The sequence below is a fragment of the Bacteroidota bacterium genome (genome assembly GCA_019637975.1).
Taxonomy (GTDB): domain Bacteria; phylum Bacteroidota; class Ignavibacteria; order UBA10030; family UBA6906; genus CAADGV01.
The window spans coordinates 57672-115342 of the sequence record JAHBUR010000006.1 but is presented as its reverse complement, the minus strand read 5'-3'; the positions used below and the strand labels follow the sequence as shown (position 1 = coordinate 115342).

Below are 57671 nucleotides of genomic sequence, written 5' to 3'. Positions count from 1 at the left end.
CCATGCGGGACCGAGCAACGCTGTTCCGTCATGCGCAAATCTTCCGACCTGATGTCCTAAACCGTGAGGATATTCGGGATAGCCTGCCTGCGTAATGTATCCGCGGGCCGTCTTGTCGATTTCGATTCCCTCAATCCCCGGTCGCATCTGTTTTCTCGCCAGCTCGATTGAGGTCACAATTGTGTCGAACCCTCGTTGAACTTCCGGCGGAGCTTTGTCCTCTCCTTCTTTCAGGATGTAGAATGTTCGCTGTAAATCAGAACAATACTCATTGTACTTCAGGCCAAAATCCATATTCAGAATTTGCCCGCGTTCTATAATTCGATCAGTCGGACCATAATGCGCCTCTGCCGTGTCGGGCCCGGTGAAAACTGCGGGACACGATTTCGGATCCCACGCATACGTCACGCCGGCTTTCTTCACTTTTTGCCTCATGAACTCCGCGACCTCTTTCTCTGTCTTCCCCGGCTTGACGAATTGAGCAACATCTGAGTAGATGTTCTCTGTAATGCGAATTGCTTCTTTGATGTTGTCTATTTCAGCTTTCGTCTTCCGCTGGCGAAGAGCAGAAATGATTTTTTCAGCGGAGATGAGCCTGTCCTGAAAGTCAATCTCATACAGAAAGTCCCTCAGTGTCAGGTACATGCCGTGCGTCAGGCCGTCGCAGATTTCACTTCCGGTAGAATAGTTCACGGCAATCTTCTTCGGATCAATGCGCTTCATGAATGCGAGGAGATGTTCCTTGATGCCCTGTACGTAGCCGACAACCTCGTCGTACGCTTGTACATCCTCCACTCCCCGTTTGTCATACTGCCCGACAATTGCATACGCATTGGTTTGCGTAAGAATGAACGCGGAATGCCAGGTAACATCACCATCTATCAAAAATGGCAGTGTCGGATCGCCGTTGAGCGAGCTTTCCCGGACGAACGTGATCCAGCAATCAATATCGAATTCTTTGAGGATTGCCTTGGCTTGATTGACTTTTTCTTGAATGAGCATTGTTTATTCCTTGTTTTCTTCAACACAAAGGCTCAAAGGCCTCGAAGTCCACAGAGCATTGCTTTGTGCAACTTCGTTGTACTTCGTGCCTTCGTGTTGGAATCTTTTCTATAGTACATTACTCGCAAGCTCTGCAAGCTCGGAGCGTTCACCTTTTTCCAAATTGATATGGGCGTACAGCGGCTGTCCCTTCATCTTCTCGATCAAGTAGCTGAGCCCGTTCGAACGACTGTCGAGATACGGATGATCGATTTGGTAGATGTCACCTGTGAAGATCAGTTTCGTTCCCTCGCCCGCACGAGTGATGATCGTCTTGACTTCATGTGGCGTCAGGTTCTGCGCTTCGTCAACAATGAAGAATACTTTTGCCAGACTTCTCCCGCGAATATACGCAAGAGCTTCGATGATCAGCTTCTTCTCTTGAACAAGCTGCGTAATCTTCTTGTACCGTTCATCCGATTCGGAGAACTGGTGTTGAATCACGGCAAGATTATCGAACAACGGCTTCATGTACGGATCAAGTTTCTGCTCGATATCGCCGGGAAGAAAGCCGATATCGCGGTTGCTCAACGGTATGACAGGACGCGCAACGAGGATCTGCCGGTAGTATTTGCGGCATTCGAGCGAAGCGGCAAGAGCAAGCAGCGTTTTGCCGGTTCCCGCCTTTCCGGAAATACTCACGAGTTGAATATCAGGATTGAGGAGCGCCTGCAACACAAATGTTTGTTCTGCGTTGCGCGGTACGATGCCATAAGCGCTGAGCTTTTCAACTTTCCTGATGAAATGATCGGCAGCGTAGAACATCGCAAGAGCCGAGTGTTTGCCGTTGCGCATGACGAGAAACTCGTTCGCCAGCAATTTCCGCTTGAACGCAATCTCCTCTTCATCGATATGATACGGCTTCACATACAACCGCTGAATGATTTCACCCGGGAGATTTTCTTCAACCCTGTGTCCGGTGTACAGCGCATCGATATCCTTCACCTGATCAGACTTGTAGTCTTGCGACATCAGTCCGAGCGCTTTCGCCTTCATCCGCAGATTCACATCCTTCGTCACGAGCGTCACCGGAACATCCGGCTTCTCTTTCGCAACATGATAGGCAATGTTCAGAATATGATGATCGGGTTTGTCGGGCGAGAAGTTCAACTGCAAATCCGGGTGAAGCTCCCGTTCTAACTTCACCGAAATTTTGCCGAGCTTCGGCCCGATCTTCACGCCGCCGTTGAACAACTTGTCCTGACTCAGTTCGTCGAGTGTCCGTACAAATTCCCGTGCGTGATAGTTCAATACCTCATTCCCCTTCTTGAACTGATCCAGCTCTTCCAACACGGTCACGGGAACCACAACATTGTGTTCTGCAAACTGCGTGATGCATGAACTGTCATGCAGAATCACGTTGGTGTCGAGCACGAAAGTCTTCTTCTGAGAACGGGCCAATACGGTGCATCCTCCTCTTCTGTGAATTGTGCAATGAACGGAACGCGCAAATAAAAAAAGGCGCCGCGTTGACGCCTTGGTTCAGTCAGATGTTCTTGTTGACTTCAAGATTGACGAGCTATGAAAACTGTGTGACAGGTTCGAATCTCCGTTAGCTTCGGGGTCTCCTGCCCCCACCTAACGATACAGTATTCACATCAAATTGTCAACTGATTTATATGGAGTTAGGGAATTATTAAGAGAATCCGGTTGAAGACTGCGAATATGCTGTTTAGGCGAACCTGTCAGGATTTGTCAAGCTCAAGTCGAATGATGGTGGCGCGTTCGTCGCAATTTCGGAAACGAGTTTTCCGGTAATCGGTGCAAGCGAAATACCAATCATTGCGTGTCCCGTTGCCGCAATCAGATTCGAGTATGAAGAGAATCTGCCGATGTACGGAACACCGTCAGGACTCACAGGGCGAAGTCCGGCCCACGGTTCTGCTCCGTCAAAATCCGACTTCTCAAATCCGCCGATGTAGTTTGGAATGGAATTGAGGATCGCATCAACGCGGCGGCGCGTGATGCTGAGATCGAGTCCTGCAATTTCCATCGTCCCCGCGAACCGGATTGTATCACCCATTGGCGTAACAGCGACGCGAGCTTCGGTGAAGATAAGAGGAATTGCTGGTTTGTTTTCTTTGCGGGGAATGGTGACGCTGTATCCTTTGCCAGCCTGAACAAGCAATTTGATTCCTAACTCCTTCACGATCCCAGGTGACCAAGAACCGCCCGCAAGCACAAACTCATCCGCCGAAAAGTCACCTGCCGAAGTCGAGACTCCAACAATGCGTTTGCCCTGAGCCCTAAACCCTGAAACCTCTGTATTCTTCAGAAGCTTCACTCCGCTTGTCTCAAGATGCCTTGCCAATCCCTCGACGAACTTTGAAGGGGTCATGTGGCAATCGTCGGGGAAGTACAAGCCGCCCTCAGCCCGCATTTCGACGTTCGGTTCGAGTCGCTCGAGGGACGATTTGTCGAGCAGCCGTGCGTTGATTCCGACTTCTTTTGCCAAGTTTGCTTCTTCTTCACAATCGTGTCGTCCCTTTTCAGTACGATACAAGATCAGCAAACCCTTTGGCGTCCACTCAAAGTCAAATGCCTTCAACGCGGCAAATTCTTCGTACAAGTCAAGACTTGCATTGCCGAGATCGCGGAGCAACGGCATGGCCCGACTTACGTTCTCTTGTGTGCATGATTGCCTGAACTTCCACGCCCACGAAACAAAATCAGAATCGAGACGTGGCTTGACGTAAAACGGACTTGTGGGACTTAGCATCCATTTCAATCCCTGTGAGATGATGCCCGGTGATGCGAGCGGAATGAAATGGCTCGGGCACACGTAACCAGCGTTGTGCAACGACGAGCCGTGACCGAACTCGCCTTTATCGATAACAGTGACGCTTGCGTCTGCTTTGTTGAGGTAGTAGGCGGAACAGAGGCCTATTGCGCCGCCGCCGATGATGATTACATTAGATTTCATTTGTTTCACTTTCTAAAGAAAACCGCGAAGACGCGAAGTCGCGAAGTTTCATGAGAGAACTATGCGTTTAATGCCATCCTTAATCAAAGGGACATTGAAGTTGATGATAAAACCAAGGCGTTTCTTCATCAACCGTAGATATGACAAAACCTGGGCTTCATAGAGAGGAATCATCTTTTCAACGGCTTTGAGTTCAACTATTACCAGACTATTCACAAGCAAATCCAACCGAAGAGCAGCATCAATTTGCATTGCTTCGTACTCGATTGGGACGGCGAGCTGAGTTTCGACCTTCAGGCCTCTCAGTCGAAGTTCATGAGACAGGCAGATTTCGTAAACTGATTCCAGCAAACCGGGTCCAAGGGCTTTGTGCACCTTGAAGGCAGAATCTACAATTGTAGTTGCTATCCGCTCAGTTTCCCGATCCAAGTCTAGACTCATCTCAAACACCTTCGTGTCTTTGCGCCTTCGCGGTTTTCTCTACAATACCTGGAACCCACGCGCGAACGGATCATCCTCATCATCAATCGAAATCGTATTGAAGCCGTAAATCTTCGCCCAGCCCTCGATACTCGGAATCACCGCATCGTACTCGCCGACCTTCGCCCGCCCTTCGATGCGGGCTTTGAAGAGACTGCCGATGATGCTCTCGTGCACAAACACGTCGCCTTCTTTCAGCTTGCCTTTCGCAGCCCATTGCGCCACACGCGCCGAAGTCCCCGTTCCGCATGGCGAGCGGTCAATAGCTTTCTCACCATAGAAGACCGCGTTACGGGCCGTGGCTTCCGGATGCTTCGGCTTACCCGTCCACATCACGTGACTGCATCCTTTGATGGTCGGATTGTCGGGATGGACAAACGTGTATTTTTCGTTGATGCGTCGTCGGACGACGGGACTCCAGCGCAATACATCAGAAGCGGCAATGAGTTCAAGTCCCTTGAAATTTTCCTGCGGGTTAACAATCGCGTAGAAATTGCCGCCGTATGAGACATCAACCTTCAGCATGCCGAGGTCGGGACATTCCACTTCGAGATTGGTGGAATGAAGGAACGCCGGGACGTTCACAATACGTACGCTCTTCACTTTCCTTCCTTCCATTTCATAATACGCCTCGACTATTCCCGCCGGGACTTCGAGTCGCAATTTGCCCGGAGTCTTTGGCGAAACGAGTCCGTGTTCAATCATCACCGTTACTGTACCGATTGTTCCATGCCCGCACATCGGCAGGCAACCGCTGGTTTCGATGAAGAGAATGCCGATGTCTGTATCCTCCCGCGTTGGCGGATAGAGAATGCTGCCGCTCATCATGTCGTGCCCGCGGGGCTCGAACATCAATCCTGTACGAATCCAGTCGTAACGGCGGAGAAAATCCTGCCGCCGTTCGCTCATGTTGGCGCCGTTGAGTTGCGGCCCGCCACCGGCTACAACCCGGACCGGGTTACCGCAGGTGTGGGCGTCGATGCAGAAGAAGGTGTGTGTAGGCATTTTGAAATCTCTGGTATATCTCGCGTGACCGTCAACCGGATGACGAATTCTGAAGCAAGAAAAACCTATCGTCCTTCAGGACGATTTGTGTGCACAGACCCGTGAATCAGCCTCCTCCCCATCCACCCGCTCCATCGGTGCGTTCAGCTTGTGTGACGCGTGATGTTCTTTTTGACGCTGTATATAATCAAGAACCTTGGGCAAATCCCGCTCGGCAAACGAAAGAACGCCGAACCCGTCCTGCCAGTAGAAATCCTTTGTGATCTGCAACTCCTTGTTCAGAAAATAGGAACTGCTGCCTTTGAGTTTGCCGATAATATCACTCACCGATTCAGCGGGAGGAATTTCAATAGCAATGTGAATGTGGTCTTCCGTCCCGCCGATACCATGCAAATGGCAACCGAACCGCTTTGCTTTGTTCTCCATGAATGGAACCAGAACGGCTTCAATCGCCGGAGTGATGGCCGACTGATTGTACTTCGTTCGCCAAATGGCATGATAAAACAGTTTGTAATAGACCTGTCCCATGGGCGATCCTCCGCTGGTTGTGATGTGATCCCCTGACTATCTCGCATGACGGTGAACCGTCACGCTGGGCAAACGAATCCCGATGAATCGGGATTTGACACGCTAGGTGAATCACCCCGCCACATAACACGTCTTCACTACAGTGTAGAACTCCTTCGCATAAGACCCTTGCTCGCGTGTCCCGTAGCTCGAACCTTTCCGTCCGCCGAAGGGAACGTGGTAATCAACGCCGGCGGTCGGCAGGTTCACCATCACCATACCGGCTTGCGCGTTGCGCTTGAAATGCGTGGAGTGCTTGAGCGACGTTGTGCAGATACCAGCACAAAGCCCGAACTCGGTATCGTTGGCAACGGCGAGTGCTTCATCGTAATTCTTCACGCGAATCACTCCCGCCAGCGGCCCGAAAGCTTCTTCACAGTTGAAACGCATCGAGTTTGTTGTTTCTGTGAAGAGTGCTGGCGCGAGATACCAGCCGTTTTTCTCGCGCTTCAGGCGTTGCCCGCCGAAAGCAAGCTTCCCTCCTTCTCTTCTCGCCAACTCGATATAGCTCTCGTCTTTCATGAGCTGTGCGCCATCGATCACCGGGCCGATATCTGTACCCGGAGCAAGGGCGTCATCAACTTTCAAGGTTTTCATTTTCTCCACCATCGCCTGAACGAAACGATCGTGAATTCCTTCCGTTACTATCAACCGGCTTGATGCTGTGCAGCGCTGTCCGGTAGAGAAGAACGCGCCGTTGATCGCCGCATTCACCGCAACAGTCAGGTCGGCGTCATCCAGCACAACCAGCGGGTTCTTTCCACCCATTTCAAGCTGAACACGCGCAAGGCGTCGTGCGAGATTCGACGCCAACGTTCTGCCGACTTCAACAGATCCGGTAAAGCTCACACCGGCAACGTCGGGATGGTTGACAATGGTGTTGCCGACGGCGCTTCCTTTTCCCATTACTAAATTGAACACGCCCTTGGGAAGTCCGGAACGTGAGATGATTTCGGCAAGATTCCATGAACACGCCGGCGCAAGCTCGGCCGGTTTCAACAACACGGCATTGCCGAACGCCAATGCCGGAGCAACTTTCCATGACGGAATCGCCATCGGAAAATTCCACGGCGTGATCAACCCGACGACTCCGAGCGGCTCGCGCATCGTGTCGATTTCGATGCCGGGACGAACAGACGGGATGTGCTCACCGCCGACACGCAACGCTTCTGCAGCGAAGAATTTGAAAATGTTGCCCGCCCGAACGACTTCGCCGATGCCTTCGGGTAGCGTCTTGCCTTCTTCGCGGGAAAGCAATCTTCCCAATTCGTCCTTGCGGGCAAGAATTTCCGCGCCGATGAAGTCCAGAACATCGAAGCGTTGTTGTGGCGTGCTCGCGCCCCAGCCTGGCTGCGCAGCCTTTGCAGCGGCAACGGCGGTGTTCACCTGCTCGACATCAGCCTGGGCATACTCGCCGACAATGTCGGTAATGTCAGACGGATTGATGTTTTTGGATGTGTGAGGGGATGGTACCCACTCGCCGTTAATGAGATTGTTAAAGATGTTCATGTACGTCTCTTGGGATTGAAAAAGATAAAGAGAACCGCGAAGGCACGAAGCAGAACTTTATAGATGAAGAACTCGTCGCATCTTCGCGCCTTCGTGGTTTGCTTTCAGATATTGGGTAGATCGGGTCTCGTCTTCAACGCGGTGGATACAATCTGTTCGACACGGCGTCGTTCATCACCCTCAAGTCGCATCCGCGGTGCTCGAACATACTCAGTACCGACGCCGGCCATCGCCTCCGCAAGCTTGATATTCTGCACGAACTTCGTCGAAACATCGAGATGCAGCAGCGGCATGAACCAGCGATAGAGTTTCAGAGCTTCTTCCATTCTTCCCGCTTTGACCAACTTGTACAACACGACAGTCTCTTTGGGGAATGCGCATACGAGTCCGGCCACCCAACCAACCGCGCCTAACATCAGACTCTCCATCGCAAGATCATCCACGCCGGTGAAGATCTGATAACGATTGCCCACAGCGTTGACAATGTCGGTGATACGCCGAACATTATCCGAAGATTCTTTGAGGGCAACAAACTTCGGTTCGTCGGCAAGTTCGGCGAACATGTCGGGCGTGAGATCGACTTTGTACGAAACGGGATTATTGTACAGCATGATCGGCACATCGCTTGCGGCGGCTACACTCCGAAAGTACTCAAGCGTCTCCCGTCGATCCGCCGGATACACCATCGCCGGCATCACCATGAAACCGTTTGCGCCATTCGCCTGTGCTTGTTTGATATAGTTGCAGGCCATGGCGGTGGATGTTTCGGCAACACCGGAAAGTACCGGCACTCTTCCGCCGCTTACACTCAGCGCTACTTTCAACACATCCTGCTTTTCAATCGGTGCCAACGTCACATTCTCACCAAGCGAGCCAAGGACGATGAGTCCGTGCACGCCCGACTCGATTTGAAAGTTGAAGTGTTTTTCCATTGCAGGAAAATCAAGCCGTCCGTCCTTATCGAATTTTGTTGTGACGGCGCTGAAAATGCCTGACCATGTTGTTGTCATCATAACAAACGTGATGTTAGTGATTGGAGTGTCGATTGGAAAGAACTATAGAAGAATACCTCAAAAAGTGAAGAGATTCAAGGGAGAGAAGGAAGGAACTCAGGGACGAGGAAACGAGTCGCGCCACAGTTCATAGGCGGCAGATTGTGATCGTACTGTGATCCCATCTTGTGCAGAACGTATGCGGTTACTGACCTTCTTGTCGATAATGCGTGCTTTCACATTGTCACAAAGCTGCATGTCGAGGATTTCCTTCAGCCGATGCTGAATCTGCTTGTCATAGATCGGGAACGCAACTTCAATGCGTCTGTCAAGGTTCCGCCTCATCCAATCAGCGGAGGAAAGATACACCTGTTGGTTTCCGTTGTTGTGAAACAGAAACACACGGGTGTGTTCAAGAAACCGGTCGACGATGCTGGTGACTTCAATGTTCTCACTCATTCCCTTGATGCCGGGAATCAGGCAGCAAATGCCGCGCACGATGAGCCTCACCTGCACACCGGCGTTACTGGCCTCGTACAGTCTTTCGATCATACCGGGATCTTCGAGCGAATTCATTTTTGCGGCTATTCGTGCTTCACGCCCCTTTTTGGCGTGCTTGATTTCCCTCCCGATCAGTGCTTCAAAACCTGTTCGCATCGAAAACGGCGAGACAAGAAGATGCTCGCATGCAACGTTGTTCTTCCCCCTGTGCAGAACTTGGAAAATTTTTTCCGCCTCGTTCGTGAGGCGTTTGTCGGAAGTAAAGAACCCGAAATCAGTATACTGGGTAGCGGCCGCTTCATTGAAATTTCCCGTACTGAAATAGGCATACCGCCGTGTGCCGTCGCTTTCCTCCCGTGTGACAAGGCAGAGCTTTGCGTGCACTTTCAGATTGGGAATACTGTACAACACTCGTGCGCCCGCCTTCTCCAACTCTTCGGCCCAGAAGATGTTCGACTCTTCGTCGAAGCGCGCTTTCACTTCAACGAACACCGTTACGCTTTTCCCGTTGTTCGCCGCCCGCAGGAGGTGCCCGACAACCTTGGAGTTTCTCGCAACTCTATACAAAGTGATCTTGATTGAACGAACCGACTCGTCATCAGCGGCCTCGCTGAGAAACCGTACCACACTGTCGTACGAGTGGTACGGGAAATGGATGATCGTATCCCTCTCTTGCATGACCCGGAATATTGAATCCTCATTGTCAAATACCGGCAACGGCGGCATTGGTTCGTACAGCAGAGAAGGCGCTTTGGGATTCGGGAACGAGAAGAAATCGCTGAAATTGTGATACCGGCTTCCCGGAATGAGATCATCATCCGCAAGCTCGAACATCCTCTGCAGGAAAAGGAGAAGCTTCTTCGGCATCTCGGTATCGTACAGAAAGCGAGCAGGAACACCTTCGCTGCGTTTTCCGAGCGCTTTTTTTATCTTTTCGAGAAGATCTCCGCTATACTCATCACCCAACTCCAACTCGGCATCGCGGGTCAACTTCACTGCGTAAGCGCCAGAAACGAAATGTTGCGGGAACACATCATCCAACCCGAGACGAACAACATCGTCAAGAAAAAGGATGTAGTGGTGATGCTCTCCGCCTTCAATGGAAAAGAACCGGGGCACGATAGCGGTCGGAATCTCAACGAGAGCATACTGTTCGGGCTGTTTCTTGGGCTCTTCGGACTTGCGCCGGAGACGGACAACCAGATACAGCGTACGATTATGAAGAAACGGAGGCGCCTTTTCCGCGCTCAAAAACACAGGCGAGAGCTTCGGGAGAACGGTGGTATGAAAGTGGGAGATCACCATCTCTTTCTGCTTTTTGCTCAACTCATTTTCCCGTACGAGGAATATCCCTTCCTTTGCCAAATCCTTCTTGATACGTTTCTTGAAGATCTCTCCAGATTCCTCCTGCTGCAGCCAGACAACCTTCAGAAGCCTCTTGAGAAGTCTTTCCGGCTCGACATCGAGTTTTCGTTTTGTCTTTTTCTTGAGCCGCGCCAAAGCGCGCAACGAGGCAACACGCACGCGAAAGAACTCATCAAGATTCGACGACCAGATGGCGAGAAATTTGATGCGCTCATACAATGGAACCGCAGGGTCGGCGGCTTCCTGCAGCACGCGGTGGTTGAACCCGAGCCAACTGAGGTCGCGGTTCTTCAATCGAGGTGTGGAGACTTTCAAGACAAGGAACTTTCAGATGTACTTAATACAGACCTTTGCGTGTTTCTACTGCTGATCCTTCGGTAATGAATGTTCCTGCTTGCCATGAAGTTTGGTAAGCGAAAGTCCGGGGTTGGCGAAGTACCGCTCGAAATCACCCTTGCGCTCGGGCCACTCGCTATCGAGCATGGCGAACCATGCCGTATCGCGATTCTTGCCTTTCACGACCATGTGTTGCCGGAACAATCCTTCATACGAAAATCCAAGCCGGACTGCGGCGTATTTGCTTGCTTCGTTCTCGTCGTCGCATTTCCATTCCACTCTGCGGTACTTCAGTTCGTCAAAGAGATAGGAAAGAAAGAGAAACGTCGCCTCCGAATTCACAATCGTTTTCTGTACGAGCGGGCTGTACCAGATGTTCCCCAGCTCAACCCGGCCGTCATTCGGCTCTACATTCATGATTGCATACATGCCGACTCTTTTGTTGAGCTGCTTGCTGAAGACGGTATAGAACAGCGGATCGGTACTCTCCTTCAGGCCAATCAGCCATTCATACATTTCCTTCTTGTCGCGAAACGGACCGTAGTGCATGTACTTCCACAACACATTGTACTCCTGCTTTGCGTGGGAGACTTCGTAAAGGTCATCGATATCTGCATCAGGGTTGAGGCGCGCAATACGGACGTGCTTGCCCTCAAGTTTCTCCGGAGCGGGGATGGGCCAGGAAGTCAGGGTGATTTCTTTAGTCATGGTTCTTTCTCTTTGTGTGAAGTGAGAAACCTACCGCGGAGAGGATTTGAGCCGCTTCCGCCGGGAGGTTTCGGGGATTGATATGGTAATTGTGGAATTCTCTTCTGATCGGATAGTTCGCCCGCAACTGCCGGAAGTGGTCCGCCCGCAGCTCAGGCGCGAGCGATGTGAGATGCCGCAGGCGTCTATCGTCTTCTTCAATGTTGTAGCACTCTCTCACAGCAGAACGCAGCATCGCTTCAAACAGCGGGTCGGTCTGCGACAACCTGATCTCCTTCAAGTCACCTGTATCGTCGACAACGTCACCTGCAACCGGTTGGTGCACGAACTCTCCAAGCGCTTGTCGCAGCATTCGTGTCGCGTTCACCTTCCCGTCATACGAGTAGCCCGCAATATGAGGTGTTCCGATCAACGCCAGCTGAAGCATGTCGATATCAATGTCAGGCTCTCGCTCCCACACATCGAGAACACACGCCCTCACATGCTGTTCCCGAATCATCTTCTTGAGTGACTGAGTGTCAACAACAGCACCCCGGGAGGAATTGACAAGGATACTTCCCTTCTGCATCGCCGAGAGCCGTCGTTCATCAAAAATATGATACGTTGGATCATCGCCTGACTTTGTGAGTGGAACGTGAAGAGAAATAACGTCGGCATCCATCAATGCGTCAAGTGGAAGATAGCGCGTATCGCCCGACAAGCGTGCAAGGGGCGGATCATTCAGCAACACTCGCATGCCGATCGCTTCAGCTTTCCGCGCAACTCTGCTTCCCGTATTTCCATGCCCCACCACGCCGAGCGTTTTGCCTTTCAGGGTGAACCCCAGCATGAAGCTTGTTTCGAGCAACGCCGCGAGGACGTATTCGGCGACCGAGTTTGCATTGCTGCCGGGACAACTTGCAAATGTGATTCTGTGCCTGTTCACATACTCCAGATCAACATGATCGGTGCCGATTGTTGCAGTACCGACAAAGCGAACCTTCGTTCCGTCAAGCAAGTCTCCGTTTACCTTCGTCTCAGAGCGGACGAGCACGGCATCGGCGTCTGCAATCGACTGACGGGTTATCTGTTGTGTGGGAAGAATTCTGACCTCGCCAAACAGGCCGAATGCCGTTGCTGCGTGGGGAAGTTTGGCGTCCACAACAACTCGCATAGCTCAATGTGAAGAAGATTTGTGACGATGAATTGTATGCAAAGTATTCAACCTCTCGGAGATTATCAAGCTGCAGCTTGCGATGATTTCTTCCAAAACCGGAATTTGCTATACTACGTTCGAACTGTTCTTCCAACTATACATGCAGCAAGGAATCAAGTCATGTCGCAGGAAATCAAATCCGTCACCGTCGATGAACTCAAACATATGATGGATGCGAATGAGGACTTCCAACTGATTGATGTTCGTGAGCAACGGGAGAAAGATTTTGCCGATATCGGCGGCGAGTTGATTCCGATGGGAGTGGTTCTTCTTCATGCCGACAAGATTAGCAGGGACAAGAAAGTCGTAGTCTACTGTCGAAGCGGAAACAGAAGCGGCCGGATTATTGCCGAGTTGCAGCGCCGTTTCGGATTCCCCAATCTCTACAACCTTACCGGGGGCATTCTCGCCTGGTCCGACAAGATCGACCACTCAATCAAAAAATACTGACGGGCAGATCATCCAGCCAACATACGCGCTGCATGAACTGCCCGCCGCCCGGCATCGCAGATCACCGAACTCTTATCCACCTCAAAAATCGAAGTTGAAACCGAGCGTTGCGTACAGATAGTACGGATGCTCCCACTCCCCCGGCTCACGCAACAACACCGTTGAGTACCTCACTTCAGCGTTGATGTACCGCGGCACAATTTCAGCCCAGGCCCCGAAACTCAGCAAACGCGAGTACTGCATGTTAAGCCGGAACCAATCCGCCCCGCTGTTTTTGTATTCGAGTGCAACGACGGGTGTGACAACATTTTCATGATCGTACTTAAATATCTCATTCGCGAGAAATCTGTTCATCGTTACGCGGTGCCATGATACGCCTGCCCGCGCTGAGACACTCTTCTCTTCGTCGAAACTGTAGTTGAAGGCGTAGTAGAGTTGCAACAGGCCGCTGATCGAATAGAGTCTCTCAAGATTGTTTGTGAGATATTCGGGTCTTCGGCGGTCGAGACTGCCGACTGCGAACGAACCGCCGATTCCGCCGTATGTGAAGCGGGAAGAATTGATCTTCACCTCGTCCCACTCAAACTCGAATCTCCCCGCAACTCCGGTGCTTCCGTTCAGCAACCTCGGCTTTAGCGAAAGCGGCCGTTCAGCATGATTCGTTTCAATGAGCCCGCCCTGCAGCGGCAAATAGGCGCCGAGTTCAACCGACTTGTACCCCGCCAGCATTCTGATTTGTCCTGACGACCAGAATGCATAGCCCAATTCATCCGTGCCGATTATCCCTGTAATCCTCCAGTCGTTGCCGAATCGCATCTCTCCGCCAAACAAAGAGATGTTCATCGAAACCCAATTGGGATTCCCGGCCGGTAACCGCTGTTGCCGTGCGGCGTTCCGGTACCCGAACGGCGTCTCCTCGACAAGCACATACTCTTTCTTCAGGAGTCTCTTCTGCAATTCCGGGTCGAGTGACTTTGACGTATACAGTCTCCCGTATGACATGTTGCCAATGCGAATGTCGGCTATTCCCTGCATGTTGGGATTCGCGATGACAATTACCTGATCGTCTTCCGAAAATTCTTTCCCGCGATTTCTGAATGCCGAATAGATGCTGAGTTTCGTGTTTCTGTCAACAACAGTCCACATCGGAAAGTACGATGCATATGTCGTATCGCCGCTGTTGAGCGTTGCGAGAATGCGTTCGAGCGATTTCAGTTCTTCGTTTTCAGATTGGAGATCAGCTCGCAGGTGCTCGATCTGTGCCGTCGTCCGACTCATGCCGCACAGCAGCAGCAACACGACAAAGAACAGTACACTTTGATTTCTCATACTATCACCTTTCACAATGTAACTGTGTACGGTATAGTGACCATCACGAAATGCGACGGCTCCCAGTCCGCACTTGATCGCAGAAGCGGCAATGCGCCCTTAAGTTCTACACGCAGTGTATTATTGACAATCTCCAACCAGGCGGTGGCAAGCCCCCACTCTTTGTAGTATTGCAGACTTGCACCGAACCTGTTGGAGAATTGTTGATTCATGAATTCAACTTTGAGGTACGGGCTCCAGAAGAATCTGGTATGATCCGTCGTCACAATGCGTTCCTTCTCAGTTCCGGTTGGCGGCATCAGCGCATCCTGTGAAATCGAATGCATGCCCGCTCCGAATTTCACGCGCATCAGGTTCGCCTTGTTGTTGATGTTCAGCGTGTAGGAATACCACAACATTGCCGACGTCCGGATGGAGTAGATGCGGCTGGGATCGGAGAAAGTTCCATCCGTATCACGACGCCTGCCTCCGAATGTGAATGAACCTCCGGCGAATGCGAAATCGAACTCACCTGCCACTCCGTATGTTCCGTCAAGACGCCGCGGCTTCAATGACGAGCCAAGAAATGACGTCGTACCAGTCCCGCCCGCAAAGGGAAGTTGCATTCCCAGCTTGATGCGCTTGTACAATGCCATTACTGCAAGGTTGCCGCTCGTCCACATCGGGTAGCCGAGTTCGTCGTTGCCGAGCTTTGCTTCCACTCCCCAATCATTCCCGAACCGGATGTTTGCGTTATCAACGAAGCGTACGTTCAATACCACCGGCTCCGTACGCCCGTCATACGCGAGATTGTACCGGTTGAAGTTGCCGAGAATGCTGTCGCTTTCCGTGACGAGCATCGGCGGAAGGATATTCTCGATCTTGAAATTCCGGTCAACAAGCTCGCGATCCTGCCCGAACTGACCGCTGGCAATCAGTTTCTGTTTGAGACGAAGCGGCTTGTTCTCAGGATTCAGGAGAACCTCCCGCAACCGTTTCCCTTGAAGCTCATTCTCGCCGAAATAGATGGCCACGAGATCGTTATGTGGATGAGGTGTTGCGATTACCTGAATATCCGATTTCTCGAGAATGATGTTCGAATCCTGCGTTACTCTGAACACGGCGTTGCGCAACACATCCTGGAACTCGAAATCGTTGACGCGCCACGAACGCAAACCCGAGAAGTTGAATGACGATCGTTCGATACCATCGAGCAACGTATACAACTGCTCGACACGCTCGCGTACAATCTGCAGCGAATCCTGCAGCCGCGTCGTAATCGCCCTTTCCGTCAGCAGTGTCGCGGGCGCAATCGTAATCCGTGATGTGTCACGCCCGATATCCATGCGTGATGTCGCGGCATACTGCCCGTACGCGGTAATCACGAAAATCCCGTACAGAAGAATGATGAAGAGCACGAGTTCAAGGCCGTGAACCAGGTCTTGTTTCCATTCTGTGTTTTTCATGACAATCCTCGACCTTTCTAGTAAAGAATGGGGAATGTTCTGTCCAACGGAACCGACACGCCGCCAATACCGTGAATTGATGTTCGAACGACGAGTGCTTGTGGACGGGTAGCGGTAACATTCTTGATGGTAAACGTAAATGACTTGCCATGACGGGCGCTCAACACGGCGGTCAGACCCGACGGCTGAACGAGCACGCAGTTCACGTTCACATCTTTCCCGCCGACATCTTCCGCCGTAAAGCTGACAACATAGTCGTCTCCTTCCAGTCTCGAACTTGTCCACTTGATCTGCGGAGGCGGCGGGGATTTGACGGGAATTTCGGTTCGAAGCATTTCATGCCCGTGAAACGACGTCGCGACAAACGTCAGGCTCGACCATGTCCGTTCCGGCATCACCACAATCGGGAATTGCCTCGACGATGAAACCGGGATACTTCCGTTCGCGAAGACGTTGATGGTATACTCGTTCACATCCAATTCGCCGACCCTGCTCTGAAATGTATAGGGGATATTCCAGTAGGCCGTTCTCGCGGGCACCGGATTCCACGCCGGCGGCTCGACATTCACCGAGAATGCAAGCGATGCGGCATCGAGTGCAGCGGTGAGATTTCTGCCGGCGTTTCCATTCAACGCAATCTTCGCGGTTCCCGGCATCGGCTTGTCCCAGATGAGCTGGATGCTGTTCTCGCCAACTGCCCCCCGACGGAATCCGGCAGGCAACCCGGCAAGACTCACGTTGCGCGGATCGGTATTCACGAACACCGTCTTGATGTAGGGAATTCCCGACACCCACTGTTCTGCTTTCTTGTCAACAGCCATCGAGAATTTCGTTCCCGGAATTTCACTCTTCTCATGCGAAACAACAATCAGCACTGTTACCGTGTCGGAGCCGGTACGCACACGCTGTCCGCCGGCGCCTTTCGGAAGTTGGCGCATCACGTTTGCCCAAACGCTGTAACGGTACTCGCCGGGCTTGACAAACGCCCCGGTGAATCTTGCATTCCCCGTTTCACTCTCGATCACGGGCAACGAAGCAAACCCGTTCTCGCCGTAATCGGAATGCGGGGCGATATGATATTGGATGGAGGATCTCTCTGCGGGCGACTTGATGTTGGACACCAGGACTTCGACCGATTCGGAACGGCCGGCGACAAACTGCGACATTGACGGGGCCGAAAGTTTGAGCGGCTGCTCGTAGTCTTTGACAAGACTGTCAAGCGCATAGTCCCGCTCGGTGATGATGGAGAGAAGATTGACGATTCCAATCAAATACAACACAAAATAGAATGAGGCTTTCGGCATTGGGACACCTCTCTCACGAAAGCGTTGAACTGTTTTCCGCTTGGGGCCGGCGGCGAACGAGATGTGCGCTCTTCAGGAAATCAACATTCGCCTCAATGCGTTCAAGAATACTCTCATCAGCGGCATGGTGTTCGTCGAGCCGGCGGGCAAGCAAGTCCAGAATACCCCGCTGTGATTCGGCAATCGTATTATACTTGTTCCCGATCTGCTCGATAACACGACGTTCGGCGTCCACAAGTGTTTCAATCTTTTTGCCCAACGCTTCTATCATCTCCCGCTCTGCTTCGAGAAGTCTCGTAATATCCGGAGACGCAGTGACAGCATGCACCGCATGGTTCCCTTCAACTGCAGTTTCAGGAGTAAGCCTCGGCCCTTTGTAGAAGACGTACGCGAGGGCCATCAGCATCACAAACTCGGCAACCAATCCGAAGATGACGATGTTGACGGAAATCCTTCCGGTGCTTTCCTCAAGCACCCACCCGGGAACAAACTGAAGCTGACTCAGATCGCCAAGTCCCCGAAGGCCGACGATCACAACAAGGAAGCCCGCTCCCGCATACACCAGCGCCTGAATCACATTGAAATACCTCTGCATTACGCTCTCCTCGGATAAGTTGGGGGTAGATGTGTTTGTCATGCGGGGCACTATGTCAATTCACATGCCACGGGAATGCACAGAGGAACTGCGGAAAAAGACTCGAAAACAGGGAAGGGGATGTAAAGATTACAAAACGTGATGACCAATATTAGTCATCTGAACAATTCGTCCGGTCGGTGGCCAGAAGAAGAAACGGGTGAGCATGCCTCCCAAGAAAAGAGGGCAGAAAGGGAATCGGATTCAGTATCTCCAACTCTTTAGATCGGCCCCTCGGGGCGCGGTCTTGAGAATCCGCTCGACACTGCGGGGAATGAACATTTGATGGTAGCGGAGGCGTGAGAAGGCATTCGGGCGGGTGTGGTCGCCGTTCCAGCAATGTTCGGCGCGGGGTTCGTAATCCACTTCTCCGCCATAAAACGGATTGTTGGTTGATTTGAGGAATTCCTCGATCAGATACACGGCGTTGTTGAGGAAGTAGTTGTCCGCTTCGCCGCAGTAGATGTGAATCTTTCCCTCCAACTTCTTGCCGAGCCCTTTGTCCCAATCGCGCCGGAGAATATAACAGAGATCGTAATTCTCCCGCCAGTATTGCGCGACAGCGTGGTCAATTTTCCCCGTCATCTTATCCCAAATCGGTTTCGGGTAACCGTTGGAACCGACCGGCCCGAACACCGCCTGCCAGATATCCCACTGCTCGCCTGAGCGGCTGTTGGTTCCGAGCACAAGCTCAAGGTGGTTGGCCTCCTCAAGCGTGGCAAGAGTCTCGCCCAGGTAATTCCGTGTTGCCGGGCGGGGAGTTGTTTTCCAATCACTGTCATAGTAGTACGCATTCTCATGGTCGTACACGTTGACAATGCCGTAGGCTCTGAAATCCACCGGGTCGGGACACGCGGCAAAGCAACCGTTGAATTCATCGGGATAGAGGATCTGAACTGCAAGCGCCTCCCAGCCACCCGTTGAGCCGCCATACATGAACCGCGACCAGCCCTCGCCGAGGCAACGGAACTGCTTCTCGACAAACGGAATCAACTCGTACATAATGGCGTCGCCGTAAGGGCCGAGGTTCGCCGAATTCACTGCATACGAATCGTCGTAGTAGGGATTGGGATGTTGGATTTCGATGGCAACGACGCGGGGAAAACCGGGAGACGTCCATTCTTTATAGAATTCATACTCCGCCATCGCTTCAATCTTGTTGTAATCCGGAAGCCTGAACCGCTTGCTGTACTCGCCCTTCATTGACGCGGTATCAGGAAGCGTTTCACTAAACCCGCCGAATGTGTAAGGAAAATGTCCGTGATACACCATCAGCGGATAGCGTGCTTCGGGATTCGTGTCGAATCCCTCGGGCAGTAACACGTTTGCGCCGAGGTACATCGGCCGCCCCCAGAAATGTGAGAGCTTCTCGCTTTTGATCTTCACATGCCTGACGTACTTCGTATCTTTCGGCGGCTCGATCGGCGGAATTTCCTTGTCAAGAACTACCGTGATCGTTTCTCTCTTTTTGGGATCAATCCACATTTTCTTCGGCGCGCTGATGAGGTTTCCCGGGGCAAGATTCCAATGCTGTCCTTCTCCCCTATCCATTGGCAGTTTCACAGTATGCCCGTCGGCCCGGCGGAATGTTTCGTATTTGTGCAGAAGTCCCTGTACCCAATACCATCCGGCGGGAATGTCGGAGATACTCTTCTTCGGAAAACCAAATGTATTCGCATCCATCACGACCTGGCTGCCGGGCTTCAACCCGTCAACATCAACGCCGAAGGCGAGTTGTGTCTCCGCCCCTTCGCCGATTTGAAAGCGGGGTTCCTTTGTGCTGTCGGAGGAAATGAGAAGCAACATCCGGCCGTCGAGAGCCTGCCTGCTGTGTTCCAACGGGAATGAGAGTGAGAATCGAAGCGGTGCATTTTGAGGCAAGAGGGTATCGGGCAGAAATACGAACAAGAGACAAAAAGCAAGTCTGCATAGCTTGGGGAGTTTCACGATTGATCTCCAAAATGGAATACAAAGCAGGATACTCATTCAAGAAATGGAAATTGCCGCAAAGACACAAAAAAGAAAGGACTCACAAAGGAAAAACTATCTTCGTGAATCCTTTTCTTCTTGGAGCCTTTGTGGCGAATAGACTCAGGTTAGCTCTAAAACTACTTCAGCAACATCATACGCCTCGTTTCACTGAATGTTCCTGCCTGCAACCGGTAGAAATACATCCCGCTCGAAAGCCGCCCGGCATCGAATGTCGATTCGTAGCTGCCGGCATTGAGCGGTGCGTCAACCAGCGTTGTCACTTCTCTCCCCAACATGTCAAACACTTTGAGTGTTGCATGTTCGGGCGTCAGAAGGTCGAAGCGGATTTTTGTTGCCGGGTTAAACGGATTCGGATAGTTCTGCTCAAGCGCCATCGCAACGGGAATTTCACCCGGACGACGTTCCGGAACAGAGGACGAACCAACCGACGTGACGGTGAAGTGATCAATCCACACATTGTCCGAATGCGTGCCGCTCGGGCCGCCATCAACGATGAAATAATTCACGGCGAAGAAAATATGCGAGCCGGCGAACTGCGAGAGAGGGAACTTGAACTCATGCCACGACCGGATGGGGCCGGGCACTCTGAAATAGGCGATCATGTTGGTGAAGCTCGTTCGGTTACTGTCCGTTGTGGAAATCCAGACACGCAGCGAGTCGTTGAATTGCCCGCCGATTGCTCCGGCCCAGAAGCTGAGCGTATCGCCGACCGCAATGTTGTTGATTCTCGGGCCAATCAGCCATTCATCAATGCGGCCGCTGGCATTGGCTCCGTTGAAGCTGCCGAACCAGAAACTTGTGCCGATTTGCGGGCGGATGGTATCACCGCTCTGGAAGACAAGCAGTTGGCGAAACGCGAGCGGAGTGCCGCCGCCGTCGTTGTCGACCACGCGCCATCCGGCAGGAATTGTTGTGGTGGTGAAGCGTTCTTCAAACTTGATGTTCGAGCTTCCGCCGCCACCTGTCGTCCATCCCATATCGCGGAACATTCCCAACGTAATCCCGCCCGGAGAATGGATGGCTTCCGCCGTTCCGATTTCGGGAGTCATGAGTGAATGCTGGTTCCCCGCCGGATACGTCGCTTCATCCAAATGCGAGTAGCTCGAGCCTTGAATCCAGGAACCCGGAGCGTACAGCCGGGGACGAACACCGCCGTTCGCGGCAACGGCTTGCGGTCCGTTGAAGAAGAGGTTGTTGCTTTGAAGTTGTGTTGCAAGCGCCACGGACGGATTCGGGAAGAGAGATGTATTCAACAGCGCTTGTGCCGAACCATTCTCCGCGTAGCGATCATAAATATACGGGAACGCCGTGCCTCCGCCCCAACTTCCCTGCCCGGATGAAACCGTCATCGATCCGAAGAACGACAAGCCGTGGCCGAGTTCGTGCAACACAATCGTCACAAAATCAAACTGGCCGGAGGGTGTATTGCCGTCGGTGCCGAAGTACCAGTTGGGGATTGCGCTGCTGAAGTTGGCATTAATGTCGGAATCGGTTGTCTGGTTGAGATCTGCTCCCGCGAGTTTCTCGGCAACAGCAACAGCGTACCATGTTCCCGCTTGCGGCGCGTTCGGAAAATCGCGGTACAACGTGGAGGCGCCCGCCGATCCGAGAACGTTCGGAGGCAACGCAGTCCAGTTCGCCGTCACCCTGATCGGGACAGTCGAAGTGAGCAACGACGCCCAGATATTCACGGCATGTTGAAACGCCGCCTGCGCCTGCGGCGTGAATCCGTTGTAGGTGACGATGAATGTTGCGGTGGCAGGACGGTTGAGCGTAGACGGAGGGGGAACAAACGTATTCATATCGCGCAAAACGCCCCGAATAACCGCCTGATGCTGCGGCGCAACGGATGCTTGCTCGCCAACAGCAATTGGTGAACGAACCGGCAGCAATTCTTGCCCCACCGATATGGCGGCAAGAACAACAGTCAGTAAAGCAACTCGCAATAGTTTCATACAGCCCCCTCCTTGGTTTGTGATTAGATGAGTTTTGGATGTGAAAGGTAAAGATTCTCAACGTGGAACACAAGGGAGTGTAAAAAGATGCACGTGACAGCCGGGGGGAATGGTAACCCTGGCTCGCGAGGTTGGACACGGCAGCCTGCCCGCCTTCTATGAGCCACCATAGCAGCGGGGAGCCGTGTCCCTACAAACAAGAATCCAGTAGGGACACGCCTCAGGCGTGTCCTCACGGTGTCCGAGTCGTTACGGGAGGCGGCATCAACCGAGCTCCGTGACAACGATACAGCGGCTTTTCTGTCACGGTATGCAGATGATGCAGGTTGACGTGACCGCCGAGGGAACGAAAGAAGGAACAACGCCACGGGAGGTGGATAAACCGAGATTCCCGTGACGGCCTACGAGGTTGGACACGGCGGAGCCGTGTCCCTACAAACAAGAATGTAGTAGGGACACGCCTCAGGCGTGTCCTCACGGTGCAGCGCGCAGATGATGCGGGTTGCCGAGCAGGCCAAAACATGCCTGCCGCCGCATGTGACCTGTGTCTCGATTTTCCCTCCCCGCGCTTGCGGGTTTCAATGCCATTTGCTACACTGATTGCGGACGGACAGGGCAAACACCATCTCCCCCCTCACAGTTGCATGTACAGGGCATGCACGCCGTACACTTTAGGAGATGAACATGGATGTATTGCCCCCGCGGAGTCCTATGCGGGGTGTTCTTTAGACACTGATTGTTGAACTTGCCTTTGCACAGTGCAAGGCACCGAACGATTGAGCAATGCCAGTGACACTCCATCAAGGGGAGTTTCCAGTCTCTTTACATTTCCGTCCTTTATCCCGGACGACCTGTGACTCAAAGGCAAGTCACTCAAATGCGAATGAACGCACGTTTCGCTTTTCGTATCACGATGGAATAAAACACGAAAGGTTTAGTAGGTCACGTACCTATGTGCAATTTGCAGCCCAATGGAAATACGTCTACGGAGAACAATAAATGGCAAAGCTCAACCTAAAGTTAAAACAAGCTCAGCCGAACACTGACAAGTATCTGTCTTTCTGTGATGCTGCTGAAACCATACTGCTGAAGGAACGCAAACCCCTTAGCCACCGAGACCTTGCTAAGAAGGCTTTGCAGGAAAAGCTGATTCAGACTGAGTCGAAAACCCCTGAAATCTCGATGCACGTTTCCCTTCGAAGTGAGATCAGGCGGCGTGAACAGAGAAACGAGCCTCAACGTTTCGTATTTCTTGGTAATGGCCTTTTCACATTGGTTGAGTTGCTGACTGGCGCACCTGCAAAGAAGACACAGAGTGCCATCGAACAGGTTCGTCAATCCCGTAAGGAAGCGTGCGATGAACTCTACAAAAGACTGACCTCAAAGAATCAAGGGGACAACTTCGAGACAATGGTGGCCGACCTTCTGATCGCCCTTAGCTATCAAAATGTAGAGGTAATAGGAGGAAAGGATGATCAAGGGGTTGACATCCTTTGTGAAAAGAGAGATGGGGTCACTAAGATGCGGGTTGCCATCCAATGCAAGTGCAAGAAACTCGAGAACCGAATCGGACCTAAAGACGTAAGTACGCTAAGAGACAACTTATCAACTTATCAATGTCAGCAGGGAATCCTCATTACCACTAGTGAACTGAACGAGGATGCAAAGACAAAGGCGAAGGAGGCTGGTAAGGACCCAATACATTTCATTGAACATGATGAGATTCTTGACCTCTTTGCCGAGCACAATATTGGAATGAGAAGTGAGCCCGTCAAATACTACCAAGTTGACGCTTCCCAATATGAGTTTCTCAAATGACGAGTGGGCTGCAAACTGCGCACAACAGAACCGATATTGAAAGCAGGTAGATACTCGCGCCCGGACGTTGAGACGTTGGAACTCGCTCCTTGCGAACTCGCTCTCGGCTTGAAGCACACAATTCAAACTCTCCGAGACCCACCTACCGGAGTTGTTGCCCGGCGGTCAACAAACCGTCTTCTACAACCGGCACGTGTCTCCTACTCGTTCACGGCATTGAGGTACGCTTCGGCGCGGCCGGCGGCGGATTCCGACTTCAGGTACGCGTTCGGATCGTGTGCGAGGGCGCCTTCCGGCAGCCAATGCCACATCGGGCCCAAGTCCCGCCGCACCTGTTCAACATAGTAATCCGGTATCACATCCGTTTCCTTTTCGAAGAAGTGACGGAACTGCCGGTCATGGTCTAACAGTCTGCGGATCCTGCCGTATTTTCGAATACGCCCATATCCCTCGGACGAGATTGCCCGCACGACATTCAGCCACCGCGGGATGAACGCGTTCGTTGCAGTAAAACGGCGCCCGATGGACCTGTTGGAGAATGCATAGCGGGTCAAATCGATAACATGGTCGTAGAACACCGGCCACGGGTAGTGGATCGGCTTCAGGTTCATCGCGCTGTTGTTGTTCAGGAAATGGAACGGGAAAGGAATAACGCGGTTGGCGCGCTGGTACTCGAAGTTCAGCGGCGCCGCTTCCCCGAATGCCGACAGCAGCGAAAAGCCGGGAAAGGCCCCGGGCGTCAGATCGACGAATCGCTTCGTCAGCTCGAACGGCTCCGGTCCCGCGTCCGTGTCGAGCCCCAACACGAAATTGGTCTGCACATACGGCACGTGGCGCAGGATCATATTCACGTGGTCGGACACCCGCCGCACTTTTTCCATGCCGTGGGCAAGCCCGGTTCTCGATTTCTCTCCGAGATCGTACCATGACTCGATGCCGGGCAGCAGCGCTTTGAATCCGTTGCGCTGAAGCCGCTTCATGTGCGGCTCGGAGAGAAGCGAGAGACTGCTCTCCGCCGCAAAGTCAATACTCCCGGGAGGAATCGCATCCTCGATGACATCCATGAAATCATCGAACCGTACGCCGAAATTCGGATCGTGCCACCCGACGAGCGGCCGCTTGAATTTTGTGCGGAGGAAGCGGAGATCCTCCCGCATGGTCTCGAAACTCAACGGCTGATACGGAACAGTCGAATCAATGCAAAAACTGCACGTGTAGGGACAGCCGATACTGGCGAGCATCGGCACCATTTTGAACATCGGCGCTTTGCGAAGATTGGCTTCAATGAACGGCCAGCGTTCCCGCACGCCCGGAATCTGCGCAGGCTGCGCCGGAGCCGACAGGCGGATGCCTAATGGCCGGTGCTGGGTGCAGTCGCCCAACACGTCGCGAATGATATTCTTGTCGGTGAACCCGAGGACAAAGTCGAAGTACTTCTGCGCATCCTCCGGGTAGCAACGGGCATGCGGCCCGCCAAGCACCGTGACGACTCCGCGGGAACGGAATTGGCTGCTTATTGCGTATGCAAGTTGCGCAGCTTCTGTGAACGCACCGATAAACAGGAGATCGACATCGGCAGGGAGTTCTTCCTCCAGATTCTCGAATCCGGTGTAGCAGGCAAAGGTCACGTCATGACCTTCTTCCCGGCACCACAACGCAACCGCCTGGGGCATGATGCTGGAAAGGTTCGCGTTCATCACCCTGGCCCAGAGAGCCTTTGTCGGTCCCTGACTGACAAGATCTATTACGCCGATACGCAACGTACGCATATTCGTTCCTTCCTGAATGAATGTTCCGTGGACTCTGGTGACCTGTTCCCCCCCGAGCGTAACGCATTGTCATGCTGCTGTTGCCGGACCCTCGCGCAGAAGATGTTGACCTTCAATAGGCTGGATCGGATGTTCTTGACCGCCGGGAATGCCCGTCGGTCGCGGATACTGTGATGTGACGCTGAATGAGCCGCAGCAACGTATGCAATTGCCGTCTCCCGTGCAACTAAATCTTCGGATGCCAACAAATCAGATGCCTCAGCCGCCGCAATGAACTTTTTCCACTTTCGTCTCCGAAGTAGCGTATATTGACTCAATCAGGAACATTCACCCCGCAGCACAAGGAGAGCTATGAGGAAAACCACGACCACGAAAGCCACGTACAGGGGAGTAGAAATCGTTGTGTTGTCGGATCGGGTGGGAAACATCACCAAGTATGCATGCACGAACAGTTGCAGCGCCAAGAAGGGGGAAGGCGAGTGGTTCCGGTCGCAGGGTGAAGCGATCGCAAACGAACGGTACGAAATAGACAGATTGTTGGGATAGCATCCGGTCGGACCGCTTTGCGGGATCGCGGGAAATAGAGAACGTCCGTCCATCGGCGGCGACGCTCAATAACACGAAGGGCGAACCATCGGCTCGCCCTTGCAAGTATGCCTTTTGAACTTTGGAATTGTTTACGCCGCTGACGCCAGGGTGAAGTCCACAACTTCAAATTGTTTCTTTTCGTTGCGGGCGATCCGGGCATACTGCTCAAGTCGGGAGGCATCAGTATCCGCAATCCATTCTTCACAGCACTGTGAGCAAACTGTCGCGGGAACGTTTCTCACCACCAACACGCCGTCGGAATAATCCACTGTAAATGTGATGGTTCCCTTCCGCTTTGTTCCGCTGCACAGCGGGCATAGGTCGTGATTCATATCCTTTTCCTCGTCTCTTCGAACTCGTTACGTCAACAGCAACATGTTGCAACCAACGTCTTACGAGTCGTATGGAAGCTTCTCATGCCTGCTGGGGCATCTGATAGATGACAGGACGATATTTTGGAAGAGGAATCTCTTTCCCCTCTGATCGGGCTGCTTCAAGCCACGCCTCCTTTGCAATGAGTGCCTCGCGCAGCGCCTCCTCCGGCGTTTCGCCGAATGCCGAGCAATGAACAAGGTCGGGAATATCCGCAATCCATCCCTGATCCTCTTCGCTGTGGAATATGTTGATATGATAGTCGTTCATGGTTCACTCCCCATTCTACTTCTGCAACACAAGCTTCCTCGTCTGCACAAAGCTCTGTGCTGAGCCTGTCGAAGCCCTGCCGGCCTCGCTTACAGCGGACATGCGGCAGAAGTACACGCCGCTCGCAAACCCTGTTGCATCCCATCGCACCGAGTAGCTCCCCGGGTTCATCTGCCCGTTCACAAGCGTCGTGACTTCGCGGCCGAGAAGGTCATAGACCTTCAATGTAACCACGCTGGAATTTGGGATTTGGAATTTGATAGTTGTTGACGGGTTGAACGGATTGGGATAATTCTGCTCCAGCGCATACGCCGTCGGAACTCCATCCTCTTCGTTCACCGATGCAGGTTGTCCGGTAAGGAATGCACGGACAATCAAGTCGGCGTTGGTGATCGCAACCCAGCCCGAAGACGCAGTATAGTACTGCGACCTGCCGTCAATCGGCGGGGTGATGTCGCCGCCGATACCCGGGGCGCCGGGACTCGACGGCAAGAAACTCAGCACCACGTGAAAATCACCGCTGATCACCGTCGGCGGGTCGTTGGCCGGAAGAGTGACCAGGAAGCTGTCGACGCCGGAACTTTGGTACGATTGCGCCGTGTACGGCCCGGCTTTGACCGGGCCGGGCAATCCCGAGCTGTCTTCATGAATCGAAACGAGTATGGGACTAAACCCGTTATTGGTGAACGCCTTCACCCGATACACCCGCGCCGGATAGGCTTGCGGCGTAAACCGGATACCAAACTTGTTGTCGTTGTAGGTGAAATCCACAACATAAAACGCCTCGGGAATTCCGTCATCGTAACGCATCTCGGTAAGCTGCGGGTTGGTCACGGCGAAATCGCCGACGGGAGCCGTGAACGGGCCGTAGTATGTTTGCGTCGAGATGGTGATCGAGCCTCGAATCGTGTACTCGTACCAGCCTTGCGCAATCACGTTCGAGTCGATGAACGCCTGCGCGCCGGTCGGCAACTCAACCAGCAATGTGCCGTTTCGGTAGATCTGCATTGTGACCGGAACCGTCAGCGGTTCGTTGTTGAGACCGTGCGTCGGGTCAGTCCACGATACGCGCAAGAAGTTACCGAGTTTGGCAACTGCCGGGTTTGTGGGCGCTTTGGGAGCTGCGAGCAAACGAATCGGAATCTGTATTTCTCCGAATCCGCTCGGCGTGAAGACGCTTGCCATCGTTTGCGGCCACCAGCCGTGGAACACGGCGTTGCCGGCGTCACGGCTGATCATAAACAAACCCGCTCCGACTTTGCGGTCGGGACCGTACACCTGCAAGTGGTTCTTGTTGAAGAAACCGAGCGGAATGCTCACTTCTCCCGTCACCCTGCCGGAAGCAGACGAAAAAGCCGTTTGCGCATCCGTGACCGTGTCAACAACCGCATTTACTCCTCCGCCCGTGTAGATTTCCCTGAACCGGACTGTTGAACCTGTACTGAAGTAATAGGCCCAATAATTCCCTTCTCGAAGCAGGGAATCCGTTCCGCGAGGCTCGAAGTTCTTGTTATTATTGTCATCGAAATAAAGCCCGAAGCCTTCATTTGCCTGCACGCCGTCGGTGTTCAGGAAATCTTCTCCCGCAATATACAGCCGTTGTGCAACGCTGTCGTACTTGAAGTACATGAAGACGCTTCCGCGAGGGAGTGCAATACCGCCGCCCAAGCCAAACACATCGGACACATCAACTTTCAACGCATCCGTCCATTCTCCCGGCGAAAGAACGCCGTCAATCGTTGGTGCCGTCGTTCTATGCGGAGTTGTGATGCTGAATTGGAGGAACGAACTGTCAACAGTTCCGTACGCTTCGTTGGAATAGACGCTTTCTCCAAGTCCGTACATCGCCGTAACACGATAGTAGTAGTCTTTCAACGGGATCGCCGTCGAGTCGGTGTATGACGACTGCGAGCCTGCGATTGTTTTACGAAGATAGTACGGCCCGCCCGAACGATAGCCGCGGTAAATGCGAACACTGTCCGGAACCAGAGCAGGAGATAGCGGAGCAAGAGGCTGCTGCATGAACCGTGTCGCTCCTGTCGGGCGAAGCGGAATAGAATTCGTTATGGTGTACTCGTCGGCTGAAAGCAGCTTTTCTTCAACACTCATCCTTAGCGCAGGATTCGTCCACGAAAGCTGGATGCGGGAATCGAGACTATGCGACGCGACGAGATTCGTCGGTGCGGCGCCTGTTTGCGAGAGAGACGCGTTCACATTGTGCGTCGTGTCTGTGCCCGTAACGGTAATGCCCGCGAGAGCCGTGGCAACGTATCCCCGCTTTGACACTCTGACGGTATATGTTCCGGCAGGCACATTCTTCACAACGTACTTTCCCGTTGCATCCGTTGTATCGGAACGAATCGTCCCCAGCACCTCCACCTTCGCTCCACTTTGCGACCCGCCTCCGGCAAGCGTGATCGTACCTGCAATAGCGCCGCCGCCAAGGTCGACACCGATATTATAAACGTTGCCGCCGTTGCCGAACGTTCGGGCGTGAACGGCTTTACCTCCCGCAGCAACGCTTTTGCCATCCGCTGAAATGGCAATGGAGAACATCGAGCCGGGCGTATTCACCGTAAAAGCGGGGATGTTCGAGTTTCGTTCGAAGATGTAGATATCGGGAAGTGCATTGCCGAGATCGCCCCATGTGGCAACGGCCGCAATCGAACCGTCATCCGAAAGGGCAATCTGTCCCACTTCATCTCCCACATTCGGCACAACCCAGTTCGGCGTGCCGTCGCCGAACGTATCAAACATGTAAATCGAGCCGTCGTAGCCCGCGCTGAGGAAAATCAGCGAGCCGGCGGCAATCGTCAAACCGTCGGCGGAGATGTCGACGGCGCTTGCCCAGTTCGTAAATGCGCCGGGAGGAATTTTGTACTGCCAGAGTTGGTTGTAACGATTCTGCCCGGCGCTCCACGTGAGCGTGCGGACAAAGCCCGAAAGCTCCGCAATGGCAATTACCGAGGCGTCGGCACTCATCGCAACGCGGGATTCGGTGTTGCTGATTTCGAGTTCGGCTTTTACCGCTCCGGTGGCGGCATTCAACACCCACGCACGGAATTTGCCGTTGACAATAACCGTCGACTTATCCACGCTGATGTTGATGCCATAGATTCCCGTACTCTGTGCATCGCTGAAATCGAACGTCCAGAGCGGAGTTGTAGAAGTGGGATTGAACGCGTACACACGATGCATTCCCCCCGAAAGCGGCGACGATGTTGCACACGTCATGAAGCTGCCGTCACGCGAAACAGCAATCGGTCCGCCGATGCGTCCATCCGGAATCTCGAAATTGAACGTGACCGTTCCCGTGTTCTTGTTGAAGAGATAGATATTATGATAGCTCGCATTGGCAACAATATCCGCTGTCGCCGACAATGCAATAAAATTCCGGTACACCTGCGGATCGGAAAAATACTCCCACAGCGGCGCATTGGAGGCATCGTCAAAGAATGAGACACGGGGAGAATTCAGGTTCCACCCGACAAACGGACTTCCGCCGTTCGTGTTGATGGTAACATCCTGTGCAATGGCGGTGGCATCACTTGCATTCCATTTAACGTACGAATTCAAACGCATAGTGCCCGGCACCGGTGTGCTGCGGATGCGCTCAAGTTCGCTTACCGCCGCAGGAAGCGGATTCCTTTCCGCAACAGTTTCGGATCGTTGGAGGATGTGTCCGTTCGACGTTGATGTGACAACGCTCGTACCGACATGAGAGGAACCGGGTTCACCGGCAAATGCCGGGATCGAGAGGCACAACAGAACAGAAAACAACACCGAAGGCTTCATAGGGGACTCCTTCCTATTTGGGGATTGGTTGGATTTGTTCATGATTTCAGGAGAGTAACGCGATCAAACAAATCAGTCAAAATATACCAAGAGGAAATAGAGCAAACAAGGGTGGACGGGATCGTACATCACCGCCACATTGAACCTTCTCCTCTAAAAGATGGATGCGGGCGAGAGAGACAGGAACGAGAAAACGGTGTAAACCAAAGCCCGGTGCTCTGATGAACCTGCTCAGATTGGCATAGCTTCTGCGCGGATTCTTGTCGAGCCATACCATGAGTCAACGCGAAATTGCGGTAGTGTCTCAGTTCAAACCGAGACACTACCGAAATTGCAGAATGCTTGCTTTTTTCATTCACTATTTCTAAGTTCCCGTTGTGTAGTCACTCCGAATCGAGTTGTGAGCAGAAGGTTGTCATAACGGATTCAGCGGTAAATCAACCAGTGACACGAACTTCTCCCATTCGTTCAAACCAGACTTCTGTTTCTATCACGCTTGATGATTCGGAAGTTCATCACGCACAGAAGACCTTTCGTTCCTGTGTGTTCAATCCTCTTAATGTTTCCGGCTCTGATTCTTGATCATGCAGCATGTGTAATTTTCTTTACCTGTTCCACCACAATCAAAACATCACCAAACAATCAACCAATCACAAACCAGAGAGGATCTATCATGAAACACCTCTGTACTCTCTTTGCGTGTGTTGCCTTTATTTGTTCAACCGGTTTTGGCCAAGACAATAGCAACGCCCGCGATGAAGCCAACATGCCTGCCGGGGGAACGACCCCGTTGGTACAACCGACCGGCGATGGCAGCCAGTCGCATATCCTGTCTCCTCTTGCATTACTCTATGACAACGGCCCCCTTGTCACGCACCCGGGTGGTGGCTTGGGCGGTGCTGATGCCAGTTCGTTGCAGAATACCGTGCTGAATACCTACGGGTACAACGTGAACGCAGGCGCGAGTTTCCGTGTTGCCGATGATTTTACCGTCAGCGGTGGTGCATGGATTGTCGACTCAATCGCGTTTTTCGGATATCAGACGGGCAGTACCACGACCTCGACAATGACGGCTGTGCGATTACAGATTTGGGACGGACCGCCCGGAGAGGCTGGAAGCAACATTATCTTCGGGGACATCACCACCAACCGCATGATTGCCACACGGTTTTCCGGAATTTACCGGGTGATAGCTACCAACCTTTTGGCATCCGATCGCCCCATCATGCGCAATATTGTTGATGTCGGCGGCCTTCTGCTGCTGCCCGGTACGTACTGGCTGGATTGGACAATGACGGGTTCACTGGCGAGCGGTCCGTGGCAACCGGCTGTGACAATTCTGGGACAGTTTGAGACAGGCAATGCGCGACAGTTCACAGGTACAATATGGCAGGCGATGCGCGATAGCGTGGCACCGGCAACGGGAAATCCGCAAGGGGCTCCGTTTACCATGTACGGAACGGCCAGTTCCAATCCGTTGAATCCCTTTGCGCTGCAAACCCCTGCAGCCGGAGTGACGATAACGACGCTTCCCGGTTCGACGACTCCCGTCACTGTTACGTGGGATACCTCCACGGCAACGGCGACGTACAAATGGATTTTCGGCGCGCCGATCGTTCCGCCGCGCATTGTGACGTTACCCTCTTCCACCAACTCCATCAACACGACGTTGGGCGAAGTTGATGCCATACTCGCAGGCTTGGGTGTACAACAAGGAGATTCTGTTACGGGCCAGTGGGATGTCTGGGCGTTCAGAAACAATCCTCCTGCCAACGATTCACTGAAATCGAGTAATGGCCCGAGAGCAATTACCTTCAAACGCGGTCGGCCTGTACTCTCGGCGTTCGGTCTTGTCTCTCCTGCCAACGACGCGACCGTTGTAACAAGCGCCGCCTCAACTGCACCCATTACTGTAGTGTGGAGGAAATCGGGTGACGGTGCATCATACAGGTGGAAGTTTGCAACACCTACCTTTGCGGGAACCATCCGGCTGAATATTCCAGCGGGCTTGGATACATCCGCCACATTCCGCAGTTCCCAGCTTGATTCGCTTATTGCCGGATTGGGCGTTGCGCAAGGAGATTCGATAACAGGTCAGTGGCGCGTATACGCATACTCAGGAACAGATTCCCTTGCCTCAAGCCAGACTTTCGACATAACCTTCAAGCGGGCTGTTCCGCCCACAATTCTCATTGCCAATCCCGGACCGGCAAATAACGGCGGGTCGCCAGGTTGGGGAATGTTCTTCAATCTTATTGGCGGTGCACAAACCGTCACCATCACTAACATGACAACTGCCAATGCCGGAACCGCCGGAGCTGCTTTCAGTATTGAGTTCTTTACCCGAACGGGCAACGCGCTGGGCGGACCGGTTGGATCAGGACCGGGCAGTTCGACAGACGGTTGGACTTCAGTTGGCACGGTGCCGGTTACACAAGGTCCAGTCGCTAGCGGTGTGTCGCTGTTGTTCTCCACCCCGCCGATTGTCGTCACACCCGGGGATACCGTCGGTGTTGCAATGCGATTCAACACGATCGGTCCGCGCTACTTCGGCACGGGAACACCGCCTTACGAAACTTACTTCGATGCCAATTTGAGACTCGTGACAGGTGACGTACGGTCGGCGCCGTTCACGACGACCGGCAGCTTCTTCACATCACGCGCACTCGTGGGCGAGATTCACTACGCTTTCGGCAGCACGGATGTGAGGGAAACCGGACAAGGAGTCCCCGTAACTTACGTGCTATCGCAGAACTATCCGAATCCATTCAATCCCAGTACAACAATCAAGTTTGCCATTCCGTTGAAAGAGCATGTCACGTTGAAGATCTATAATACCATCGGGCAGCTCGTTGCGACATTGCAAGACGGGGAGCTGAATGCGGGATCGTTCGAAGCCACATGGAATGCTTCCAACATGGCAAGCGGCGTGTATTTCTATCGCTTGCAGGCGGGCAACTTCTCGCAAGCCAAGAAGCTGGTCCTTCTGAAATAAAGATAGACGGCAGAGCTGAAAACACAACGCCTTGTTCCGGAAGGGGCAAGGCGTTGTTGTTTGGGTGAGATAGTCCTTGAAAAAACGAGTCCGGTCTGAAGTTAGAATTCCCCGGTCTTGTTTATCCGCCCCATCTTCTGTCCGAGGAACCTCTCGCCAATTTCAGAGAACTTTGCCGGAAGATCACTCACGAAGAACTGGAGATGCGGTTTGAGTTTTGAAGAATTACGCAGATTTTTTTCGTCGAGAATCCGTTCCACCTCCACTGCTGTTGCTTCGCCGGAATCGATCAACGTCACGCTCCCGTCAACGGCTGCTTTGATAGCATCTTTGAGAATCGGATAATGCGTGCAGCCGAGAATAAGCGTGTCGATCTTTTCGAGTTTGAGGGGAAAGAGATACTCCTTCGCAACAAGCCCGGTCACAGCATGATGCGTCCAACCTTCCTCCGCCAACGGCACAAAGAGCGGACATGCCTGTGAAAACACCTCCATCTCCTTATCCAACAACCTGATTGCGTGAACATACGCTTTACTGTTCACGGTTGCAATGGTTCCGATGACACCGATTCTCTTCTTCTTGCTCGCCGCAACTGCGGCGTCAGCCCCGGGAAGGATAACTCCAACGACCGGTACTTTTGCATGCTTCATCACAACATCCAGTGCCACGCCGGACACGGTGTTGCAAGCAATCACGATCATCTTCACGTCTCTTGACGTGAGAAAACCAACATCTTGTGCAGCATATTCGCGTATAACTTGGGGGGATTTCGGCCCGTACGGCACGCGGGCCGTATCCCCGAAGTAGACGATATTTTCATGCGGCAGCCGATGCGTCAGCGCCCGGACGACCGTCAATCCGCCGATACCGCTGTCAAAAACGCCGATAGGCTTAGAGTTCATGTGATGATCCGGATAATTCCTGTTCAGCAAGCTGCCTGATCATCGAGAGAATATCCTCACGAACCGCTTCGCGGTGAGCGGGTTCGGTAATGTGATTGCCGTTCCGGTCAAGCACGTAGAATGCATCCACGATACCGTCCACACGGGTCGCAATCTTTGCAAAGTAGATATCGAGTCCGTGTTTCGAGATGGCCTCCGTAACCCGGTAGAGGAAGCCGAGTGAATCGGGCGCATACACATCGATGATCGTAAACCGCGGATGGTCTTCAAACTGCACATCGGTTCTGATATTCGGGTTCGCGGGCGCCTTCTGCCTGCGCTTCCACTTTCTCCGGTGCGCGGCAAAGAGATGTTCAATGTCAAGCCGTCCCTCCAACACATCGGTGAGATCTCTCGTGATCTTGACACAGACCGCCTCACGCAATTCTCCATGCGTTGCGGCATCACTGACACGGAAGCGGTCGATCACAATGCCGTCTTCACGGGTGAAGATAGTTGCGTCAAAGATGTTCGCGTCATTTGCCGCCAGCACGGCGCAGAATTTTGAAAGCAGAAACGGGGCGTCCCGGGCAATAACCGTAATCTCGCTGTGCCCCTCCTGCCGGACAAAAATCGCAGACACCGTTTCATCGGTTGCGCTCTTGCGAATATGCTGTTCAATCTCCTCATCCGAAAACAATGCAACATAGGCATCGCTGCCGATACCGTTGATGTGGTCGTGAACCCTGTCTCGCGGAAGCGCTTCACTGAGCCGGTCAACCAGCGCTTCAACAGCAGCTTCGTGTCGGGATTGCTTGAACTCATCGATCTCGGTACCTTTCAAATTTCTTCTCAATACCTCGGAGGTCAGCTGGTACAACTCTTGGAGGAGTGATGATTTCCATTCCGTCCAGACATTCGTGTTCACAGCAGAAAGATCCGCGTACGTCAGCACGTACAGATAGTCCAACTGTTCGGGGCGTTGGAACTTTGCAGCAAATTCCCTGATCGTTGCCGGATCGTGAATGTTCCGGCGGAATGCAATCTGTTCCATGACCAGATGATTGCGGATGAGAAACGCGACATCATCAAATACATCGGACATGCCGAGACGATCGAGCACGGTACGGGCAACGGCAACACCGGTGACCTCATGATCGGCAACACCGCGCGGCTTGGCAATATCGTGAAGCAGGATGGCAAGATAGAGAACATCCTTCCGCCGTAACATACGGAATACTTCGCGCAGAATGCTTTGCCGCTCACGCAACCGTTCTGCATTCGCCAGGGCAATTACCGTATGCTCGTCTGCCGTAAAATAGTGATACATGTTATGCTGGAAGAATGCCACGAGTTCCCCCCACTCGGGAATATACGCTGCAAGAACATCAAGCTCGTTCATATCATGCAGTGTCGCGGCAACCCGGCGGGTATTGAGAATTCTCCGGAATTGCGCCGCAACCCCGGCAGAGCATAGCTGCTCATTTGAAAAAAGATCGAGACTGCTTGCAATTGCCCGCCGCAGATCCACATGCAAGTCCACCTCCAGTTCAGCCGAAAGAGCAAATGCTTCAAGGATCTGTTTCGCTCCGGCAAGACGTCCGGTTCCCGGCTCGACAGCGAGAAGATCGTCAACGCGGAAAAATCCTTCACCCACTTGCTCGGCCGTCGAAGAACTGTGCCGCACAGGCTCAATCATCTCCCTGAACCGATGGGAGAGATTCTGATGAAACCTGTGGATTGTTCGGGCATGAAGATAGTATTCCCGCATGAACACCTCGACCGATCGCAACTCCGCCTTGCCGCCGAATCCAAGAGCCTCCGCCACCTCACGTTGCAACGCATACTCGAGCCCGTCGCTTGCCGACTGCCTGCGGAAGTGCATTTCGTGCCGGGCACGAAAAAGAAACTGAAGAGCCCGCACTACAATATCGCGTTCCTGACTCTCCAGTACACCATTACGAGCAAGCATGTCAACGAACGTCAACGAGGCGGGAGAATGGGTCTCAACAGGGAACCAATACTGGGAATCGTTTGCGCGATGCAGCCAGAATACGGATTGAAAATCACGCAATCCGCCCGCGCTTTTTTTGATGTTGGGTTCAAGGAGTTTTACTGAATTTCCAAATCGTCTGTGCCGTGCTCGAACCTCTTCAAACACGCCTTCGATGAACCAGGTATCGTTTCCGCGTTCAACGTGCCTTTTCAGTGTATCGAAAAATGTCGCTGCCAATTCAGCGTTGCCGCACACAAATCGGCTCTCCAGCATCGATGCCCATGAATCAACCAACTCACCGTTCAGCGCCATTGCTTCGTTCACAGTCCGCACACTGTGGCCGACATTGATTCCGGCATCCCACAACTGCAATAGAAATGACTTTGCAATATGTTCGGCTTCATCTCGGCTTTCGCCGTCTTCGGCAAGCACCATCACATCAATGTCGGACTTGGGGCACAGTTCGGCACGGCCATATCCGCCAAGAGCGAGAACAGCAATCCGTTTCTGCCGGGAGGAAAGGTGATTGTAGGCAAGAATGAGAGCCTCATCCATCATAGCGGTGAGCGATGCGCAAGTGGCAAAGCCGCCGGCGCCGGCTTGATGGCCCGCGGCAATGGTAGCAGTTCGCCCAGCGATGAACGTCTTGACAGTAAGGGATGGTAAAGGCATGAATGAATATAGTGAGTGAGAGGGGATTTTCAAAAAACGGCACAAACAGGCTGTGACCGGGATCTCTACTCCATAACCTCATTCTCCTTAACCGTGTGCCTCATGCCCTCGATCATGGTCTGCAGTTGTAGGAGGGATTTCCCGAATTGACCGGCAGTAAGCGCCTTCCCGAACCAAGGATGCCGCTGAAGCAAATAATACTCACGATATCCGGACTCGATTGCCTTTAGCAACCACGCATGTGATTCGGCACTGTTCCCCCGAATTGCACCGATTGCAGCCAGGCGAAACCGTGGCTCATACGACTCGTCACCCGATTCGATGAGGCGGCGCAGATATTCTTCGGCAATATCCAGCAGGCGCTTCGCCTCATGCTGCTTACCTTCTTTCATGAGAAGAAATGCCAATCCGATTTGGGCTTCTGAACTTGAACTCTTGCTGGCTGAACGTTCGTAGTATTGTCTCGCTATCGCAAACTTGCCCGCCCAACTTGCCACGAAGCCGGCATTATCCAGCACTCTTGGATCATCGGAGTTGGCCGCAACCGACACGCTCATTTGGCTGACAGCCCTTTCGGTCTCTCCACGCAGAAGGTACACCAACGCCAGATTAAAATTTGCATCACCAAGGTCCGGCTGAAGCGCCAGTGCTCTCGTCAACCATTCCTCGGCTTCACGATCCAATCCGAGCCGGCGATACACGTCACCGATATTGGTTGCCTGAACGGGATTGGTTGGAGCAAGCGCAAGGCCGCGCTTCAACCATGGCAGCGCTTCATCGAGCTTGCCTTGAAAGATATGTATAACTCCTATGTTTCCGATTGCGCCATAATTATTGGGATCCAAACCAACGGCACGCAGATTGCCTGCAAGACTTTGGTTGTAGAATCCTTTGTAGAAGTACGCATTTGCCAGAGCCTTATGCGCTTCGGCAGATGATTCATCCAGTTCGATTGCTCGCCGGCTTGCAGCGACAGCGGAATCCAACCATGAAATTTCCGAGCCAAACCGCCCGAATTTCTGCGCATAGGCGTCGCCCAATCCAGCCCAGGCAAGCGCGTACGCTGGGTCAAGGTCGATCGCCTTCCGAAACAGCCCGATTGCTGTTTCGTTGTCCTGCATCCTGTAACGGTAGTAATAATCGCGGCCTTTGAGGTAGTAGTTGTACGCCTCGGGCACGGAGGTCGGCTTCTTGCCGAGTTGGCGCTTTTCATCCGCCGAGAGCGTTGCGTGCAACGCTGCCGCAATCTTCCGCGCTACATCGCTTTGAAGGTCGAACACATCTTCCATCTCACGATCGTATGTTTCCGCCCATACATGTTGATCGTTCCTCGCATCAACAAGTTGCCCGACAATCCGTATCCGATTGCCGGAGCGCCTCACACTGCCTTCCAACACAACACCTGCATTCAGTTCTTTTCCGATCTCACGCACATTCTTCGGCGTGTTCTTGTACTGCATGATGGATGTTCGGGAAATGACTTTGAGGTCGGCAATCTTAGAAAGTTGAGTGAGAATATCCTCGGTGATTCCGTCGCTGAAGTACTCGTCTTCCTTGTTGTCGCTAAAGTTCATAAACGGTAACACGGCGATGGTCTTTCTGATATCGGGCGTCGGCTCCGCAGGTTTCGTAAACAGATACACTGCAGCAATGAGAGCGGTAATGAGAATAGCAACACCCCCCAACAACAACGAACTCTTTCCGCTGACCACATGAACCTCATCCCGGGCCCGCAGGCTTTTCAAGTCCTGCACAATTTCCTCAGCTGACTGATACCGATCCGACATGTTCTTTTCCAGACATTTCATGATGATCTTTTCCAGACCATCCGGAATATCATCACGGAATCCGCGCATCGGGATCGGATCTTCATTTACGATAGAATATGCCAAGGCAGGCTCATGGTCGCCACGAAACGGCAAGTGCAGAGTCGCCAGCTCATACAGAACAATGCCAAGGGAGAATATGTCCGAACGCAAGTCAACCTCTTCCCCACGCAGTTGTTCAGGCGACATATACGCGGTGGTTCCGAGCCTGTCACCGGTTTTTGTCACTGATGCTGCCCCCCGATACTTGGCAAGTCCAAAGTCCGTGATCTTCACCGAGCCGTCTTCAGCCATCATCACATTGTCGGACTTAACATCACGGTGAACAATCTTGCGACTGTGCGCATGCGACAGCCCCCCCGCAAGTTGCATCGCATACCTCACTACGTCGTCAATGGGGACTGTCGCGTGCCGGGAGGCGGCCTCATTGATCATGGTTCTGAGCGTACCGGCAGACAGATACTCAAGTACGATGAATAGCTTGCCGCCGGCTTCATCGAAATCATAAATGGTTGCAATATGAGGGTGGTTCAGTGCGGAGAGAGCCTTGGCTTCCTGACGAAACCGCGCGACTTCCCGGGGTGACATCGCTGTTGAGCCTGAGAGAAACTTCAATGCAACGATGCGATCCAGCCTTTCATCACGCGCTTTGTACACGACTCCCATCCCGCCTTCTCCGAGTTGCTCAAGAATCGTATAATGTGAAATCGTATGCCCAACCATCTGGATTGCTCCGAACACTGATACAGCGAACGGCTGATGAAACGGCTGCTTGAAACGTAATGGAAAGGAGCGGGTATCGCCCACAGGGCGGGTGTTGTGAGGGATGCAGTATCCCTTTGACCAAGGAACTTGAATACGCTACCAATCTAAACAAGCGACCGTCCAAAATCAATCATTATGCGTCTTGTTCATCCGGCCGGATTCCGCTATCTTACGCTCACATTTCAACATCACCAACCCGTGAGGTTTATGAACGCCGCCGCCAGTATCCCGACAGTCCGGAAAGCAACACCGGCCGATGCAGAGACAATTCTCTCCCTTGTTGATGCCCTCGCTGAATATGAGAAGCTTGCTCCACCGGATGCGGAAGCAAAAGGAAGGCTTATCCGCGATATGTTCTCTGAGCCGCCTAAGCTGAACGCGTATCTGGCCGAACTCGACGGAAAACCGGCCGGGTATGCGTTTGTGTTCGAAACGTACTCAAGTTTTCTGGCGCTGCCGACGTTATACCTTGAAGACTTGTTCGTTCTGCCGGAGTACCGGGGCAAGAAAGCAGGCTATGCGTTGTTTGCGGAGATGGTGAAGGAGGCCTATACACGCGGCTGCGGGCGAATGGAATGGACCGTGCTCGATTGGAACCAACTTGCCATAGATTTTTACCGACGGCTTGGGGCATCACATATGCGCGATTGGCATTTGTACAGATTGGTACGTTCGGATATGAAAGAATTACTCGACCGGAACTCGTAGCGACGGCCGAAACTCATCACACCCGGCACACTTCCCTATTATTTTGAAGAATTGCATGATTTCTCAAGCCGGGTTTCCCGCCGCAATGTAAAACGCGACACGGGTTACTTTCGGCATCAGTATTGCTTCACTCCCTTCATCGGTCTCATCTTCTTCTTACAAAAGGGAACGCGCAATGGACATACTTCTGGTTGATGATAATGTTGACTATCTCGAGCTCATGAAGCGGGTGTTGTTCGAGAACGGGTACTCGGTAGTCACGGCTACAGACGGGTCCGAAGCCTGTGAAATTCTTGACAGCACAGACATTGATCTCATCATTTCCGATATCAAGATGCCAAGATTGGACGGAATCAAGCTCCACGCCTTTGCCCGCGAGATGGACAAGTATCGCAATACGAAGTTCATCTTTGTCACCGGCTACGACGATGTGTATGCCGATCTGATGAAGTTGGATCCCAAGAAGGACTTCCTATTGAGCAAAACAACGCCAATCGCGGAAATTGTCCGCAAGGTAAATGAGGTGATGTTCGGCAGCTTCATACACTCGTCTGCGCATTGATTTCACGGTATAACCGGACAAGGGTGGCTCAAAGAGCCACCCTTTTTCGTTTCTACAATCTCACAGCATCTTATCTCTTCGCTCAACTTTTCCCTGCAATCTTTCACGTATTACTGCACAAAAAAATTGGCAAGGATTTCGCATGTATCTACTCAGATGAATAATTCACGCGGTTGAGCAATGGACATACTTCTGGTTGATGATAATGTGGACTATCTCTTCCCGATGAAGGAGGCGTTGTACGAGCATGGATACACGGTGTACGCGGCGGATGATGGTGAACAGGCACACCGGATCATGTCGGCGGCAACTGTTGATCTCATCATTTCGGATATCAAGATGCCGAATCTCAACGGCATTCAGTTGCACAAGGCTGCCCGGACAATGAGGCGTTATCAGAAAACCAAGTTTGTGTTCATCTCAGGGTACCGTGAAGTGTATGAAGGCGAACTGAACTTGAACCCGGAACGCGACTATTTTCTTGACAAGACAATGGCGGCACAGGAAATTATCCGGTTTATCGACCGGCTGATGTTCGGAAAATACGCTGAAGTGTGGGTGTAGAGCGGAATGAAAGCAAACAACAAGGACATGGGGTTACAATGAATATCCTCCTCGTAGATGATAACGAAGACTATCTCAATTTCATGAAGGAGTCGCTGTTTCTGAACGGTTATACCGTGCTAACGGCAACCGACGGATCGGAAGCATGCCAGCTTCTCGACCGGCCCGACATCGATCTGATCATCTCGGATATCAAGATGCCGACGCTTGACGGCATCATGCTGCACTCGTACGCCCGGGAGCTGGAGCGATACAAGAAGACCAAGTTCATATTTATCTCGGGCTACGGCGATGCATACTCGGATGTTCTCTGTCTTGACTCCGACATTGATTTCTTTTTCTCGAAGACAACCCCCGTTGCTGAACTTCTTGCGTTTATCGACAATCTGATGTTTGGAGAGTTTGCGGGTAAGTGGGTGTGAGGGGGACATACCTGCTTGCCGCAACACCGAAGACGCGAGGCACGGCCTCGCGTTTTCTTTTTCTGCGATCACAACCGGGCGGCAAGCACAACAGCACCTTTTGCCGTTTCCACAACGCCACCTTTGTCGTCAATGGCCTCGAGCAAAACGACGTAGATGCCAACACGGGCTTTCTGTTTGTCATCGTCCATTCCATCCCACACAACACTGCCGCGGGCCGCTCCCGGCTCGTTGTTAACAAGAGTTCGAATGCGCCGGCCGAGAGCGTCATAGATACGCACACGAATGGTTGAGACGGTTAGCGGCACTTCATATTGAATGATGCAAAAGTCCTCCCGCCCATCCCCGTCCGGTGAGAAGGGATTGGGGAAAAAGGAAAGGTTCGAACGAGCGGGCAGTGTTGTGGCGAACACACTGTTCGTTCTTCCTGGCGTTCCGCCTCCGGCTTCAGCACATGTCGACCAGTTGCGCGAATCGTTCGATGATAACAGCGGATTGATCTTCTCAAGTGATCGCCCCGATTTGTCGGTGACATTCGGGTTGTGCCACGACGGCAAATAGGAAACGCTGTCAATCACAAATCCCGATGCATCCATCAACACGATATCATCTCCGTCATTATTCAGACTGAGACTTGACTGATTGACGATTACGAGGGGCCGCTGTTCGGTGCCGGTAAGGAGGCGGCGTGTAATACTCGAATCCGATGCAAGCACGAAGTACTCTCCCGGACGAACGAACTTGGAGTTTACGGAAAGCGTGAATTCGTTTCTGGAACTGCTGCCCGTCGGCCGGTCAACAATCCTCCATTGGGCAACATCAACAGCGTGTTGAGATGAATTGTAGAACTCGACGTATTCAGCTTCGCCTGAAAGGGGAGCATACATAATTTCGTTGATAACAAGAGTCCGCTCAGCATACCCGACACGAACCAATGCAAATGCAGTGTTGTTGGAGACGCGTTCATCCGGCACGTAAACAATCTCCGCGATCACGCGATGAACTCCACTCGCCGGGCGACTCCACAAAACCGGAACAGTCAATGAATCTCTTGAGTCCAACTGTTGCGAGACAGTCAGTTGATGAAATAACTCTGCAGACGAGCCGACTGAATCTCCGTCCACATCATCGAACAAGAGAAGCGAGAATTGGGCAGATGGATTCTTTCCTACATTTCTGACGATGATACGGAGGTTCACATTCGAACCCGGCGACGCCGTATCGGATTCGATTCTTACGGCACGCAGATCGTGATCGAAGCGCACTTGCGAGTTTCTCCTTCCGGGAGTTGCCCCCAGTGAATCAACAGAGGTTGCCCAATTGGTGGAATCATTGGCCGCGTCGAGCGCATCCAATCGCTCCAATGATTTTCCTCCCGTCCCGCCCCACGTCGAGGAATAGAACACGGAGTCCATTATTATCTTCCGGCTGTCTGCCAATACCACCGCATCGCCCGAATTGTTCCACAAGAATGTCGGAAGCGATGATGTTTGAACGATCCTTTGCCCGGCTGACGGATACGCTGCACGGAACAGGGCCGTATCTTTCGACACGACAAGATATTCATCAGGTAGAAGGAAAAGCGATGTTGGAGAGATTTCGTATCGGGATGTACTCGAACGGTTGCCCAGGAACCACTTGCCGATATCAATCGTATCCGACCGTGTGCTCACCAATTCGATCCACTCCGGAACGCCGCTCGACGGAGCATACATGATTTCATTGATGCGCACGGCACCGGCAGGATATCCTACTATACGTCTCATGTAGCGAGTGTTGTTTGAAGTATCTTCGTCAGATGCAAACTCCAACCGAACGATGAATAGGTGGTTTCCCGCCGGTATGCTTTCGACAGCGAAGACTACCAACGTAGAATCAAGAGGTGGAAGCGGAAAAGATCGGACAACAGTGGAAAGCAGTTCGTCGGGTTGGCCCAACGAATCGGCATTCTCATCTTTGTAGAGATGAATCGAAAACGCTTGGGCTGTCTCGTGCCCGGGGTTTCTCACGGGGGCAAAAATCGAAAGGGTATCACCCGCGAGCGGCAGCGGCGGAGTTGTTCGCACCGAATCAAGCGCAAGGTCATGGTCTTTTCGCGCAAGCGAATTGCGAAACCCGGGTGTGCTGCGCGCAGGATTCCGTGAAGATCCCCAATTTGTCTGGGCAGTCGACGAACCGAGCGGATCGATACGTTCCAACGATGTGCCGTTGCTTCCTCCCCACGCGGAGAGATAAGCAACACTATCCATCATTACGGTGCGGTTATCATACACAATAACAGCGTCGCCCGAATTGTTGAGTGTCGGGAGACTGGCGACATGAACAACACGCACAGGAATGCCCGGATGAATATCGAGCAACGCCGCTGAATCCCTGGCAAGCACCACATAGTTGTTTGGGAACAACATAACATTGTGTTCCGTAATCACGCGCTTGCTCGTCACTATATTATCGGATACCAGCCATCCTTTGAGATTGATGGAATCGGGCCGGGTGTTGAACAACTCAATCCATTCAGGCTCGGTACCCGTCGGAACATACATGATTTCGTTTATGCGTACCGAACCGGTTGGATAGCCGGGCAGGATCTTTCCGAATATGATATTGTTGGAAGTATCTTCGTCAGCGGCGTAATCAATACGAGCAATCAGGAATTTGTCGGCCAGAACTATACCCAGCGAGAACTGAACCAGCGCCGAGTAAAGCGGAGCCAACGGCGCGGAGTGCATCAGAGTACTCACCAGTTCGCCGGGCTGCGGAATTGAATCGGCGTTCGCGTCTTCAAACAGGCTCACGGAAAAGGCAGGAACCGTTTCGCGACCGATGTTTTGTATTCTGACAGCGACATGAACAGCATTACCAACGAGCGGCTGCATCGGAATCGTCCACAGCGAATCGGCCGCCAAATCCCTGTCTTTACGACTTACAGAGTTACGTTCGCCGGGAGTACTTCTGCCTGCACTCTGGCTGCCGCCCGCTCGATTGGGTGAGGTTGACGGACCAAGCGGATCGATACGCTCAAGCGAGCGGCTCCTCTCTGTGCTTCCTCCCCACGCCGGCGTGTATCGGACGCTGTCCATCGCAAAACCCCGATTGTCGTACAGCATGACTGCATCTCCCCCATTATTCAACGACGGGAAACCTGTAACACCGACAATCGGAGCGAGGATATTTGGATGAATGGTGATGAACGAAGCAGGATTGCCTGTCAGGACAGCAAATCCACCGGGCGCAATCTTCACATCTTGCGAAGCAATAAGCCTGAAGACCCTGCTACTGTCGGCAACCATCCAGTTTTTCAGACTGACAGAATCGGCCCTTGTGTTCATCAGTTCAACCCACTCCGGCTCGGGACTCGTCGGAGCGTACATGATCTCATTGATGACAACGCTGCGAACAGGGTATCCGACGTTTAAGATTCCGATGCGCTGATTGTTGGAGAGATTTTGATCGGGGGGATAGACAACCTTGACGATCACGACATGCGAACCGGCAGCAAACACTCCGAGGTTGGCATTCAGGTCAATTGAATCCGACACGGCGAGTACTGAGGTACTCAGCACCGTGGCCCGCAGTTCCGACGGCTGCGGTATAGAATCGTTGTTGGCATCGATGTAGAACTCAGCAGAAAAATTTTGTGCGCTTTCTTGTCCGACATTTATTATCTTTGCAGAGGCGATAACAGAATCACCTTCAACAGGAAATTGTGGGACGAACCGCACAGCGGAAAGGTGAAGATCATCGGGGGTTCTCGCATTGATCGTAACATCATCAATTCGAAGTGTTACAGTTGCTGCTCCCGCTGCCGGTAAAATCCTCCAGCGAAACCTCACGGCTGAATGTGCTGCGAGTTGAACAGGCAGGTCCAGGAGTATGGGAATATAGTTCGTGTTGCCTGGATTCCGGAGAGAATCACTGAGCGAAATGGAATACGTCACTCCGCTGTCAATTGAAGCCTCAACCAACATGACAGCCATATGAGCGCCGGTTCGACGGACATAGAATCCCATCGACTGCGGCAATAAACCGGCAAAATTGAAAAGCGGCGACACAAAGGATTGTTCCACAGAAGTGCTGTTGCCCGACTGTACCGCATTGGGCGGCGAATTTGTGGGATTCGATGAGACGGTTAGAAAGTCATTCGTCCCCGGAGTCCTGTTCTGTGTCGAACTCCACCCCGTCGGCAGAGACGGCGTTTGAACAGAATCAAAGTTCTGCACGTATGGAAATGCGGAAATCTGTGCAGGAGAGCGGGTGGCGAATTCCCCCAGAGTCACCACGGCAACGGTCAATACAACCAAGAGTCGTTGTCGCATGGCATCAGCATATTGGAACGAACGGGCCCGAAGAATGACAATTTTGTTCGGGAGGATGGCTGTAATTTACAAATTCATCTGAAACATGCAACAGGAACTTCAAAAAGGACGCAGCGGCGCAACGGAAAGTTCAAGGCGGATTCTGCTGGTTGAAGATGAGCAGGGACTGAGAATGGTTGTTGAATCCGAACTCGCCCGTGCCGGCTATAGTGTCGAAGTGCTGGGCAACGGACTCGATGCCATTGCCCGGCTGTCGAAGGAACGGTTTGACCTTGCAATACTTGATGTTGCGCTGCCCGGCAAGTCGGGACTCGAGGTTCTGCAATTCATCCGCGACCGGCAAATGCGTACACGCGTCATTATGATAACCGGAATCGAAGGACTGTCTGCCGCAATCAAGGCTATGAAGCGGGGGGCGAGTGATTACATACCCACGCCCTTCGATGCGGAGTATTTATTGAGTTCTGTAAAAGCAGTACTGCGAGAAAAACGGTAACGGGGTTTTGAAGTGACACTACAAAGGCGACCTATGCGAGCCGCCTTTTCGTTGCAACTACTTCGCTACCAATTCCACTCTTCTGTTCTTCTTTCTCCCCTCTTCTGTTTCGTTGGTGGCAACCGGTGCGAGCGGACCCACGCCGTCGGGTGTCAGCCGGTTTGATGCAATACCGTACTTCGTCATCAGCTCCTTCACGACAGCCGAAGCCCGTCTCTTCGAGAGATCGACATTGTATTCGAGTTTCCCCTTCATATCCGTGTGGCCGACAACGTAAAGACTGAGTGACGGATCGCTTTTCAACACCTTACTGATTTCTGTGAGTGTCGGTTCCGATTCGGGTTTCACATCTGCCTTGTCGAAATCGAAGTAGATGCCGTAGATGATAAACTTGCCCGTCGCCCTGATGCCTTTGAGAATCGCATCGGCGTTGACGGTGATGAGATCATCCTCCATCGAAGATTGTTCGACGATGTCAAGAAGAAACACCTTCTGATCGGCGCTGTATTGATGTCCGCCAAGAACGGCAAACACCGTTCCTTTTTCAGTCGTCAACTCACCCGCCCAATAGCACGAGCCAGCCGATGTTGAAGAACCGGCAAGAAGAAGAATGTTCTTCCCGGTCGGAAAAGGGTTCTTGTCGTAGAACGTGCCGAGCCAAATGTTGCTGCCGATTTCATTTGAAGCACCACTTGTGGGCTTGATCCCGCGGGCAAGTTCCTTGAAACCGGACTTCCTGAAAGCGTTAGCATAGTTTCCATAGACCTCATTCAACGTTTGCGTACCCTTCACTATGTAATAGATGCGCGTCAACTTCCCTTCCACCTTCTTCCAGTCCTTGATGGTCTTGTATGATACGACCGGACCGGTGGCAATCGAATACTCCACAAAGTTCTGCTGTTCATAGTATCCGATTGTCGAGCCGGGATAGCGCGTCACAAGTGGATGGTCCGCACTTCCCGTTACGTCGGTTTGCGCGAAGGCTACACAGCTTAATGCAGCAAGAAGCGGAATCAATGCTAAACGGTTCATGCGTATTCCCGGTTTGTGGAAAGTCATTTCGTCAACATCATTTTCTTCGTCAACACTCTGCCGTTGGTGTTGAGTGTGTAAAAATACACGCCGCTCGGCATTCCCGTGGCATTCCAGTCGGCGACATAGCTGCCGGCATTCAGCGCTTCATTCACCAAGGTCGCCACTTCCTCACCCAACACGTTATGAACCGTTAACTTCACTGCCGACCCCTCCGGAATCTGAAACCGGATGTTGGTTGAAGGATTGAACGGGTTGGGATAGTTCTGCTCCAATGAAAACTCGGCCGGGATTTCACCGGGCTGTTCTCTTACGCCAGTGGGCAGAACCAATCCAACACTATCCAACAGGAAGTACGATCCAATCATGTCGGACGGAGTGGGGTTTCCTGTTCCGCTGATCGTGAACTGAATATTTGCAGAGGTGGAGGGTTGGCCGCTTCCGCCGCTGTAGTTCATCGGCACGGTGAGTTGTTGCCACGTCGAGGTAGTGCCGAACGGGCCAAGAAGGCTTCCCTGCGCCGTCATGTTGCTTTGTGCATCAAAGAAGTTGACTGCGATGTACAGGCTCATCGTCAAGGTGGGAACGTTGGGAAAAAACTGAAAGTAGCATGTCACCGCGGAGTAATTTTGAGAAATGGGAACACGCTGCGTCACCCCCCCTGCGGTAAGGCCCGGAATGAAAGGTACGCCGGAGAATGAGACAATCTCACCTTTCGCCGAGGACGAACCTGAGTAAGCGATCGAAGACTGAGTGATGTTGTTGGTGAACCCGGTGTTCGTCGTGAACCAATCCACGGGATTCCCGCTGCTCCAACTCTCGAAACTGGCATTGGGAACTTGACCGCTGCCGGAATACCAGCACACAAGGATGAGGACGGCCGCGAGTGAATAGCGAAGTAACATTGTCTATCTCCTTTCTGTTTGTACTATCATTTGAGAAGTATCATTCTTCGGGTCAGCATTCGTTGCCCGTCAGTCAACGAGTAGAAATACGTGCCGCTTGACAACCCGGAGGCATTCCAGTTGACTGCATACTCGCCCGGGGACAACTCTTCGTGAACCGGCGTCGCCACGATTTGACCGAGTAGATTGTGCACTCGCAGGGTCACCAGCGATTGTTGCGGAACGGTAAACACTATTCTGGTTGACGGGTTGAACGGATTGGGATAGTTCTGCCCAAGGGCAAATCCATCGGGCAACCCCGCATCTGTTCGAACGACGCCTGTGGTTCCCGGCTGGTATCCCAACAGTTCAAACACAAGATCGGGATCGCCACCGCCTACACCATTCTGATTACCCGGAGCCCAGGCAGGCACATTGAATCCGAGGATATTGTTTGGATCGCGCCAGTGGAATGGTGCGCCCGCTTGTGACGCACTTGTCGCCCATCCGAAGTATGAAGTGTCCGGGCCGCGCGGCATGTTGACGACGAAGTTCAACCAATACCGTCCCGGACCGAACCCGACCGTATCCCTGAGAATGATGAAGAAGTTCGGCCCGCGATTGATGAATGTCGTGTCCGAGAAGATCACCGGGCCCGGCTTGTTGTTGTCGTCGGCACGCACGTTGACTGTTGCCGATTGGAATCCCTGCCCGCCCCGGGTATAGGATCCAAGTATCTCGACCGCCTGCAACGTCCAGCGGCTTCCCGCCGGGACGACGAAATCATCCGCCCCTTCTGCTGTCGCGCTGAGGTCAAGAAAATTCTGCGAGATGACAGTATGCGACCCGAACGTCGAAAACGAAGTAAAGAGTTGCTCGCCGCAGAATGCAAGAGCGTCAAGCAGAAACGCCGACCCTGCGTGTGTAACGGGGATGTTTGTGATCGTAATATTGATCATGCAGTGATCGGGTACGGAAGAGGTGTCGTTGGAGATGTAGTTGATATCAACAACAAACTCCTGCCATGTGTTTTGCGGATTGACAATCACAAGTTCCCCTCCCCCAACGGCGGCTCCGTTTCTTGTCATCCCTACGGAGATCTTCAGGGCATCACCCCCGACAGGCGAATACTGAAAATATCCGTACAGGCACTGGAACTTCTTGTCAATAGGGAATCCGAGTGGCTGCGTGTTCGTGTAGACGACCGGGGGAATTGCCGCGCTCATGAAATCAACCACTTCTCCCTTCATGGCAAGCATACCGTGATGACTGGTGGAAGATGGCGTGATCGGAAATACCGAGATTGCCGGAACGTTGTTCGTTGTCCAGGCAACCGGTTCGGTTCCAACCCAATTCTCGAAGCTCTCATTGGGAACCTGGGATAGCGCGGAGACATGGCTGAAAACCACAAGACCGAGGAGTAGCTGCTTTCTCATATATCCCTTCCGAAAGAATGTTGTTGATGTGTCGAAGAACGGACTTCCGATGTGGAATAAATGTACTGCGCAATCTCAACGCAGACAATTACCCATATGAGTAGTTCTTGTCAGACGAGCTTGTCGCGGAGGGCGGTACTTACGGCTTGTGCGCGGGAAGTAACGTGAAGCTTCCGGTAGATGGATTTGATGTGGGCACGAACGGTATTGCCGGAGATGAAGAGGGAATCCGCAATCGTCTTGTAGTTGTCGCCGTTGCAGAGCTTTTGCAGGACTTCAGTTTCGCGGGACGAGAGGGGTGATTCCACCGAACGGCGGAATGAGCCGGCAATTCTCCGGGCAATACTCGGCGTCATTGGAGCGCCTCCGTTTCGAACCTCCCTGATGGATTGGAGAAGCTCGGCAGGGGGCGTATCTTTCAGCAGATAGCCCGTTGCCCCCGCACATAATGAGTCAAACACCGAATTGTCGTCATCCTGAATCGTCAGCATAATGAAATCGGTGTCGGGCATGGATTCCTTCAGCAATCTCACCGCCTCAATGCCGGACATCCGGGGCAAGCCGATGTCCATCAGCACAACATCGGGTCTGTTGCGCATCACCGGCTCGATCGCGCCCTCGCAGTCCCCGAATGCATGTTTGCACGAGAACCCGGGCGACCGGTCAATAATCAGGCTCAGCATCTGCCGGATTTCCGGATCATCTTCTACGATAGTTACGGTAATGTTATTTTCTTCCATCATTTCTCCGGAATCAAATGTAGTCAACTATATCGGCGAGAATCAATTACCCATTTGGGGCATTCATAGCAGTGTGAACAATGACGCCGATCCATGACATGAGCGTTTCTGAGGGTTTGACTCATGACTCATGTTTGCTTCCTTTCTCCTTTGTAAAGAGATGAAGCGGTGCGTGAAGGGAAATCGTTGTTCCCTCTCCCGGGGATGATGTGACGGTGAATTCTGCTCCGAGTTTCCGCGCACGGTCACGCATTGTCGTCATACCGTATCCACCCGATGCTTTGCTGCAATCGAATCCCGCACCGTCATCCCGCAGCGAAAGCTCAAGCATGTCATTGTCAAGCCGGACCTCCAGCACAACATTCTTTGCCCGCGCATACTTCATGCAGTTGTTCATTGCTTCTTTGAAGATAAGCATCAACGCCCTTCTGCTCTCCATCGAAAGAGGGATGGCGCTCATGATGTCGCGTAATCCGTGTACGGCAAACGATGTCTCCGTATATCCGAACATCGCATTGCCGAAATCCTTCAATCTGCTCACCGTCTCGAACAGGGAATCCTTCACCGGATCGAGTACCCAGATGAAGTCACGCATCCCGGCGGAGAGTTCCTTGGTTTGTTCTTCTATCCTGCCGAGATATTCTTTGAGAGAAGAATTATTCACGGCTTCCCCTCTCGCAAGCTCCGTGAACAGCGTAATCTTGGTGAGTTTGTGTCCTGCCTCGTCATGAAAATCGGCGGAACTTTGCCGTCGAACATCCTCGCGCTCCTGCAACTTCGCCCGCTCGATTTTCGTCTCTGTTTCCATTTCACGTCTCGCTGAACGCACACGATATCGAACGAACATCATCACTCCTGCAACGAACATCCCGACATAAGCGATGTATGCATACCAGCGAAGCCAGAGGGGCGGCGCAATCGAAAGCCGCAGCGAAGCGCCTTCTTCATTCCAGACGCCGTCACTGTTCGACGCTTTCACCCGCAGAACATAGTCGCCGGGACTAAGATTCGTGTACGTCGCTGAATGCTGTGTACTCGCCGGACTCCACTCCTTGTCAAAGCCTTCCAGTTTGTACGAGTATTTATTTTTTTCAGGATTGACAAAGCTCAGCGCAGCAAAGTCGAACGAAGCGACGTAGTCATCATACGACAATTCAAGAACGTCAGTCCGGTGAATCGCCTGACGCAGCGGCGACTTAGCCGAAACGGAAACGGGTTTGTTGAACAAGCGAAATTCCGTGAACACAACAGGCGGAACATAAGTATTCCCGCGGATACTATCGGGATGGAAATAGGTCAGCCCGTCCGTTCCGCCGAAGAACATTTCTCCCCGCGCATTTTTGAAATAGCTGGCCTGGTTGAACTCGTTTCCCGCCAAACCATCGCTCGCATCGTACAGCTTGATCACGGGATTCGTGAGGCGGGGATCGAACACGGCGAGACCGCGGTTCGTGCTGAGCCAGAGTTGTCCCTTTCCATCTTCGAGAATTCCATAAATGACTTCGTTCGGGAGTCCGTGATGCCTTCCGTACACCACAAACAAGGAATCCGTTTCAAATCCCGCCGAATCTTGAAAATGGCGAAAGAGATGCGGCCGCAGTGGAATCGTGAGCTTGTTCAGCCCGCCCGAGGTTCCAACCCACAACGACCCGTTCGCAGCTTCGTGCAGAGAAAGTACGATGTTGTTGCTGAGGCTGTGAGGATTATCCGGATGATTTCGAAAATAGATGAAGCGTCCGCTCTCGCGATCAAACAGATTCAAGCCGCCGGTTGGCGTCCCAATCCAGAAGTTGCCGAACCTGTCTTCGAGCATGCAATAGACATACGAATGGCTCGGCCCTGTGCCGTCGGATGCGCTGGAGAAATGGATAAACTTCTCCTGTTCCGCAACATACTTCGCCAGACCGTGCCCTTGCGTTCCAACCCACATCGTTCCGCTCCGATCTTCAAGCACGCAATACACCGAAGCGGAAAGTAATCCTTGTGCCCCTCCACCCGGAAATCTCCTCACGACCACACGCGTCAAATCTCCATTGGGGAATGACAGGCGGTTAAGCCCTCCGCCGCGTGTCGAGACCCAGATGTTCTGTTTGCTGTCTTCATAGAGATGCAGGATGTAGCTTGAACTGATGGTGTTCGTGTTTGAAGGCTCATGCTTGAATGACGTGAAGGAGTTTCGGCTTCTGTCGTACGCATCGAGTCCGTCAACTGTTCCGATCCAGAGAATACCTCTCGCATCCTCTATTGCCCTTCTCACTGTTCTGTGACTGAGTGTGTTGGAGGAATTTGTCTTACGCCGGAGAGTTTGGAAATTTCCTTTGACGGCGTCCAATCTGTTCAGTCCGTCCCTCGTACCGACCCACACAATCCCTTCTCTCGATTGAAAAAGGGAAAGAACGAAGCTGTTCGTAAGGGAGTGTTTGTTGTCGGATTCGTGCGTTGCGTGCACAAGCGTGTTGTAGCTTGAGTCGCAGAGAACAAGTCCGTTGTTCGTTCCGAACCAAACGTACCCGTTTGGATCATGAAGCACGCGCCGCAAGCTGAGCGTGCCGTCTGCAATCTCTTTTCTATCTACAAATGAACTTGTATTCGTAGGAACATTGTACTCAATCATCCCGGCTTCGCACATAATCCGGAGTTTGTCGTTGCGGAAGGTGAGTTGCGTGATGAATCCCATAACGGTTGAGGTGGCGGGAGCTGTTCTGAACGTATCCGCTGTTCCCGTTGCAATGTTTAGCCGGAAGAGGATGTTGGAGAGACTTGCCCAAACGTGTTCGGGCGGCTGAATTGCCACAGCCGAAGTGTGTCGTGCGGCAGTGGAGTTGTCCGTCTTGTTGAGATAGCGGGAGGTTGCGCCTGTGCGGGTGTCGAACTTGTTCAGTCCGTCATCGGTACAGAGCCAGAGGGTTCCTTCGGGATACTCGGCAATGGCGAAAACATTGTTGTTGGAAAGACTTTGCGGATTCTTCGCGTCGTGTGTGAAGTTTGTGAAAACTTCCGTTGCCGGATCGAAACGCGTCAGCCCGCCGCCGAACGACCCGATCCACAAAATCCTTTGGTGATCCTCATGAATCGCCCAGATATAGTTGTTGCTGAGGGAGTTTGCATTTCCCGGTTCATGGCGATATGTCTTGAATGTGTGACCGTCATACCTGTTCAATCCATCCTGCGTTCCGAACCAGATGAACCCGCTGCGATCCTGATAGATGCTGTTGATGGTGTTTTGAGAAAGGCCGTCATCTGCATTCAACGGAACGAAACGAAGATCACGCGGCTGCGAGAAGGACGCCACATAAAATCCGATAAGAATGAAAGAGTGGAGATAGCGCAATTGTTACCGGAACTTGGATATTGGATGGTCGGAATTGGTAGATAATGTAGGAAAACCGCGGAAAAGAACAACCGGGAAGCGTCGTCGGGTACGCATTAGTTTCAGTAACCGGTCAAAGCGAGCGTAGTCGAACCGTGTTCCGACAACAATGGCGGGCTTCTCCCAAATGGATGCCTACGGGAGACTTCGCTCAGCCTGACGATGGTTTCTAAATTGAGCTGTTTTTGCGTTCCTGTTCCTGTAAGACACTGCCGGGCACACACAAAAAAGGCGACCTTTATGAGGTCGCCTTTTGTTTTTTGATCATGCCGGTATCCGGAACCTATGTCCCCGCGCTGTAATCCGCGTTATACTTGACTTGCTCGGGCGTGAGCTTATCAATCGAATAGCCCATCGTCTTCAGCTTTACGCCGGCGATCATTTGATCCTGTTCAGTCGGGATGTCGTGAACGCCGTTCTCCAATCTGCGCCCCTTCTTGTGTGCCGTTGCCAGCCTGACTTGGGACAAGAACTGGTTTGCAAACGACATATCCATCACTTCTGACGGATGTCCTTCAGCCGCCGCGAGATTCACGAGACGGCCTTCCGCCAGAATGTACACCCTCTTTCCGTTCTTCAGCGTGTATTCGATGTTGTTGTCACGAATGAGACGCTTGCTTTTGGTAAGCTTGGCAAGATCCGTGAGATTGATTTCGCAATCGTAGTGTCCGGTGTTGCAAACAATTGCGCCATCCTTCATTTTCTCGAAGTGACGTTTCACGATGATATCCTTCACGCCGGTGGCAGTAATGAAGATGTCGCCGATTTTTGCCGCATCGTCCATCTTCATCACACGCATGCCGTCGAGCGTTGCTTTCAATGCGGCGGTCGGCTTCACTTCTGTTGCAATCACATTGGCCCCAAGGCCTTGGGCACGGATTGCCACTCCCTTGCCGCAATGTCCGTAGCCCGCAACGACGAGGTTCTTGCCCGCGAGCAGAACGCTGGTCGCCCGCAACACGCCGTCGAGCGTTGACTGTCCCGTTCCGTACACGTTATCAAAATCCCATTTCGTTTCGGCATCGTTCACGGCGATGACGGGATACTTCAGCGCGCCGTCGGCCGCCATTGCGCGCAGGCGATGCACACCGGTGGTGGTTTCTTCCGTTCCGCCAATCACATATTTCTCGGCAAACTCGGGATGGTTCTTGTGAATAGTGAAGATGAGATCGGCGCCGTCGTCGAGCGTGAGATTCGGATGGAACTTCAGCGTCTCTTCAATGCACCAGTAGAATTCCTTCACATTCATGCCGTGCCATGCGAAGATCGAGATTCCCTGCTTTGCGAGCGAGGCTGCAACTGCGTCGTTCGTTGAAAGCGGATTGCATCCACTCCAACTGACCTCGGCACCGGCCGCAACAAGCGTCTTCACCAGAACGGCGGTTTCCTTCGTTACGTGCAAGCAGCCCGCAATGCGATAGCCCTTCAATGGTTTTGTTCTGCTGTACTGCTCACGCAACGCCATCATCACAGGCATGCGTGATTCCGCCCAATCAATCAGCCTGTCTCCTTCGGCAGCGAGCTTGATATCCTTGACTTTGAATTTCCCCGGTTTGTGATTCATGTGTTCCTTCTGTTGAAATAATTGTTTGATGATGATTGAAAGTCGATGCTACGCGCGTGCCGCTTTTCTCAGCGTATTCACGAGGTCCAAATTCTCCCACGTAAAATCCTTGTCGTTGCGTCCGAAATGTCCGTACGCTGCTGTCTTTTTGTAGATTGGACGTTTCAGTTTGAGACGCGTAATCAATCCTGCCGGAGTCAAATCCACTTCTTGCTTGACGATGCGCTCAAGTTCGAGGTCGGGGATGCGTCCGGTTCCCTGCGTATTGACATGTACCGACACAGGTTCGGCAACACCGATGGCATACGCGACCTGAATCAGACACTCATCCGCAAGCCCGGCGGCAACAATGTTCTTCGCAACGTGTCGTGCCGCGTAGGCTGCGGAACGGTCAACCTTCGAAGGATCTTTCCCCGAAAACGCGCCGCCGCCGTGAGGCGCCCGTCCGCCGTAAGTATCGACAATGATCTTTCGACCCGTCAGTCCGCTGTCGCCATGCGGGCCACCGATTTCGAACTTGCCAGTCGGATTGACGTGTACAATCAAATTCTTGTCACGCAAATGTGCCGGGATAACCTCGTTCACCACATACCGGACAACATCACGCTTGATTCTCTCCTGCGAAACATTGCCGTCATGTTGGGTGGAAATGACAACGGTATGAACACGCACAGGACGCCTGCCGTTGTATTCGACAGTAACCTGGGATTTCGAATCGGGACGCAGGTAGGGCATCAACTTCGGATTGTTCTTGCGGATATCGGCGAGCTTCTTCACGAGCTGATGCGAAAACAAAATAGCCATCGGCATATACTCAGGCGTTTCGTTCGTGGCGTAGCCGAACATCATTCCCTGATCACCGGCGCCTTGTTTCTTCTTCTTGCCGGAGTTTACGCCACGAGCAATATCGGCAGATTGGGAATGAAGGGCAGTCAGAACGCCGCACGAATGTGCCTCGAACATATACTCAGCTTTCGTATACCCGATCTCTCGTATCACTTGCCGGACAACATCGGGGATATTCACCCAGGCATTCGTGGTGACTTCGCCTGCAACGACAACCTGCCCCGTGGTAACGAGTGTCTCACACGCTACGCGGGAGTTTGGATCTTGTTTCAACATCTCGTCAAGAATAGCATCGGAAATCTGGTCGGCAACCTTATCGGGATGACCTTCCGAAACAGATTCCGAGGTGAAGAGGTACGACATAGTATGCCTTTCTAAATAGAAGAATAGTGAATAACAAATCCGAATTGGAGTTCGACAAGACCTCGAACAGCCGCTTACCGGGGAAGTACCGCTGAAATGCAGGCAGTCGACGACATGCTGTCGTTTCTGATCTGACTAATAAAAATCTATCTCCGACGAGCCGCCGACATTCACGCGCTTGTAGTTTCCGCGCACAACGGCACTGTTGCCGACAATAGAATTATCCAGCAGCGCCTTGTGTACCTGGGCATCTTCACTGATGATCGAGTTGCGGATCACCGAGTCGCTGATAACGGCATTGGCCCCGATTGTCGTGAACGGCCCGACGATACAATTGCGCAGGTTCGCAGTCGGCGCTATGTACACCGGCTCGTTAATCACGACACCGTCGATCTTCCGGGATGTGGATTTCTTCTCCAGCAACGCCCGATTGGTGGAAAGGAGTGTTTCCGGTTTCCCGCAATCGTACCACCCTTCAACCATGAATGTTTCCATTTTCTCGCCGCGATCGAGCATCATTTGCAGCGCGTCGGTGAGTTGGTATTCTCCTTTTGTCCGTATATCCTTCTCCACCATCTCGTCAAGACACGAAATCAACAGTTGGGGACTTGTGATGTAGTACAACCCGACAATGGCGAGATTCGTAGTCGGGTGTTCGGGTTTCTCAATCAACTTTGAGATATATCCGTTCACAGTCTCCGCAACGCCGAACCTGCGGGGATTGTCAACAGTCTTTACCCCCAGCGCCGACGTTGATGACCTGACAACGGGACCAAGATCAACATCAAAAACCGTATCGCCTAAAATGATGAGTATCGGCTCTGCGTTGATAGTGTGCTTTGCCAGGTAGATGGCGTGCCCGAGTCCGTGCCGTTCTTCTTGGTCAACAA

At 52.6% G+C, this 57671-nt stretch carries 42 protein-coding genes (2 of these 42 cut by a window edge); 9 read left to right on the top strand and 33 right to left on the bottom strand.

Annotated features, from left to right (window positions below; genetic code table 11):
* The 11 genes from KF749_04715 to KF749_04665 all read right to left on the bottom strand — a co-directional run.
* Positions 1 to 1002, bottom strand: the 5' portion of a protein-coding gene (locus tag KF749_04715; protein MBX2990457.1) for an aminopeptidase P family protein. 177 nt of this gene lie to the left of the window's left edge; the window shows 1002 of its 1179 coding nt (coding positions 1–1002); the start codon lies at positions 1000 to 1002; the stop codon falls past the left edge of the window.
* A 108-nt stretch (positions 1003 to 1110) separates the two neighbouring features.
* Entirely contained in the window at positions 1111 to 2442 is a 1332-nt protein-coding gene (locus KF749_04710) for a PhoH family protein (protein ID MBX2990456.1), read from the bottom strand.
* A gap of 271 nt (positions 2443 to 2713) precedes the next feature.
* Positions 2714 to 3964 (bottom strand): FAD-dependent oxidoreductase, encoded by a 1251-nt coding sequence (locus KF749_04705; protein MBX2990455.1) that lies wholly within the window; start codon positions 3962 to 3964, stop codon positions 2714 to 2716.
* 48 nt (positions 3965 to 4012) lie between these two features.
* The gene (locus KF749_04700; protein MBX2990454.1) at positions 4013 to 4405 is read right to left on the bottom strand and encodes a GxxExxY protein; all 393 of its coding nucleotides are present in this window, start codon (positions 4403 to 4405) and stop codon (positions 4013 to 4015) included.
* 39 nt (positions 4406 to 4444) lie between these two features.
* A complete protein-coding gene (locus tag KF749_04695) occupies positions 4445 to 5449 on the bottom strand; it encodes a 4-hydroxyproline epimerase (protein MBX2990453.1) in 1005 nt (334 codons plus the stop codon).
* Positions 5450 to 5524: 75 nt separating this feature from the next.
* Positions 5525 to 5977: an IS200/IS605 family transposase gene (gene tnpA, locus KF749_04690; GenBank protein ID MBX2990452.1), complete on the bottom strand. Its 453-nt coding sequence runs from the start codon at positions 5975 to 5977 to the stop codon at positions 5525 to 5527.
* A 111-nt stretch (positions 5978 to 6088) separates the two neighbouring features.
* On the bottom strand, positions 6089 to 7525 hold the full coding sequence (locus KF749_04685; protein ID MBX2990451.1) for an aldehyde dehydrogenase family protein: 1437 nt from the start codon (positions 7523 to 7525) through the stop codon (positions 6089 to 6091).
* 104 nt (positions 7526 to 7629) lie between these two features.
* Positions 7630 to 8535, bottom strand: coding sequence for a dihydrodipicolinate synthase family protein (locus tag KF749_04680; protein ID MBX2990450.1), 906 nt, complete (start codon positions 8533 to 8535; stop codon positions 7630 to 7632).
* A gap of 99 nt (positions 8536 to 8634) precedes the next feature.
* Entirely contained in the window at positions 8635 to 10677 is a 2043-nt protein-coding gene (gene ppk1 / locus KF749_04675; GenBank protein MBX2990449.1) for a polyphosphate kinase 1, read from the bottom strand.
* Positions 10678 to 10743: 66 nt separating this feature from the next.
* Positions 10744 to 11427, bottom strand: coding sequence for a GNAT family N-acetyltransferase (locus tag KF749_04670; GenBank protein ID MBX2990448.1), 684 nt, complete (start codon positions 11425 to 11427; stop codon positions 10744 to 10746).
* A complete protein-coding gene (locus KF749_04665) occupies positions 11420 to 12580 on the bottom strand; it encodes a 4-phosphoerythronate dehydrogenase (GenBank protein MBX2990447.1) in 1161 nt (386 codons plus the stop codon). The genes KF749_04670 and KF749_04665 overlap by 8 nt, the downstream gene beginning before the upstream one ends.
* 174 nt (positions 12581 to 12754) lie before the next feature.
* On the opposite strand from KF749_04665, the gene KF749_04660 reads away from it, so the two are divergent.
* Positions 12755 to 13072, top strand: a complete 318-nt coding sequence (locus KF749_04660; GenBank protein ID MBX2990446.1) for a rhodanese-like domain-containing protein — start codon at positions 12755 to 12757, stop codon at positions 13070 to 13072.
* Between the two features lie 81 nt (positions 13073 to 13153).
* Here KF749_04660 and KF749_04655 read toward each other — a convergent pair whose 3' ends face one another.
* From KF749_04655 to KF749_04630, 6 genes are all read right to left on the bottom strand, one after another.
* Positions 13154 to 14401, bottom strand: coding sequence for a hypothetical protein (locus KF749_04655; protein ID MBX2990445.1), 1248 nt, complete (start codon positions 14399 to 14401; stop codon positions 13154 to 13156).
* A gap of 11 nt (positions 14402 to 14412) precedes the next feature.
* The gene (locus KF749_04650; GenBank protein MBX2990444.1) at positions 14413 to 15846 is read right to left on the bottom strand and encodes a hypothetical protein; all 1434 of its coding nucleotides are present in this window, start codon (positions 15844 to 15846) and stop codon (positions 14413 to 14415) included.
* Positions 15847 to 15863: 17 nt separating this feature from the next.
* On the bottom strand, positions 15864 to 17150 hold the full coding sequence (locus KF749_04645) for a hypothetical protein (protein MBX2990443.1): 1287 nt from the start codon (positions 17148 to 17150) through the stop codon (positions 15864 to 15866).
* A 13-nt stretch (positions 17151 to 17163) separates the two neighbouring features.
* On the bottom strand, positions 17164 to 17745 hold the full coding sequence (locus KF749_04640) for a hypothetical protein (protein MBX2990442.1): 582 nt from the start codon (positions 17743 to 17745) through the stop codon (positions 17164 to 17166).
* Positions 17746 to 17988: 243 nt separating this feature from the next.
* Positions 17989 to 19770 carry a hypothetical protein gene (locus KF749_04635; GenBank protein MBX2990441.1) on the bottom strand — a complete coding sequence of 594 codons (1782 nt, stop codon included), beginning with the start codon at positions 19768 to 19770 and terminating at the stop codon, positions 17989 to 17991.
* A 122-nt stretch (positions 19771 to 19892) separates the two neighbouring features.
* Entirely contained in the window at positions 19893 to 21731 is a 1839-nt protein-coding gene (locus tag KF749_04630) for a choice-of-anchor J domain-containing protein (protein ID MBX2990440.1), read from the bottom strand.
* Between the two features lie 999 nt (positions 21732 to 22730).
* Here KF749_04630 and KF749_04625 point away from each other — a divergent pair.
* Positions 22731 to 23549, top strand: a complete 819-nt coding sequence (locus tag KF749_04625) for a restriction endonuclease (protein ID MBX2990439.1) — start codon at positions 22731 to 22733, stop codon at positions 23547 to 23549.
* 200 nt (positions 23550 to 23749) lie between these two features.
* Here the strand turns inward: KF749_04625 and KF749_04620 are convergent, their stop codons facing one another.
* Positions 23750 to 25318 carry a radical SAM protein gene (locus KF749_04620; protein MBX2990438.1) on the bottom strand — a complete coding sequence of 523 codons (1569 nt, stop codon included), beginning with the start codon at positions 25316 to 25318 and terminating at the stop codon, positions 23750 to 23752.
* Positions 25319 to 25669: 351 nt separating this feature from the next.
* On the opposite strand from KF749_04620, the gene KF749_04615 reads away from it, so the two are divergent.
* The gene (locus KF749_04615; protein ID MBX2990437.1) at positions 25670 to 25864 is read left to right on the top strand and encodes a hypothetical protein; all 195 of its coding nucleotides are present in this window, start codon (positions 25670 to 25672) and stop codon (positions 25862 to 25864) included.
* Between the two features lie 131 nt (positions 25865 to 25995).
* On the opposite strand, the gene KF749_04610 is transcribed toward KF749_04615, so the two are convergent.
* From KF749_04610 to KF749_04600, 3 genes are all read right to left on the bottom strand, one after another.
* Complete coding sequence (locus KF749_04610; GenBank protein MBX2990436.1) at positions 25996 to 26238, bottom strand: type II toxin-antitoxin system MqsA family antitoxin; 243 nt, start codon at positions 26236 to 26238, stop codon at positions 25996 to 25998.
* Positions 26239 to 26320: 82 nt separating this feature from the next.
* Positions 26321 to 26548 (bottom strand): type II toxin-antitoxin system HicB family antitoxin, encoded by a 228-nt coding sequence (locus tag KF749_04605; protein ID MBX2990435.1) that lies wholly within the window; start codon positions 26546 to 26548, stop codon positions 26321 to 26323.
* Positions 26549 to 26563: 15 nt separating this feature from the next.
* The gene (locus tag KF749_04600) at positions 26564 to 30343 is read right to left on the bottom strand and encodes a carboxypeptidase regulatory-like domain-containing protein (protein ID MBX2990434.1); all 3780 of its coding nucleotides are present in this window, start codon (positions 30341 to 30343) and stop codon (positions 26564 to 26566) included.
* Positions 30344 to 31016: 673 nt separating this feature from the next.
* On the opposite strand from KF749_04600, the gene KF749_04595 reads away from it, so the two are divergent.
* The gene (locus KF749_04595; protein MBX2990433.1) at positions 31017 to 33338 is read left to right on the top strand and encodes a T9SS type A sorting domain-containing protein; all 2322 of its coding nucleotides are present in this window, start codon (positions 31017 to 31019) and stop codon (positions 33336 to 33338) included.
* 101 nt (positions 33339 to 33439) lie between these two features.
* Here the strand turns inward: KF749_04595 and KF749_04590 are convergent, their stop codons facing one another.
* From KF749_04590 to KF749_04580, 3 genes are all read right to left on the bottom strand, one after another.
* Positions 33440 to 34240 (bottom strand): glutamate racemase, encoded by an 801-nt coding sequence (locus KF749_04590; protein ID MBX2990432.1) that lies wholly within the window; start codon positions 34238 to 34240, stop codon positions 33440 to 33442.
* Positions 34230 to 36887 (bottom strand): [protein-PII] uridylyltransferase, encoded by a 2658-nt coding sequence (gene glnD / locus KF749_04585; GenBank protein MBX2990431.1) that lies wholly within the window; start codon positions 36885 to 36887, stop codon positions 34230 to 34232. The genes KF749_04590 and glnD overlap by 11 nt, the downstream gene beginning before the upstream one ends.
* A 65-nt stretch (positions 36888 to 36952) precedes the next feature.
* The gene (locus KF749_04580; protein ID MBX2990430.1) at positions 36953 to 39436 is read right to left on the bottom strand and encodes a protein kinase; all 2484 of its coding nucleotides are present in this window, start codon (positions 39434 to 39436) and stop codon (positions 36953 to 36955) included.
* A 249-nt stretch (positions 39437 to 39685) separates the two neighbouring features.
* On the opposite strand from KF749_04580, the gene KF749_04575 reads away from it, so the two are divergent.
* The 4 genes from KF749_04575 (at position 39686) to KF749_04560 (ending at position 41734) form a co-directional block, all read left to right on the top strand.
* Complete coding sequence (locus KF749_04575) at positions 39686 to 40186, top strand: GNAT family N-acetyltransferase (protein ID MBX2990429.1); 501 nt, start codon at positions 39686 to 39688, stop codon at positions 40184 to 40186.
* Between the two features lie 175 nt (positions 40187 to 40361).
* Positions 40362 to 40748, top strand: coding sequence for a response regulator (locus KF749_04570; protein ID MBX2990428.1), 387 nt, complete (start codon positions 40362 to 40364; stop codon positions 40746 to 40748).
* Between the two features lie 180 nt (positions 40749 to 40928).
* Positions 40929 to 41312, top strand: a complete 384-nt coding sequence (locus KF749_04565; protein ID MBX2990427.1) for a response regulator — start codon at positions 40929 to 40931, stop codon at positions 41310 to 41312.
* A gap of 38 nt (positions 41313 to 41350) precedes the next feature.
* On the top strand, positions 41351 to 41734 hold the full coding sequence (locus tag KF749_04560) for a response regulator (GenBank protein ID MBX2990426.1): 384 nt from the start codon (positions 41351 to 41353) through the stop codon (positions 41732 to 41734).
* Positions 41735 to 41802: 68 nt separating this feature from the next.
* Here KF749_04560 and KF749_04555 read toward each other — a convergent pair whose 3' ends face one another.
* Positions 41803 to 46050 carry a lamin tail domain-containing protein gene (locus tag KF749_04555; GenBank protein MBX2990425.1) on the bottom strand — a complete coding sequence of 1416 codons (4248 nt, stop codon included), beginning with the start codon at positions 46048 to 46050 and terminating at the stop codon, positions 41803 to 41805.
* Positions 46051 to 46135: 85 nt separating this feature from the next.
* Between KF749_04555 and KF749_04550 the strand changes: the two genes are divergently transcribed.
* The gene (locus tag KF749_04550; GenBank protein MBX2990424.1) at positions 46136 to 46546 is read left to right on the top strand and encodes a response regulator; all 411 of its coding nucleotides are present in this window, start codon (positions 46136 to 46138) and stop codon (positions 46544 to 46546) included.
* Between the two features lie 57 nt (positions 46547 to 46603).
* On the opposite strand, the gene KF749_04545 is transcribed toward KF749_04550, so the two are convergent.
* The 8 genes from KF749_04545 to KF749_04510 form a co-directional block, all read right to left on the bottom strand.
* Entirely contained in the window at positions 46604 to 47578 is a 975-nt protein-coding gene (locus KF749_04545) for an OmpA family protein (GenBank protein MBX2990423.1), read from the bottom strand.
* 23 nt (positions 47579 to 47601) lie between these two features.
* Positions 47602 to 48483, bottom strand: a complete 882-nt coding sequence (locus tag KF749_04540; GenBank protein MBX2990422.1) for a T9SS type A sorting domain-containing protein — start codon at positions 48481 to 48483, stop codon at positions 47602 to 47604.
* Positions 48484 to 48509: 26 nt separating this feature from the next.
* Positions 48510 to 49898, bottom strand: coding sequence for a T9SS type A sorting domain-containing protein (locus KF749_04535; protein MBX2990421.1), 1389 nt, complete (start codon positions 49896 to 49898; stop codon positions 48510 to 48512).
* A gap of 110 nt (positions 49899 to 50008) precedes the next feature.
* Positions 50009 to 50641: a response regulator transcription factor gene (locus KF749_04530; GenBank protein MBX2990420.1), complete on the bottom strand. Its 633-nt coding sequence runs from the start codon at positions 50639 to 50641 to the stop codon at positions 50009 to 50011.
* 118 nt (positions 50642 to 50759) lie between these two features.
* Positions 50760 to 53930, bottom strand: a complete 3171-nt coding sequence (locus KF749_04525) for a hypothetical protein (GenBank protein ID MBX2990419.1) — start codon at positions 53928 to 53930, stop codon at positions 50760 to 50762.
* Positions 53931 to 54291: 361 nt separating this feature from the next.
* Positions 54292 to 55572, bottom strand: a complete 1281-nt coding sequence (locus KF749_04520) for an adenosylhomocysteinase (GenBank protein MBX2990418.1) — start codon at positions 55570 to 55572, stop codon at positions 54292 to 54294.
* Between the two features lie 48 nt (positions 55573 to 55620).
* Entirely contained in the window at positions 55621 to 56781 is a 1161-nt protein-coding gene (gene metK, locus KF749_04515; GenBank protein MBX2990417.1) for a methionine adenosyltransferase, read from the bottom strand.
* A 135-nt stretch (positions 56782 to 56916) separates the two neighbouring features.
* Positions 56917 to 57671, bottom strand: partial view of an NTP transferase domain-containing protein gene (locus KF749_04510; protein MBX2990416.1) — the 3' portion only. Its footprint extends 223 nt past the window's final position; only the last 755 of its 978 coding nucleotides appear in the window; the start codon falls outside the window, past its right edge — the gene reads right to left on this strand; it ends in the stop codon at positions 56917 to 56919.

Bases quoted from the DNA above. Each gene is read 5' to 3' on its own strand.
- KF749_04590 (MBX2990432.1), bottom strand. From the start codon at position 34,240: ATGAACTCTAAGCCTATCGGCGTTTTTGACAGCGGTATCGGCGGATTG.
- KF749_04665 (MBX2990447.1), bottom strand. From the start codon at position 12,580: ATGCGAGTTGTTGTGGACGCCAAACTTCCCCACGCAGCAACGGCATTC.
- KF749_04580 (MBX2990430.1), bottom strand. From the start codon at position 39,436: ATGGTTGGGCATACGATTTCACATTATACGATTCTTGAGCAACTCGGA.
- metK (MBX2990417.1), bottom strand. From the start codon at position 56,781: ATGTCGTACCTCTTCACCTCGGAATCTGTTTCGGAAGGTCATCCCGAT.
- KF749_04545 (MBX2990423.1), bottom strand. From the start codon at position 47,578: ATGAACCGTTTAGCATTGATTCCGCTTCTTGCTGCATTAAGCTGTGTA.
- KF749_04670 (MBX2990448.1), bottom strand. From the start codon at position 11,427: ATGACTAAAGAAATCACCCTGACTTCCTGGCCCATCCCCGCTCCGGAG.
- KF749_04650 (MBX2990444.1), bottom strand. From the start codon at position 15,846: ATGAAAAACACAGAATGGAAACAAGACCTGGTTCACGGCCTTGAACTC.
- KF749_04600 (MBX2990434.1), bottom strand. From the start codon at position 30,343: ATGAAGCCTTCGGTGTTGTTTTCTGTTCTGTTGTGCCTCTCGATCCCG.
- KF749_04700 (MBX2990454.1), bottom strand. From the start codon at position 4,405: ATGAGTCTAGACTTGGATCGGGAAACTGAGCGGATAGCAACTACAATT.
- glnD (MBX2990431.1), bottom strand. From the start codon at position 36,887: ATGCCTTTACCATCCCTTACTGTCAAGACGTTCATCGCTGGGCGAACT.
- KF749_04680 (MBX2990450.1), bottom strand. From the start codon at position 8,535: ATGACAACAACATGGTCAGGCATTTTCAGCGCCGTCACAACAAAATTC.
- KF749_04625 (MBX2990439.1), top strand. From the start codon at position 22,731: ATGGCAAAGCTCAACCTAAAGTTAAAACAAGCTCAGCCGAACACTGAC.
- KF749_04575 (MBX2990429.1), top strand. From the start codon at position 39,686: ATGAACGCCGCCGCCAGTATCCCGACAGTCCGGAAAGCAACACCGGCC.
- KF749_04595 (MBX2990433.1), top strand. From the start codon at position 31,017: ATGAAACACCTCTGTACTCTCTTTGCGTGTGTTGCCTTTATTTGTTCA.
- KF749_04655 (MBX2990445.1), bottom strand. From the start codon at position 14,401: ATGAGAAATCAAAGTGTACTGTTCTTTGTCGTGTTGCTGCTGCTGTGC.
- KF749_04555 (MBX2990425.1), bottom strand. From the start codon at position 46,050: ATGCGACAACGACTCTTGGTTGTATTGACCGTTGCCGTGGTGACTCTG.
- KF749_04615 (MBX2990437.1), top strand. From the start codon at position 25,670: ATGAGGAAAACCACGACCACGAAAGCCACGTACAGGGGAGTAGAAATC.
- KF749_04630 (MBX2990440.1), bottom strand. From the start codon at position 21,731: ATGAAACTATTGCGAGTTGCTTTACTGACTGTTGTTCTTGCCGCCATA.
- KF749_04560 (MBX2990426.1), top strand. From the start codon at position 41,351: ATGAATATCCTCCTCGTAGATGATAACGAAGACTATCTCAATTTCATG.
- KF749_04530 (MBX2990420.1), bottom strand. From the start codon at position 50,641: ATGATGGAAGAAAATAACATTACCGTAACTATCGTAGAAGATGATCCG.
- KF749_04570 (MBX2990428.1), top strand. From the start codon at position 40,362: ATGGACATACTTCTGGTTGATGATAATGTTGACTATCTCGAGCTCATG.
- KF749_04620 (MBX2990438.1), bottom strand. From the start codon at position 25,318: ATGCGTACGTTGCGTATCGGCGTAATAGATCTTGTCAGTCAGGGACCG.
- KF749_04520 (MBX2990418.1), bottom strand. From the start codon at position 55,572: ATGAATCACAAACCGGGGAAATTCAAAGTCAAGGATATCAAGCTCGCT.
- KF749_04535 (MBX2990421.1), bottom strand. From the start codon at position 49,898: ATGAGAAAGCAGCTACTCCTCGGTCTTGTGGTTTTCAGCCATGTCTCC.
- KF749_04550 (MBX2990424.1), top strand. From the start codon at position 46,136: ATGCAACAGGAACTTCAAAAAGGACGCAGCGGCGCAACGGAAAGTTCA.
- KF749_04565 (MBX2990427.1), top strand. From the start codon at position 40,929: ATGGACATACTTCTGGTTGATGATAATGTGGACTATCTCTTCCCGATG.
- KF749_04685 (MBX2990451.1), bottom strand. From the start codon at position 7,525: ATGAACATCTTTAACAATCTCATTAACGGCGAGTGGGTACCATCCCCT.
- KF749_04605 (MBX2990435.1), bottom strand. From the start codon at position 26,548: ATGAACGACTATCATATCAACATATTCCACAGCGAAGAGGATCAGGGA.
- KF749_04610 (MBX2990436.1), bottom strand. From the start codon at position 26,238: ATGAATCACGACCTATGCCCGCTGTGCAGCGGAACAAAGCGGAAGGGA.
- KF749_04705 (MBX2990455.1), bottom strand. From the start codon at position 3,964: ATGAAATCTAATGTAATCATCATCGGCGGCGGCGCAATAGGCCTCTGT.
- KF749_04540 (MBX2990422.1), bottom strand. From the start codon at position 48,483: ATGTTACTTCGCTATTCACTCGCGGCCGTCCTCATCCTTGTGTGCTGG.
- KF749_04635 (MBX2990441.1), bottom strand. From the start codon at position 19,770: ATGAGTATCCTGCTTTGTATTCCATTTTGGAGATCAATCGTGAAACTC.
- KF749_04645 (MBX2990443.1), bottom strand. From the start codon at position 17,150: ATGCCGAAAGCCTCATTCTATTTTGTGTTGTATTTGATTGGAATCGTC.
- KF749_04640 (MBX2990442.1), bottom strand. From the start codon at position 17,745: ATGCAGAGGTATTTCAATGTGATTCAGGCGCTGGTGTATGCGGGAGCG.
- KF749_04695 (MBX2990453.1), bottom strand. From the start codon at position 5,449: ATGCCTACACACACCTTCTTCTGCATCGACGCCCACACCTGCGGTAAC.
- tnpA (MBX2990452.1), bottom strand. From the start codon at position 5,977: ATGGGACAGGTCTATTACAAACTGTTTTATCATGCCATTTGGCGAACG.